Source organism: Psychrobacter sp. TWR1-1-1 (genome assembly GCF_049895865.1).
GTDB classification, from domain to species: domain Bacteria; phylum Pseudomonadota; class Gammaproteobacteria; order Pseudomonadales; family Moraxellaceae; genus Psychrobacter; species Psychrobacter immobilis_A.
On record NZ_JAFCTE010000001.1, the window covers coordinates 57672 to 115342 of the forward strand.

49 protein-coding genes (2 of these 49 cut by a window edge) are annotated in these 57671 nt (G+C 43.0%); 31 read left to right on the plus strand and 18 right to left on the minus strand.

What is annotated here, in order from left to right:
* Positions 1–982, plus strand: the 3' portion of a protein-coding gene (gene glmM / locus ACP69U_RS00215; RefSeq protein WP_426137438.1) for a phosphoglucosamine mutase. The gene continues 389 nt to the left of window position 1, outside the view; the window shows 982 of its 1371 coding nt (coding positions 390–1371); its start codon lies beyond the left edge, outside the window; it ends in the stop codon at positions 980–982.
* 43 nt (positions 983–1025) lie between these two features.
* Entirely contained in the window at positions 1026–1670 is a 645-nt protein-coding gene (gene pdxH, locus ACP69U_RS00220) for a pyridoxamine 5'-phosphate oxidase (protein WP_426137667.1), read from the plus strand.
* A gap of 672 nt (positions 1671–2342) precedes the next feature.
* Here the strand turns inward: pdxH and ACP69U_RS00225 are convergent.
* The 7 genes from ACP69U_RS00225 to ACP69U_RS00255 form a co-directional block, all read right to left on the minus strand.
* Positions 2343–3638 carry an HlyD family secretion protein gene (locus ACP69U_RS00225; RefSeq protein ID WP_426137439.1) on the minus strand — a complete coding sequence of 432 codons (1296 nt, stop codon included), beginning with the start codon at positions 3636–3638 and terminating at the stop codon, positions 2343–2345.
* A gap of 107 nt (positions 3639–3745) precedes the next feature.
* Positions 3746–5362, minus strand: a complete 1617-nt coding sequence (locus ACP69U_RS00230; RefSeq protein WP_426137440.1) for an MFS transporter — start codon at positions 5360–5362, stop codon at positions 3746–3748.
* 440 nt (positions 5363–5802) lie between these two features.
* On the minus strand, positions 5803–6432 hold the full coding sequence (locus ACP69U_RS00235; RefSeq protein WP_426137441.1) for a glutathione S-transferase family protein: 630 nt from the start codon (positions 6430–6432) through the stop codon (positions 5803–5805).
* Between the two features lie 47 nt (positions 6433–6479).
* The gene (locus ACP69U_RS00240) at positions 6480–7157 is read right to left on the minus strand and encodes a type 1 glutamine amidotransferase domain-containing protein (protein ID WP_045446333.1); all 678 of its coding nucleotides are present in this window, start codon (positions 7155–7157) and stop codon (positions 6480–6482) included.
* Between the two features lie 219 nt (positions 7158–7376).
* Positions 7377–8426: an NADP-dependent oxidoreductase gene (locus ACP69U_RS00245; protein WP_426137442.1), complete on the minus strand. Its 1050-nt coding sequence runs from the start codon at positions 8424–8426 to the stop codon at positions 7377–7379.
* Between the two features lie 139 nt (positions 8427–8565).
* Positions 8566–9786 (minus strand): iron-containing alcohol dehydrogenase, encoded by a 1221-nt coding sequence (locus tag ACP69U_RS00250; RefSeq protein ID WP_426137443.1) that lies wholly within the window; start codon positions 9784–9786, stop codon positions 8566–8568.
* Positions 9787–9994: 208 nt separating this feature from the next.
* Positions 9995–10597: a TetR/AcrR family transcriptional regulator gene (locus ACP69U_RS00255; RefSeq protein ID WP_055124963.1), complete on the minus strand. Its 603-nt coding sequence runs from the start codon at positions 10595–10597 to the stop codon at positions 9995–9997.
* A gap of 406 nt (positions 10598–11003) precedes the next feature.
* On the opposite strand from ACP69U_RS00255, the gene ACP69U_RS00260 reads away from it, so the two are divergent.
* Entirely contained in the window at positions 11004–12494 is a 1491-nt protein-coding gene (locus ACP69U_RS00260) for an aldehyde dehydrogenase family protein (RefSeq protein ID WP_426137444.1), read from the plus strand.
* Positions 12495–12588: 94 nt separating this feature from the next.
* On the opposite strand, the gene ACP69U_RS00265 is transcribed toward ACP69U_RS00260, so the two are convergent.
* The gene (locus ACP69U_RS00265) at positions 12589–12819 is read right to left on the minus strand and encodes a hypothetical protein (RefSeq protein WP_045446342.1); all 231 of its coding nucleotides are present in this window, start codon (positions 12817–12819) and stop codon (positions 12589–12591) included.
* A 200-nt stretch (positions 12820–13019) separates the two neighbouring features.
* On the opposite strand from ACP69U_RS00265, the gene ACP69U_RS00270 reads away from it, so the two are divergent.
* From ACP69U_RS00270 to ACP69U_RS00280, 3 genes are all read left to right on the plus strand, one after another.
* Positions 13020–14423 carry a DASH family cryptochrome gene (locus ACP69U_RS00270; protein WP_426137445.1) on the plus strand — a complete coding sequence of 468 codons (1404 nt, stop codon included), beginning with the start codon at positions 13020–13022 and terminating at the stop codon, positions 14421–14423.
* Positions 14424–14622: 199 nt separating this feature from the next.
* Positions 14623–15864, plus strand: a complete 1242-nt coding sequence (locus tag ACP69U_RS00275) for an NnrS family protein (protein WP_426137446.1) — start codon at positions 14623–14625, stop codon at positions 15862–15864.
* A gap of 284 nt (positions 15865–16148) precedes the next feature.
* Positions 16149–16667, plus strand: coding sequence for an Rrf2 family transcriptional regulator (locus ACP69U_RS00280; RefSeq protein ID WP_426137447.1), 519 nt, complete (start codon positions 16149–16151; stop codon positions 16665–16667).
* A 94-nt stretch (positions 16668–16761) separates the two neighbouring features.
* Here the strand turns inward: ACP69U_RS00280 and ACP69U_RS00285 are convergent, their stop codons facing one another.
* Positions 16762–17508 carry a hypothetical protein gene (locus ACP69U_RS00285; protein ID WP_109590054.1) on the minus strand — a complete coding sequence of 249 codons (747 nt, stop codon included), beginning with the start codon at positions 17506–17508 and terminating at the stop codon, positions 16762–16764.
* Between the two features lie 301 nt (positions 17509–17809).
* On the opposite strand from ACP69U_RS00285, the gene ACP69U_RS00290 reads away from it, so the two are divergent.
* Complete coding sequence (locus ACP69U_RS00290) at positions 17810–18601, plus strand: ankyrin repeat domain-containing protein (RefSeq protein WP_227676062.1); 792 nt, start codon at positions 17810–17812, stop codon at positions 18599–18601.
* Positions 18602–18737: 136 nt separating this feature from the next.
* Here ACP69U_RS00290 and ACP69U_RS00295 read toward each other — a convergent pair whose 3' ends face one another.
* On the minus strand, positions 18738–19727 hold the full coding sequence (locus tag ACP69U_RS00295) for an alpha/beta hydrolase family protein (RefSeq protein WP_426137448.1): 990 nt from the start codon (positions 19725–19727) through the stop codon (positions 18738–18740).
* A gap of 412 nt (positions 19728–20139) precedes the next feature.
* Here ACP69U_RS00295 and ACP69U_RS00300 point away from each other — a divergent pair, with 412 nt between their 5' ends.
* The 8 genes from ACP69U_RS00300 to mmsB all read left to right on the plus strand — a co-directional run bounded on the left by ACP69U_RS00300 (position 20140) and on the right by mmsB (position 31786).
* Entirely contained in the window at positions 20140–21339 is a 1200-nt protein-coding gene (locus ACP69U_RS00300; protein ID WP_426137668.1) for an MFS transporter, read from the plus strand.
* A gap of 177 nt (positions 21340–21516) precedes the next feature.
* Complete coding sequence (locus ACP69U_RS00305; RefSeq protein ID WP_426137449.1) at positions 21517–23187, plus strand: fatty acid--CoA ligase; 1671 nt, start codon at positions 21517–21519, stop codon at positions 23185–23187.
* Between the two features lie 219 nt (positions 23188–23406).
* Complete coding sequence (locus ACP69U_RS00310; RefSeq protein ID WP_426137450.1) at positions 23407–25461, plus strand: propionate--CoA ligase; 2055 nt, start codon at positions 23407–23409, stop codon at positions 25459–25461.
* Positions 25462–25820: 359 nt separating this feature from the next.
* Positions 25821–27305, plus strand: coding sequence for a CoA-acylating methylmalonate-semialdehyde dehydrogenase (locus tag ACP69U_RS00315; protein WP_426137451.1), 1485 nt, complete (start codon positions 25821–25823; stop codon positions 27303–27305).
* A gap of 63 nt (positions 27306–27368) precedes the next feature.
* On the plus strand, positions 27369–28529 hold the full coding sequence (locus ACP69U_RS00320) for an acyl-CoA dehydrogenase family protein (protein ID WP_426137452.1): 1161 nt from the start codon (positions 27369–27371) through the stop codon (positions 28527–28529).
* Between the two features lie 81 nt (positions 28530–28610).
* Positions 28611–29393 carry an enoyl-CoA hydratase gene (locus tag ACP69U_RS00325; protein ID WP_426137453.1) on the plus strand — a complete coding sequence of 261 codons (783 nt, stop codon included), beginning with the start codon at positions 28611–28613 and terminating at the stop codon, positions 29391–29393.
* 83 nt (positions 29394–29476) lie between these two features.
* Entirely contained in the window at positions 29477–30718 is a 1242-nt protein-coding gene (locus ACP69U_RS00330) for an enoyl-CoA hydratase/isomerase family protein (protein WP_426137454.1), read from the plus strand.
* Positions 30719–30841: 123 nt separating this feature from the next.
* The gene (gene mmsB / locus ACP69U_RS00335; protein ID WP_426137455.1) at positions 30842–31786 is read left to right on the plus strand and encodes a 3-hydroxyisobutyrate dehydrogenase; all 945 of its coding nucleotides are present in this window, start codon (positions 30842–30844) and stop codon (positions 31784–31786) included.
* Between the two features lie 75 nt (positions 31787–31861).
* Here mmsB and ACP69U_RS00340 read toward each other — a convergent pair whose 3' ends face one another.
* Complete coding sequence (locus ACP69U_RS00340) at positions 31862–32620, minus strand: IclR family transcriptional regulator (protein ID WP_426137456.1); 759 nt, start codon at positions 32618–32620, stop codon at positions 31862–31864.
* A gap of 630 nt (positions 32621–33250) precedes the next feature.
* Between ACP69U_RS00340 and ACP69U_RS00345 the strand changes: the two genes are divergently transcribed.
* Positions 33251–34171 (plus strand): hypothetical protein, encoded by a 921-nt coding sequence (locus ACP69U_RS00345; RefSeq protein ID WP_201581435.1) that lies wholly within the window; start codon positions 33251–33253, stop codon positions 34169–34171.
* A 118-nt stretch (positions 34172–34289) separates the two neighbouring features.
* Here ACP69U_RS00345 and ACP69U_RS00350 read toward each other — a convergent pair whose 3' ends face one another.
* The 3 genes from ACP69U_RS00350 to ACP69U_RS00360 all read right to left on the minus strand — a co-directional run bounded on the left by ACP69U_RS00350 (position 34290) and on the right by ACP69U_RS00360 (position 36485).
* Positions 34290–35093, minus strand: coding sequence for a 4'-phosphopantetheinyl transferase superfamily protein (locus ACP69U_RS00350; protein ID WP_426137457.1), 804 nt, complete (start codon positions 35091–35093; stop codon positions 34290–34292).
* 121 nt (positions 35094–35214) lie between these two features.
* Complete coding sequence (gene pal / locus ACP69U_RS00355) at positions 35215–35733, minus strand: peptidoglycan-associated lipoprotein Pal (RefSeq protein WP_045452798.1); 519 nt, start codon at positions 35731–35733, stop codon at positions 35215–35217.
* A 155-nt stretch (positions 35734–35888) separates the two neighbouring features.
* On the minus strand, positions 35889–36485 hold the full coding sequence (locus tag ACP69U_RS00360; protein ID WP_426137458.1) for a DUF6231 family protein: 597 nt from the start codon (positions 36483–36485) through the stop codon (positions 35889–35891).
* A gap of 395 nt (positions 36486–36880) precedes the next feature.
* Between ACP69U_RS00360 and pepN the strand changes: the two genes are divergently transcribed.
* Positions 36881–39481, plus strand: a complete 2601-nt coding sequence (gene pepN / locus ACP69U_RS00365) for an aminopeptidase N (RefSeq protein ID WP_426137669.1) — start codon at positions 36881–36883, stop codon at positions 39479–39481.
* Between the two features lie 159 nt (positions 39482–39640).
* Here pepN and ACP69U_RS00370 read toward each other — a convergent pair whose 3' ends face one another.
* Entirely contained in the window at positions 39641–40723 is a 1083-nt protein-coding gene (locus ACP69U_RS00370; RefSeq protein WP_045446373.1) for a 3-deoxy-7-phosphoheptulonate synthase, read from the minus strand.
* A gap of 427 nt (positions 40724–41150) precedes the next feature.
* On the opposite strand from ACP69U_RS00370, the gene lpxB reads away from it, so the two are divergent.
* The 3 genes from lpxB to ACP69U_RS00385 all read left to right on the plus strand — a co-directional run bounded on the left by lpxB (position 41151) and on the right by ACP69U_RS00385 (position 44888).
* Positions 41151–42458, plus strand: a complete 1308-nt coding sequence (gene lpxB, locus ACP69U_RS00375; RefSeq protein WP_426137459.1) for a lipid-A-disaccharide synthase — start codon at positions 41151–41153, stop codon at positions 42456–42458.
* 73 nt (positions 42459–42531) lie between these two features.
* Positions 42532–43386 (plus strand): ribonuclease HII, encoded by an 855-nt coding sequence (locus ACP69U_RS00380; protein ID WP_426137460.1) that lies wholly within the window; start codon positions 42532–42534, stop codon positions 43384–43386.
* 272 nt (positions 43387–43658) lie between these two features.
* On the plus strand, positions 43659–44888 hold the full coding sequence (locus tag ACP69U_RS00385; protein WP_426137461.1) for a CAP domain-containing protein: 1230 nt from the start codon (positions 43659–43661) through the stop codon (positions 44886–44888).
* Positions 44889–45190: 302 nt separating this feature from the next.
* On the opposite strand, the gene ACP69U_RS00390 is transcribed toward ACP69U_RS00385, so the two are convergent.
* Positions 45191–45856 carry a DUF924 family protein gene (locus tag ACP69U_RS00390; RefSeq protein WP_426137462.1) on the minus strand — a complete coding sequence of 222 codons (666 nt, stop codon included), beginning with the start codon at positions 45854–45856 and terminating at the stop codon, positions 45191–45193.
* 90 nt (positions 45857–45946) lie between these two features.
* Here ACP69U_RS00390 and ACP69U_RS00395 point away from each other — a divergent pair, with 90 nt between their 5' ends.
* Positions 45947–47185, plus strand: a complete 1239-nt coding sequence (locus ACP69U_RS00395; RefSeq protein ID WP_426137463.1) for a carboxynorspermidine decarboxylase — start codon at positions 45947–45949, stop codon at positions 47183–47185.
* Positions 47186–47491: 306 nt separating this feature from the next.
* On the plus strand, positions 47492–48766 hold the full coding sequence (locus ACP69U_RS00400) for a saccharopine dehydrogenase family protein (RefSeq protein WP_055124939.1): 1275 nt from the start codon (positions 47492–47494) through the stop codon (positions 48764–48766).
* A gap of 104 nt (positions 48767–48870) precedes the next feature.
* Here the strand turns inward: ACP69U_RS00400 and htpX are convergent, their stop codons facing one another.
* Entirely contained in the window at positions 48871–49785 is a 915-nt protein-coding gene (htpX, locus tag ACP69U_RS00405) for a protease HtpX (RefSeq protein ID WP_238033860.1), read from the minus strand.
* A gap of 325 nt (positions 49786–50110) precedes the next feature.
* Between htpX and ACP69U_RS00410 the strand changes: the two genes are divergently transcribed.
* From ACP69U_RS00410 to ACP69U_RS00425, 4 genes are all read left to right on the plus strand, one after another.
* Positions 50111–50572, plus strand: a complete 462-nt coding sequence (locus ACP69U_RS00410) for a methyltransferase family protein (protein WP_426137464.1) — start codon at positions 50111–50113, stop codon at positions 50570–50572.
* A gap of 61 nt (positions 50573–50633) precedes the next feature.
* Entirely contained in the window at positions 50634–50963 is a 330-nt protein-coding gene (locus ACP69U_RS00415) for a DHCW motif cupin fold protein (RefSeq protein WP_238033862.1), read from the plus strand.
* 73 nt (positions 50964–51036) lie between these two features.
* Positions 51037–51852: a PhzF family phenazine biosynthesis protein gene (locus ACP69U_RS00420; protein ID WP_426137465.1), complete on the plus strand. Its 816-nt coding sequence runs from the start codon at positions 51037–51039 to the stop codon at positions 51850–51852.
* Between the two features lie 2 nt (positions 51853–51854).
* Positions 51855–52187, plus strand: a complete 333-nt coding sequence (locus ACP69U_RS00425) for a YnfA family protein (protein WP_201553890.1) — start codon at positions 51855–51857, stop codon at positions 52185–52187.
* Positions 52188–52276: 89 nt separating this feature from the next.
* On the opposite strand, the gene ACP69U_RS00430 is transcribed toward ACP69U_RS00425, so the two are convergent.
* Positions 52277–52399, minus strand: a complete 123-nt coding sequence (locus ACP69U_RS00430; protein ID WP_020443648.1) for a hypothetical protein — start codon at positions 52397–52399, stop codon at positions 52277–52279.
* Positions 52400–52795: 396 nt separating this feature from the next.
* Here ACP69U_RS00430 and ACP69U_RS00435 point away from each other — a divergent pair, with 396 nt between their 5' ends.
* From ACP69U_RS00435 to hfq, 5 genes are all read left to right on the plus strand, one after another.
* Positions 52796–53419 (plus strand): 6-pyruvoyl trahydropterin synthase family protein, encoded by a 624-nt coding sequence (locus tag ACP69U_RS00435; protein WP_045446397.1) that lies wholly within the window; start codon positions 52796–52798, stop codon positions 53417–53419.
* Positions 53412–53936 carry a tRNA (adenosine(37)-N6)-threonylcarbamoyltransferase complex ATPase subunit type 1 TsaE gene (tsaE, locus tag ACP69U_RS00440; protein WP_426137466.1) on the plus strand — a complete coding sequence of 175 codons (525 nt, stop codon included), beginning with the start codon at positions 53412–53414 and terminating at the stop codon, positions 53934–53936. Before ACP69U_RS00435 ends, tsaE begins: the two co-directional genes overlap by 8 nt.
* Positions 53937–54030: 94 nt before the next feature.
* Positions 54031–55875 carry a DNA mismatch repair endonuclease MutL gene (gene mutL, locus ACP69U_RS00445; RefSeq protein WP_426137467.1) on the plus strand — a complete coding sequence of 615 codons (1845 nt, stop codon included), beginning with the start codon at positions 54031–54033 and terminating at the stop codon, positions 55873–55875.
* 92 nt (positions 55876–55967) lie between these two features.
* The gene (gene miaA, locus ACP69U_RS00450) at positions 55968–57116 is read left to right on the plus strand and encodes a tRNA (adenosine(37)-N6)-dimethylallyltransferase MiaA (protein WP_426137468.1); all 1149 of its coding nucleotides are present in this window, start codon (positions 55968–55970) and stop codon (positions 57114–57116) included.
* A gap of 487 nt (positions 57117–57603) precedes the next feature.
* On the plus strand, positions 57604–57671 hold the 5' portion of the coding sequence (hfq, locus tag ACP69U_RS00455) for an RNA chaperone Hfq (protein ID WP_426137469.1). Its footprint extends 463 nt past the window's final position; 68 of the gene's 531 nt are visible here — the first part of the coding sequence; the start codon lies at positions 57604–57606; its stop codon lies beyond the right edge, outside the window.

Genomic DNA, 57671 nt, shown 5'->3' on the forward strand with positions numbered 1-57671 from the left:
CATTAATGATAAGCTAAAAGCGATTATGAGTGCCTCTGAGGCGGACAATAATGTGATCATGCCTATTCTTGATCCAGCACAATTGGGGAAAAATAATCGAATCAATGATGCCAAAGGTCGCTATATCGAATTCTGTAAAGGCAGTTTTCCCTATCAGTACGACTTGAGTCATCTGACTGTCGTTGTAGATTGTGCCAATGGTGCAGGCTATAGCGTGGCACCGAGAGTCATGCGTGAGTTGGGTGCCAATGTGATTGCTATTAACAATACGCCTGATGGCGTCAATATCAATGCCGACTGCGGCTCTACCCATCCTGAAGGCTTACAGAAAGCAGTGATTGAGCACGAGGCAGATGTTGGTATCGCACTAGACGGTGATGGCGATCGTATTGTGATGGTTGATGAGGCTGGTAATCTGGTCGACGGCGATGGCATTTTATACGTACTTGCTACCCAAGGTCAGACTAAGGCGAAAGGTGTGGTTGGTACGCTCATGAGTAACATGGGCTTAGAGCTGGCACTCAAAGCAGCATATGTTAAATTTACGCGTGCAAAAGTAGGCGATCGTTATGTGATGCATGAGCTTGAAGCAAATGGCTGGATACTGGGCGGCGAACCATCGGGTCATATTCTATGTTTAGATAAGAGTCGTACGGGCGATGCAATTATCGCCGGCTTGCAAGTGCTTGCGGTGATGGAAGCACGTGGTAAAGCGCTCAGTGATTTGACCGAAGGCTTTGAAAAATTGCCACAGAAACTGGTCAATGTACGCTTAAGTAAAATGCAAGATCCGTTTGAGCATGAAGAGCTGGTTGCTGCTTTTGCAAAAGCGCAAGCCACTTTAGAAGGTCGCGGTCGTCTGCTCATTCGCCAATCAGGTACAGAACCTATGATACGGGTGATGGTTGAGTCGGATGATGAAATAGAATGTGATGTATTGGCAAATGATTTGGCTGACCATATCAAAGCAGTATTGGGTTAAAGTCATAACATAGTTATATTAAAATAAGGAATATTTTATGAGCATGGATTTTACCGATCAGCGTTTGTCATACGAAAAAGGTGAGCTTGATCAACAGTCCGTCCCAGACTCTCCATTTGAGCTACTAAAAGAATGGATGAATGAGGCAATAGCACAAAAGGTGCAAGAGCCTTATGCGATGAGTCTAGCGACGTGCGGTACTGATAATAAACCTAGCGTGCGCATCGTACTTATGCGTGAGATTACTGAAAATGGTGTGGTGTTTTATACCAACTATGAAAGCGCTAAAGGTCAAGATATTGCCGAAAACCCGAATGTCGAAGCGCTATTCTTTTGGCATGAGCTGGAGCGTCAAGTACGTATTAGTGGCAGCATTGCTAAAATCGATGCTAATAAGTCAGCTGCTTACTTTCAAAAGCGCCCTCACGACAGTCAAGTGGGTGCGTGGGTCAGTCAACCGCAAAGTGGCGAGGTTGCTGATCGTGAAGTGATGCAAGCCAAGTTTGATGAGCTGCAAAACCAGTATCCAGAAGGTAGCCAAGTGCCAACACCAGCGTTTTGGGGTGGTTACGAGATTAGCATTCATGAGATTGAGTTTTGGCAAGGTCGTGCCAATCGTATGCATGACCGTATTGTCTATACTAAAGACAATGGTGAAAGCTGGACTACCAAGCGTTTATTACCTTAAACATATTTGCTATTTATTATTTAGATATAAGCAGAGAGTGATTTCTTAGGTGCTGTTGCTGTTTAGAGCAGCAACAGCACCTAATTTTATTAAAAGCTTTATGGTATAACCTCGAGTACTTGCGACTTTTTTAGCTTTCCTGGGAAGTTTCCTGTAAATATACGGCAGTATAAGGTTTTGTCGTTCTCTAAGTATGTTGAAGAATCAAGTTTAATGCTATAGATGTATTGATCTGAAAGTGTGTCAGCAGTAGGTTTGGTGTTTTTAGGAATATTGCCGCTCAAATAATTATTCGAAGAGTAGTCAGGAATGTATTTATCACCATAGATTCGTTTATCGTTGATACAATGTATATAACTCCCTGTATTTCTAGTTGATTCACGTATTGAAAAATTGGCTTCTGATAGGAAAGTTATTTCATAATCTGATGATGTCCGTTTAAATTCGACCAATTGAACTTCCGTGTTCTTATAATTTTTTATGCATCCTGATAAAATTAGTAAAGTGCTTAACCCTATTATTTTATGCCGCATTATCGTTCCTTTCATATAGTAAATTCATCATAAATTGACTGTAGATGTAAGCAGCATAACAATTGATTGATAGTATCAAGATTTTCTTGCTCTAGTCTTACCATTTAAATAAGAGAAAGGCCGAGTTGCAGATATCCCTTTATTTTTTATTTTTTTTGGTATCGACATCGACCGATACCGACATACCGGGGCGCAATTGCGCAAGCTCAGGTTGTCCTTGCTCTAAATCTATTCGTACTGGAATGCGCTGAGCGATTTTAATATAGTTGCCAGTCGCGGGATTTGCCGCGCCTGCGCTAAATTCACTGCCAGTCGCTGGCGAGATATTGCTGACATGACCTCGAAACTTAACGCCGCCTAGCGCATCCACATGAATAGTTGCAGGCTCACCGACGGTCATATGTGCCACTTGGGTTTCTTTAAAGTTGGCGATAATCCACACGCCTTTTGGCACCACATACATGAGCTGTGTACCCGCGCTGACATATTGTCCCGCTTTGACGCTGACTTGACTCAGTTGTCCTGATTCAGGGGCAGTAATAATCGTATTGTCTAAATTAATCTGTGCTTGCTTAGCAACTGCTTCTGCATTTTTAATATTGGCATCGAGTGATGAGCGGCTACCACTGGTTTTTTTTCTGGCTTCAAGGGCGACTTGTAAATTGGCTTCTGCTTGCTGCACGCCAGCTTGTGCTTGAGCGAGCTGAGCTTGGGCATGAGCAACTTCTGCTTTGGATACTGCGCCAATCGCATCAAGCCCTTGATAGCGCTTTACATCTTCGCGTGCACTATCAACGCTGACTTTGGCACTATACAAGTCCGCTTTACGTGCTTCGATTTGTGCCTGACTGGTGCCCGTATCTTGCGCATTGCTTGAGCGGTCGGTCATAGCGACTTCGATATTGGCTTGTGCTTGTTCGAGCTGCTGCAAAAAGGCACGGTCGTCTATCTTGACCAATAAATCACCTGCTTGTACATTTTCAAAATCTTGCACTGCCACTTCTGTGACATAGCCAGAAACTTGCAGGCTGATAATCGTTGTTTGACCTTTTACAAAGGCATTATTAGTCTGCTGAACCGTAGGCGTAAAGGGCGGTAGCTTCCATGCATAAAGAATCAAAAGGACGCCAATAATGATTAGTGCAATTAATAAGCCTAGGTTAAAGTAAGATTTCTTTTTAGGCGACCAACCTGTAGCGTCAGGAATAGGCTCTTTTGGCGGCATTGGCGTTTCATCAGTATCAGCAACTGACGTTATTACCGAGTCCTCTTTTTTCGGTACGGTCACAGTATCATCATTTTTCGATTGGTTTAGAGGCATCTCTATTGCTGCTGCATTGGATGATGTCTGATTGTTTTCAGCAGTATTTTGGGTGGCATCTTGAGCGGTGTCTTGATTATGGCCATCAAGATCATTGAATTTGTCTTCGCTCATGATGCGCTCCTAATGAGATTAGTAAACATAGTGGATAACTTTTTAAAATATAGTAATTAGCATAAGAAGAAAAGGTAACAGCAACAAATCGATATGATTATCACCTGTTATTTTTTGCCCATCATTTCTGCCAATGCGGCAAGTTCTTTACCAAGTGGATTGCGTTTATGATAAAGGTAATAAAAATAAACCATCAATAAATATAGCGCGGTGATGGTGGCGCCCACGGCCATCAAAAAGAATAAATCGTCATAAGCGGCGACCGTTGCTTGACGTTGCACACTCTGTAGCATTTGGGTCATCGTAGCAGGATCAGTGGTATTCATTGAACTGACCATATCGGCATAATGCATCTGAGTACGAATGGTGGTAAAAGCTTGAATACCTGCCGCGCCTGCTAAACCGCCGATCGTTTGTGAGATACCAAAAATCACCGAAAAGCTAATAATATAGGCAGGTCCGTTAGCAATGGCGCGAAACATACCTTCAAATACCATTGGTCCCATAAAGTAAACGGCAGCAAAAGCGATTATAAACTGACTGAAATAGAACATATAAGGGGCAGAGTTCAGCGACACACCCGTATCTATCCATGCACCAATCGCAATCAATGCAACTGCAAAAATCACGGGTCGGCGTAGATCCGTCTCTTTGGTGGTAAAAATGCTAATCACTAATGCCAGTATGCTAGCCACCAAGATGATGGCATAGAAAACAATCAGCTGGTCATTACCATAACCAAGGTTTGCTAATAATCCTGCGGCACCCACACTTTGCTCAGACAGCAAAATACGCATGACGGCACCAGTAATCATAAAGGCAATAATGGTGCGGCTACGCATCCAGCGCACTTGTAACATAGGGTTTTTGCGATGCGTCTCAATCCATAAAGCAATCGAGATAGTCACGACGGCAATGATCAATGGATAGCTAAGCCAAGGCATCGTCCACCATTGAATTCTACCTTGTACTAAAAATACCGATAGGGCGGCAAGACCACTGGCAAAAAAGCCAAAACTCACCAAATCAAGTTTTTCAAAGACTTTTTCCGTGTTGCCCGGTGGTAGCTCAAGAATGTTAATAAGCCCAAAGCAAATCAGCGATAATCCCACTTGAAATAAAAATAAACCTTCAAGCTGACCATCAACGGCTAAATAAGGCGAGATAATCCGTGACAGTGGAATGCCAAACTGCACCAAGCCGAACCCCAATATCAGTCCGCTGATACGCCGAGCAGTTGGCATGCCTTGTAGACAATAAAAAATAGACAATACCGTCATCGCACTAGCCACCACACCACTAAAGCCACGGGCAACCAGCTCTAAATAATAAGGCTCGATGCTGATGCCAGTCATTGTACTGAGCAGATTGCTACTGACCAGCCACTGCATACTGGTGGCTGCCAATAAAAAGAACAAAGTGATTTTGCTAAATAACGACATGCCAAATTGCTGGCGAATTTTGTACAGCAGCACCGTGACACAAGCATTGGTCATATTGTAGGCGACTGATATCCAGCCACCTTCTACGGGCGTTAAACCCATTTCGCCTTGGATTTGAGTGAGATTCGCGACCAATAGACCGTTCTGAAAGCTGGCAGTTAAGCTGATAAAAATACCAATCAGTAAATAAAATACTTTACGGCGCACAGGGTGATCAGGGGTGGCAGGCGAGCCAAGCATGAATGGTCGTTCATGGGGCTTAAACTGGTATTCAGTACTCATGGGTGGATAATCTGCGTAGAGGGATAAAATGGTATATAGCCGTTGTTAAACAAGCATCACGCTCATCGGATAGTCATAAGACTCAAGACGTTCAAAGTCATTTAATAAAAAGCCATTTAACAGAAAGTCATTTAATAGACTGATAAAACCAAAAAAGTATTTTAAACCCTGTTTTGAATATTTTATCATAATTTTTGTTGAGCATTTATCACGCATAACTCACACATTGAAAATCAAGTTAAAAGATAGATGCTGCTGTCTGTCAATGATAGACGATAAGAAACACAGTGCTATAGTCAGAGCACTTTTAAACCGCTACGGTGTTACCCGCCCTATATGTCAAATAGCTACGACTCAGGTCATTTTTGCCCATAAAAAACAGCTCTATAAAGAGCTGTTTTTTATACATTAGATAGTCGATAAACAGTTAGACCATGGTACTAAATTGAGTGATCATAATTCGCCTCTAAACGCATGGCACGTTGATAGCTATCAAGACTGGCGAGTTGTAAAGCATACTGCTTGATATGCGGATAATCATCTAACGCTTCACGCTTAGCCAGCATGATTAAGTCAAAAGACAGCATAAAGTCAGCGCCGCTTAGCTTATGACCAACGATAAATGGCTTATCTGCAACTTCCTCGTTTAGATAGCTCAACAGTCTGTGTTTTTCTTGACTGATATAACCATCTAAAAACTCGTTGTCGATGATACCGGCTTTTTTGGTAAATAGCTCCAGTAATAACGGCAACATGAGCGAGCTTTCAGCAAAGTTAATCCATTGCAGATAATGTCCATAGTCTACGCTATCAGTCGTAGGACGTAAGCGCTCTGGCGCAAATCGCTCAATCAATAACTCAGTGATTGCACCCGATTCGGCATAAAGTTGACCATCCATCTCAATAACCGGAGATTTGCCGAGTGGATGTACCGCCTTTAAACTGTCTGGTGCCAAGTGAGTATTAGGATCGCGTTGATGACTAATGATCTCATAAGGTACGCCCAGCTCTTCTAAAAGCCATAAAATACGTAATGAGCGAGACTGGTTGAGATGATGTAAGCGAATCATGATAGTGGCCTTTTTGCATGGTCTATTATATTAACGTTAAAAAGATATTAGCCTTTCAGCTTAGTGATTAAACGCTTGGCAGCTTCCTCTGATGACGCTGGGTTTTGTCCAGTAATCAGCAAGCCATCTTCGACCACAAATGATTCCCAATCAGCGGCTTTTTCATAGTTACCACCATTGGCTTTTAGTGCATCTTCTACTAAGAATGGCACGACATCTGTTAGACCAACGGCGTCTTCTTCTGAATTGGTAAAGCCAGTCACTGTTTTGCCTTTGACTAAATACTCACCGTCAATTTTGACATTTTTAAGAGCGGCTGGAGAATGACAAACAAAGGCGACAGGTTTGTCTTGTTTGACAAACGTCTCAATCAAATTGATCGAATTTTTATCAACTGCCAAGTCCCATAGTGGACCATGACCGCCTGGATAAAAGACTGAATCAAAATCTTCAGCGTTCATATCAGCGAGTTTTTCAGTATTGGCAAGATGCTTTTGAGCGTCGCTGTCTTCTTTAAAACGCTTGGTATCTTTCGTTTGCGTGTCTTCAGTGTCACTGCTCGGATCAAGCGGTGGCTGCCCGCCAGCAGGAGAAGCAAGTGTCACATTGACGCCCGCATCGATAAAAGCATAATAAGGCGCGGCAAATTCTTCTAGCCAAAAGCCCGTTTTTTTGCCAGTATCGCCCAACTTATCATGTGAGGTTAGTACCATTAAAATATTCATAGTCGTCCTTATTTATTATTGATGTTGTTCTTAAATCATGGGTTGTTAGCAGTCATGCTTAATTAATCATCTGTAATCAATATGAGTATTTGCAATGACTGCTAGCGGTATCCATAGAACAGTATTCATGGTTGAGAGGTCATTTTCAGTGGTTGTCTTAGCAAGTTATGTTGTTAAGTCGTTATTTGCGATTCAATCAACTGATAACCATTGGTTCGGTTATTCAACCTCAGAAACTTTAACCACTGTTTTACCAAAGTTATCGCCATTTAGCATGCGAACAAAGGCGTTTGGTGCATCGTCTAAGCCTTCAGCGATATATTCTTTGGTTTTAACATCGCCTGACTCGACCCATTTGCTCATGGTTTTTAAGAATTCTGGGAAGTGATCACCATACTCTTCAAAAATAATGAACCCTTTGATGGTGAGACGACGGCTTAGAATGTTGCCCATTAATACGCCTAGACGATCTTTACCATCAGGCAGCTCGGTGGCGTTGTATTGCGAGACCAGACCACAGACTGGGATACGTGCATGCGCATTTAATAATGGCATAACGGCATCAAACACTTTGCCACCGACGTTTTCGTAATAGATATCGATGCCATCTGGGCACGCCGCTTTTAATTGCTCGGCAAAGTCATCCGCTTTATGATCAATACAGACATCAAAGCCGAGCTCATTGACAGCAAAGTCACATTTTTCTTTGCCACCAGCCACACCAACGGTACGTAAGCCATACTGGTTGCCAACTTGACCTACCGTTGCACCAACGGGACCCGTTGCAGCAGCGACGACCAAAGTTTCCCCTTTTTGCGGCTTACCGATGTCGGTCAAACCCATATAACCGGTAAAGCCGGGCATACCTAATACACCTAAACCATAAGAAGGATTTGACATGTTTCTGTCAAGCTTTAAGACGCCTTCGCCATCACTGACGCTATAGTCTTGCCAGCCTGAGTTTGAGACCACTAAGTCACCCACAGCAAATTTGTCGATATTGGATTCAACGACTTGGGCAACCGTGCCACCCATCATGACGTCACCCACTTCTAGCGGATCAGCATAGCTTTTCGCATCGCTCATACGTCCACGCATGTATGGATCTAAGGATAAGTAAACGGTACGCAGCAGCATTTCATTGTTGTTTGGCGATGGAATATCGCTGGTTACCATGTCAAAGTTTTCAGCTTTTGGCTCACCTGTTGGACGGCTTGCCAATTTAATTTGACGGTTTGTTTTTTGATTTTGTTGTTTATCAAAGCTCATTATCAGATTCCTTTTCTATTTATTGATTTTAATATTTACTGGTTTTGATATTTAATGGCGAATGTAGTAGTTACTCAGTGCTGAGCAACTACTATAAATAGCATAACAATATGTGTTTCTTATTACGGTGGTGTTTTTATTAAGCAGCTTTGCTACTAATAGCACGTTGTAGAATACGGCGTGACACTTCTAAATCATTGTTGCTGTGCTCGCCTAACTGAACCATGTTGTGCGCCTCAAGCTGCTTGATAATCGGATCAATAGCTGACTCATCAAGTTCTGCATCTTCTAAACTGACGGGCAAGCCAAGGTCACGGAAGAAGTTTTCTGTAAGGATAATAGCGGCTTCAATGACAGCGTCTTCGTCTTGATGAGTATCATCGAGCGTAATATTCCAGACATTATGTGCATATTGAAGTAGTTTCTCTTTTTTGCTGTCTTTCAACTCACGCATTACTGAGGGTAATAAAATGGTTAGGGTGCGAGCATGATCGATGCTATGTAACGAGGTTAGCTCATGACCGATCATATGTGTCGTCCAGTCTTGCGGTACGCCTGCACCGATTAGACCATTGAGTGCCATGGTCGCTGTCCACATAATATTCTTACGTGTTTCTAAGTTTTCTGGATCTTGTTTAACGATACGACCTTCATCAATGAGGATTTTCAGCAAGCTCTCAGCAAAGGCATCTTGCACTTTTGCATTGACTGGATACGTTAGGTACTGTTCCATGACATGGACAAAGGCATCCGCAACACCATTCATCACTTGACGCTCAGGTAATGTCAATGTTTTGATTGGATCTAATATTGAGAACTTAGGGAAGGCAAGTGCGTTGCCAAATGGTAGCTTAGCTTGACGTTCACTATAATTGATGACGCCGCCTGAGTTCATCTCAGAGCCAGTGGCTGGAATGGTCAAAACAGCACCCAAATCGATGGCAGAATCAATGTCTCTGCAATAGCTGGTTAGTGCGTTCCATGCTTGTTCGCGTGAGACAGTCGTGCCATCTTCTTCAGTGAGTGACGATACCAATGCCACAAATTTGCTACCATCAATGACTGAGCCGCCACCGACCGCTAGCAAAAAGTCAATATTGTGCTCATTGACCATGTCTGCTGCTTTTAAAAGAGTCGTGAATTCTGGATTGGCTTCAATACCACCAAATTCGAATAGGGTACGTGTACCACTTGCAGCCAAGGCTTCTTTTACTTCGTCTAGCGTACCTGTGCGCTGTGCCGAACCGCCACCATAAGTGATAAGTACACGGGCATCAGTCGGTACCAATTCCGATAGTTGTTTGATTTGACCTTCACCAAAGACGATACGTACTGGATTGTAATATTGGAAGTTATTCATAGTATTCCTAAAATCATTAAATATTTGTGTTAGGCGTATGGGGTGCAAAAATCTCAGTGGCAAATTAGCCATTCGTTTTTGCAACTGTGGGCATTGTACATTAAATAGACCAGTCGTCTAGTAATTTTTACAAAACTCTCTTATAACTCAATTTTTTGCTTTAGATATAGGGAAGTATAAATGGCTAAAAAGCGTTTAACGCACGAGATTAGCGTCCCAATTGAGAAGTAGTCATCTGCCATACTTCTGCAAGCGGTGTATTGGTTTGGCTAATCTTGGCGATTAAACTGGCACCAAGCCAAGCAAAATACCAACGTTTTGCCATGCTCTCGGCCGCGATATTGTCAGGTTGTGGTACAGAGTCATCCGCCCAGCCTGCTTTGATTTGTTCAGCAAGCCAGCTGATGGTCTGCTGGTAACCAGCATTCAGTGCGATGCGCATAGGTTCAGACAGATCTGCAACCTCAGCGCTGAGCTTCACCACCAAGCATTTTTCATGATCACAGCCATTTTGCTGGGTGTCATACCAGCTTTGAAAGTAATCATAAATCTTTTGCTGAGCATTAACTTTTTGACGACCAATGGTGTCTAAGCGTATCTTATAATCAGTGAAATAATGACTGATGATAGCTTCACCGAACGCTTCCTTTGAGGCAAAATAATGGTAAAAAGAGCCTTTAGGAATACCGGCTGTGTCTAGTATTTGTTTGATACCGACGGCAGTAAAGCCTTTTTTAGAAATCAATTGATAGCCTGTTTCTAACAGATGCGTTTTGGTATCTGGTGGGATTGTGGTTGAGGCCGCAGACATAATGGTAATGTCCTCCTATATTTTTTATGAATGTATTTCAGAGATAAGGTATGGCGAATAATGCTACTTAGCGCGCTATTAACAATTATTCATGATACTTTCTATGGGTCGATGCAGATTTTTATCGTTGCTTATAATGAGTGCTTATTGTCAGGGTTGATATGGTCACGTTACGTTTTTTCAACAATACTTGCTGACAAAATACGCTTATTTGTATGAGGTCTATGGTAGCATTAGACCAGTCGTCTAGCAAGTTTCGTTTTGATGTGCTTAATCAAATGTCGCGAGCGCAGGCTATTTAATATAAATAACTGTGTTAAGGGTTATTTTTTATCTGCCTCAATTTGCTAGCCATACTGTTTTATTGACAACCAACATAACATCCATAAAATAAATGAGAAGAATTATGTTAACTGATACCGATAATACCAAAGCCAATGCCTATAATGATTTCCACCTCCAGTACATTGCAGGGGAATGGCAAAGCGGTCAAGATGATAGCGTCAATACCAACACCAACCCCTACAATGGCGATACACTTGTAAAGATTCAGCAGGCGACAGAAGCACAGCTTAATGAAGCTTATCAAGCAGCAAGTGCGGCACAAAAAGAGTGGGCACAGCAAACGCCAGCGACACGAGCAGGTGTACTATATAAAGTGGTTGAGATTTTAGATCAGCGCCAAGATGAAATCGTCGATTGGCTCATTAAAGAGTCGGGCAGTACCCGTGTTAAAGCCATGGTGGAGTTTGCTGCTACCCGCGGCATTACCCTTGAGGCTGCGACTTTCCCCAGTCGTGTACATGGCGAGATTCGTCCATCTAACACCCCTGGCAAAGAAAACTTTGTTTACCGTGAGCCCATCGGTGTCGTCGCTGTCATTAGTCCGTGGAACTTTCCATTACATTTGACACAACGTTCTATTGCACCAGCCTTAGCACTTGGTAACGCTGTGGTACTCAAGCCTGCGAGTGATACTCCAGTGACTGGTGGTTTGCTGCTAGCAAAAGTATTCGAAGAAGCAGGTTTGCCAAAAGGCTTGCTCAACGTGGTTGTTGGCTCAGGCAAAGAGATAGGAGATGCGATCGTTGAACACAAAACCCCAAGCTTTGTATCATTTACTGGCTCTACTTCAGTCGGTAAGCGCATTGGCGAGTTGGCTAATGGCGGCGACTACATTAAACAAGTAGCGCTTGAGTTGGGTGGTAACAGTCCATTTGTGGTATTAAAAGACGCTGATATTGAGCAAGCGGTCAAAGCAGCAGCCTTTGGGAAGTTCTTACATCAAGGTCAAATCTGTATTGCTATCAATCGTATTATCGTTGAAGACGAGATTTATGATGACTTCGTTGAGCGTTTCTTGGCACACGTTAAAACGTTAAATGTCGGCGATCCGAGCAAACAAGACACGGCGGTTGGTCCGATTATTAACAAAAAACAAGTCGAATCGTTGAAAGAGAAAATCGCTAATGCGCAGAAAGAAGGCGCAAAAATGATATTAAGTGGTGAGATTAAAGGTCAAGTGGTACCGCCGCACATCTTTACTGAAGTGACGCGCGAGATGGATTTGTCACGTAATGAGGTGTTTGGACCATTGGTCGGTATCATCCGTGCCAAAGATGAAGATGATGCGCTCTCGATTGCCAATGACTCAATGTTTGGTCTGTCGAGTGCGGTATTTACAAAAGATATGGCAAAAGGCATGCGCTTTGCTCGCGGTATCAGAGCGGGTATGACCCATATTAATGATATTTCAGTCAATGATGAAAGTAACTTACCATTCGGTGGCGAGAAAAACTCAGGTATTGGTCGTTTTAACGGTGAGTGGGTGCTAGAAGAGTTCACTAGAACGCACTGGATATCTATGCAACATGAGCCACGCGAGTATCCGTTTTAAGCGATGTATATTTTCAATGCTCTAAATTAAAGTTTTAACAATAAAAAAGCCTGCAAATCAGCGGGCTTTTTTTATGGGAACGTTGAAAGTGTGATTATTTAAGGTGAAAGCCTAGCAAGCCTTGTATCTCCTCGACGGTCATATGTCTAACGAGCGCTTGATCTTCTACCGACAAGCGATTGGTGTGCTCTTTTATCATAGTATGGATGCTACGAGCGACCTCAGAGGTGCTAGCATAATACATTTGCGGCTCTTCTTTGGTGAGTTTCATCAAAAACTTATCGATGATTTTGCGCTTTTCATGGGAAGCGTGTTCTTGAGTCATGACATTCTCCTAGTTATAAACCATCTAAGCAGTCAGCTCAGTGATAGTCAATGCTTATGGCTAGTATAACGCAGATAACAACGAGGTTAGCGACTTAAGTTGAACGGGTAACACGCTCTATACTGTGTGTCACATTCTAAAATATTATAGTTTAGACTCAGCTTCAAGTGAGCGCGTTTAACTACTTGGGAATCGAGAGTATGTCAAATCACCAATCAGACAACGCATCAAATAAGTCAGTCAAAAAAGCGGTATTGGTCTTATTTCATAACGATTTGCGCATAGAGGACAATGAAACGTTAGTCAAAGCGGCGACATTGGCTAAAAGTAATCAAGGCAACCTGATGCTTATCTATGCTGATTTTTTGGCTGATTGCATTCAATCGAGAGAGAGCCGTCAAGCTTACCACTTTAATGAGATGGGCGCTGCTCGTCAGCAGTTCTTGTCTGAGAGCTTGGCTGATTTGGATCGATCGCTTCAGCGCCTTGGTAATCGATTGCTGTATCTGTCGCCAAGCTATTTATCAAAGAGTCAGTTGTCGCCAGATAAGGTAGAGTCTGCCTTAAACGCCTTTACTCAGTTATGCCAGCTCATTGAGCAGCAACAAGTCACCGATATCTGTGTCAGCCACACCGCAGACTATAATCAAAATAAAGGCTATGCTGCCTTGCAGAGCAAATATCCGCAGATAATATGGCACAGGCAATCAACCCATACGCTATTTGCTGATTTACCGACACAAGACCTGCCCAAAAGCTTTACCCAGTTTCGCAAAAAGGTTGAAACAAGCCATGATTTATTGAATGCTGACGACGAAGTGGCCGTTTTTCCTACGCCAAAGTCGCTGCCGCCAATGCCTGATGCGTTAATAGCGCATAGTAAATACCTTTTTAAAACACAACCATCTGATGAGCAAGCGCTTAGTTTTAAAGGTGGTGAAACAAATGCAATGCTTCATTTAACTCACTATTTCGATTCTGCTGCGCCGCGCACTTATAAAACCACACGTAATGCACTGGATGACTGGACGCATTCCACTAAATTCTCACCTTGGCTGGCAAATGGTTGCTTGTCTGTGAAAATACTGTTGAATCGCTTACGTCATTATGAGCGTGAGGTTATCGCCAATGAGTCAACGTATTGGATATGGTTTGAGCTGCTGTGGCGCGAGTATTTTTATTGGTATGCAATTGAGCATGGTAGTAATCTATTTTTGTTTAAGGGCATTGGTCATCAATTACCAGCTACTCATTTTGACGATCAGCGTTTGCAGCAATGGCAGAATGGCAGCACGCCATATCCTATCGTCAATGCCTGCATGAATCAGCTAAAGCAAACAGGGTATATGTCTAATCGAGGCAGACAAATCGTTGCTAGCTGCTTTATTCATGAGCTGGGTTTAGACTGGCGTTACGGTGCAACCTATTTTGAGCAGCATCTTATCGATTATGATGTCGCGAGTAATTGGGGGAATTGGCAATATCTAGCGGGCGTAGGCGCTGATCCAAGAGGATGTCGGCAATTTAATCTTCGCAAGCAAACCCAGCAACACGATCCCAATGGTGAGTTCATTGATAAATGGCAAGGCGGTCATGCACGTTAAAGCGGTTTATGGATTTTAGACCATAAATGCTAAATAGCACGTTTTAAACCGCTTAATAGTCTTATCAGCGGTGGTTTTTTATGCTAATAGCAAAACGTTATAATGAGCTATAAAATTATCACTATTGTATAACTTATAACATTCATTTAAAATGAATCTTTAAGTTAAACTCTATTCACATGCTTCTAAGAAGACTGCCATGCAATCGATCAACTTACCCAGCAAGCCGCCCAGCTCTCCGCATCCTATCCTGAATCTGAGCTTTCGAATATTTTTTAGTGCTGCCGCGCTATTTGCCGTGATAACGATGCTGCTATGGTCTTTTGTATTTACCGGTCATACAGATATTGACGCACAAGCACTGAATCCGTTGTACTGGCACGGTCATGAGATGGTCTATGGTTATGCCTTGGCGGTCATTGCAGGATTTCTCCTCACGGCAGTGAAGACGTGGACAGGGGTAATGATGCCGCATGGTTATAAGCTGCTGGCTATATTTGGCTGTTGGCTGCTGGCACGTTTGAGCTGGGCAGGTTTTGGGCTTGGTATGATGGTTGCGGGTAGCAGTATATCGTTGTTATATGTCGCCGCAGTATTTGACTTATTGTTTATCGCCTCAATGGCATTTGTGATATGTCGAGCGGTATTGCAGGTCAAGCAGTATAAGCAAATGGGCATCTTAGCGAAATTGGCATTATTGACCGTTGGCAATGGAATCTGCTACTGGGGTATTATCAATGCCGATATGAGTATGACTAAAATAGGTATTTATCTAGGGTTTTATTTAATTATCGGTTTGGTGCTGACCATTGGTCGCCGCGTGGTGCCATTCTTTATTGAACGTGGTCTCAGTGTTGGAACGACGGAAGTCATCAAGTTGCGCAATAGTAAAGTACAGGATATTGCGAGTTTATTGTTTTTCTTAGCCTTTTTTATCAGTGACTTGTTTTATCCTAATCAGTATCTGCTGACTATTACAGCACTTGGCGTAGCAGTGGTTAATATCGTCCGTTTGGTAGGTTGGTATCATCGCGGTATCTGGCAAAAGCCATTGCTTTGGTCATTATATGTTGCATTTTTGGGCATGTGTTTGAGTTTTCTGCTGTATGCGCTGCAACCATGGTTGGGCTATACTCATAGTATTGCGATGCATGGGCTTGCCATTGCTGGCGTTGGTATGATGACCGTGGCGATGATGACGCGAGTATCGCTTGGCCATACGGGACGCAGCATTCATCAGCCGCCCAAGACGGTGAATATTATGTACGGTCTGATGGTATTGGCATTTGTCAGTCGCGTGCTGTTGCCGCTTGCCGATATGAGTCACTATCTATTATGGATCATGATTGCCCAAGGGGCGTGGATTGCTTGCTTCGTGCTATTTTGCATCAGTTATTTGCCGATGCTGGCACGTCCTAGACCTGATGGTTTGTTTGGTTAGAGCCTGTAGAGCCGTTATAATGCTATCGCCAAAATAATAGGGTATTTATCCAAGTCTATCGACTGATTGTTGATATTTTTAAGTAGATTATTTTGCAAATGTTATAAGGTTTTAAGACCTTTGTTTTCCAGACACTGTTTGTTTGAAATACCGTTTATCCGAAATACCGTTTGTTTGAGATACTGACTTTTCAAGACCCTCATTTTCAAAATTATAGAGTTACATTGCTAAAATTTAGGCTGATACATACTTGAGAGATTTATATAAAATAGGAGCGCAAATAAATGCGATTGACCAATTATAGCGATTATGCACTGCGCTCATTGATTTACTTGGCGGTGAGACCAGAGCCGCCATTACTCGCAAATATCAGTGGTATTGCCGACAGTTATGGCATTTCTAAAAGTCATTTGACCAAGATTATTCATCAGTTGGGTCAGCTTGGTTATATAGAAAGTGTGCGTGGTAAAAATGGCGGTATACGTTTGGCTCGTGCGCCAAAAGACATCAATTTGGGTGTATTAATTAAACAAATAGAGCCAGACTTTGATTTGGTCGAATGCTTTGCGACCCCCGCGAATGATAAGAGTAGTGATGGTGGACAGACTGGTTCAACAGGTTTGCCTATTACGCTTATTGATGAAACGACAAATAATGCTAGAGGCTGTGTCATTAGCCCAGCATGCCAACTAAAAAGTGTATTCTTTGAAGCATTAACGGCATTTATTAACGTCCTTGAGCGCTATACCTTGGCAGATATCATCAATAACGAAGATGAGCTAGCGTCTTTATTGTTTCGTTAATAACTTTTGATGTTGATGGCGTCATTGCAAAAAAGGGAGCGACCATCTTGGTCACTCCCTTTGTTATGCTTCTAATGTGAGATTATACGGTCAATTAAGCTTTTTCTAATTTTGGACGGGCTTTATCAATGGCTTTTAATAGCGCCACTTCAAATTCACCGTCATTGAATGTCACTAAATAGGAATGTGCGGCGCAGAAATTACGCGCATCGCGCCATTCATGTGCCAAATTGCTTGCCCAATCGCAGTATTGCTTGCCTGCATCGGGCTCATTTTTTAGCGCTTTTTTGGTCGTTGGGTGCAGTATCAGTTCAGGTAATATCGCCTCTAATAACTTCATCGGTGGACTCATAAAGGTATCATCGACGTGCAAGCTTTGACTGGCAGGATGATAGGCTAATAGTGAGCCTGCATGAATCATCTCATTGGGTGAGATATAGTGGATGCCTTGTGACATTGAGAACTTAAGCTCAGGGTAACGCTTGGCGACCGCATCGCTTTCAACCAAGTCATCTGCCCATTGTACTTCAGGTACTTTTTTATGGTGGCGGCGACTGCCATAAAAGGTCGCCTGCGGGAAGTCTTTTGCCATTTGTGCACAGTGCACCGTATGGAATGGGTGGACGTTCAGTACTGCTTCGACATCTTGACCATTATTGGTTAATGCCATCACCTCATCGCGTACGTCACCAGTCAATGAATAACTATCCAAAAATATAAACTTTCCTGAGTTTAACTGTATAAGTGAGCACTGAGTGCCAATGTTTAGAACACCGCCAATGCGAAAAGATCCGCGTATATTCCAAAATCCTGCCCCTAAATCATGAATTTTATCGGTCATTGAAATTATTCCTTAGTGTTTTTATTCGAGTTTTTTAATGTCTCAGCAATTTTAATAATGAATATTCCTTATCAGTAGATGACAACTTATTATAATTGATATCTTATTATGGTGAGTCATGTACCTAAAGTCTGTTATAAAAAAGATGTTGATTGTTAGGTTCAGTGTATAACGTTAAAGTCGGATATAAGCCTATATTACTCGAGGGTCATTGTCATTCATAGCTTATAATTTATAGATTATTATTTAATGAATCTGTATAATATCTCTCACTATTTAATTTGTATTTGAAGGTTGAGTCATGAGATTTTTTGGAAAAATGAGCGCATCAGCGGTTATGGCAACGATGTTATTAGCAGGTTGCTCAAGCCTAAACAATGATAACAGCGTCACTAAAATTGACACTATCCAAGCTGCTCAAACCGCACCAGTCCCACAAGTGGGTTTTCGTTTCAGCACTACTGAGAATTTTGATCTTGCCAATCAAAACAAACTTTCTTGGCGTGTGTTTTATGACAAACCCTCCACAGGTGCAGATGCTACTTGGTTTGACGCCGTAAAACATGGTGATCTAGCCACGGTCAAATACATGGTTAACAATGGTCAAGACTTAGAAGTTAAAGATACAGGTAGCCTTAACCAAACGGCGTTAGGCTGGGCTGCTTTTATCGGCTATGAAGATGTGGTCGATTACTTAGTCAGCAAAGGTGCTGATATCTATGCTAAAGATGACGGTGATGTTTATAACGTCATGAAATCTGCTGTACTGGGAAAAAATACCAATATTGTCAAAAAAGTACATACGTTATTGAATGAAAAAGCGCCTGTGGACTTAAATGATCAGACGGTAGAAAGTGATGGTGAAACCTTGATTATGGTTGCAGCTAGTAATAATCGCCTTGAAACTGTCAACTATTTATTGGCGCAAGGTGCTAATCCAAATCTAGTGGCAACGACCAAAGACAAAAAAATGGGCTCATATAATCAAGGTGCCTATTCATATGCGTGTTCGCGAGATTTGGTTGATATGCAAAAGCTATTAGCCGCCAATGGTGCTGTGAATCATCGCACTGGCAAAGCGAGCTGTGAATAATTGCGTTAATGACTTTACAAAAAAGGCTGCCATTTCGGTAGCCTTTTTGTATGCTAAGCGCTCCTAAGTCAGAGATTGACCAGCAGATTGTTTATCAGTACCTAGTTTATAAGTGCTTTTCTCATGAATGCCTTGTTTATGAGCAGTTTTTATAGTCGTAAGCGGATATACGAGGATTGTTGCCATAGTTGTCGTTACTACATAAAAACTGATCGAATCGGGTATCGCCATTAATATAGCGATGCATCCAAGCAATACCGGGCTTGCTCAGTAATATCTCATTAAAACGATAACTTGGACAAAAATGGCTACCGTTCTTTATCTCAATCTTCATTTTTGCGCCTGTAGCTTTATCATAAAAACGACTGCTGTATTTTTTATTTGAGGCAATACGGTCATTCTGGCAAGTAATGAATAAAGCAGGCGTGTTCATTTCGCCATAGTCTTTATCGTGATAGGGCGTTTGCGCAATAATCGCTCGAACCGTCTGACGTTTTGTCGCTAGCTCGAGTGCACCGCCGCCGCCCATTGACCAGCCAATAGCACCCAAGCGCGTACTATCTATCTGAGCGCCTACCGTATTGTCACGAAGCATATGATCAAGCGCGGCACTTAACTGCGCCGCACGGCTCTCTGGGTCATCATAAATGGAGTTGGTATCGATGGTAATAACCACAAATCCCCAAGATGCCAAACGTGGCCCCCACCATTTAATAGAAGATTCGTAGGACACATAACCGGGTATCACTGCGATTCCGCCTAACAGACCATAGCCGCCTGCATTGGTTGGATAATAAATAGTTCCGCCACCAAAGCCGTTGGCTAACTGACGAGGAACGGGTTTTTTGGCCACCGAAAAAGGCCCTTTATCACGCGTATCTGACAGATTAGCCGCTGTAATAATACTGTCGGCGATACAGTTTGACGGCACGGCTGGTGCTGATACAGGCGATGTTATTGCAACCGCTGACGCTATCGGGGTTGATACTATTTTGGTCGATTGCTCTTTAATTGTGAGCTTGTTCGTTGCGGCTACTTCGTCTAACGTAACTGCCGACGCATTTATAGAAAAAACCAGTGCGCCTATAGCGCCAATCCATTGCGAATAATAAGGGTATTTGGGCATGATAGAGCGTCTGCTATAGGTGAGTTGGATTTTGTCGCAGGTTATATTTTGTGGGTATAAGTTTTTGTGAATTGCATTTATATATAATAGATCAAAATAATAGTAGACAGTAATCTGCTTGCTGTCAAAAATATACGTCATCTACGCAGTATATAAATCAGCAGTTTTTAGTGTTCAACAGACCCTAAGCATAAATAAAGCAATACCGATAACACACCGAAACCAGAGTCTGGTATTTGGTGTGCTAAAATCATATATGACGCCTATCCCTAGCATCAGCCATTATTTTCATTATTGTTTTTGTCATTATTTCAGCTATTATCGTCCTATTTCTATTACTCACGCCAGATCATCCGCGTCCAACATAGCCTGTATCCCTGTGAAAAATACCATCAGTAAATCCCAAAATAATATGCCAGAACCTCTATCTACACCAATCAATAATGCAACATCGTGGGTCTTAAAACTCACCATTGGCTTGATTGGGATGTTTGCCTTTTTGCAAGTCTATTCTATTCAGGCCATTTTGCCCGTATTAATGGTAGACCTGTCTGCAACTGAGGTGCAAGCTGGTATGATCGTCGGTGCAACGGTGATGGCGATTGCTATTATGTCGCCATTCTTGGGCATGCTGTCTGACGCTGTGGGGCGTAAATCCTTTGTCGTTGGCGCGTTATTATTTTTAGCGATACCAACTGCTTTAATTGCCCAAAGTCCGAGTATTGGTTGGATGGGCATGTGGCGGTTTATGCAAGGGTTGTCTGTACCGGGCATTACCGTGGTGACGATAGCTTATATCGGTGAAGAGTTTGAGGGACGCGCTGTCACGGAACTGATGTCGTTCTATGTCTCAGGCTCGGTACTTGGCGGCTTTATGGGGCGATTTTTACTTGGGCACTTGCACGAGCTTATCGGCTGGCGTGCAGGCTATTATGTGATGGCAGCGATGACCCTTATCGGTGCGCTGTGGGTCGGCAAGATGCTACCATCGTCACAGCAGTTTGTGGCCAATCCGAATTTTCGTTCCGCGATGCAGACGCTCGGTGAGCATTTAACCAATCGTTATGTGGTGACGGCTTGTCTGTTAGGGGCGTGTGTTTTATTTTCACTCGTGGGTTGTTTTACCTTTATCAATCTACATCTTGCTAAGACGCCATATGAGTTGAGTACGGGTGCGCTTGCCAATATTTTTGCCGTTTATTTAATAGGCGTTGTCATCACGCCATTGTCGACGACCTTGCTACGTCGCTTTGGTTCAGCGCGCACAGTACGTGTGGCTGTTTTCGTTTCTATGATTGGGGTGCTGTTAACACTAGTGACGCCGTTATGGGGCATTATTATTGGTCTTGCTATTATGTCCTCAGGTGTCTTTATCACCCAAGCTGCCACCATCAGTTATATCGCCGTCAATGTTAAAAAAGGGCGCTCATTGGCGTCTGGTTTATATTACATGGGGTATTATGCTGGCGGTACGATGGGTGCGTGGTTAGGCGGCATGGCTTATGCGCGCGGGCAGTGGTCGCTCACAGTATGGCTGCTCTTATTTGTACAGATTTTGGCATTACTGGTTGCCAGTTTTGGCATGATAAAAACAAAATCACGCGCGGCTTGATGGCTGTTTTTGAGCAATTTTCATCAAGCTATTGCAGCTTAGGATGTTTACGTAAGGTCGCTTTACATAGCACCTATTTTTTCTTACTATCGATATAGCCTGCTCAATACGCCATCAATTATCCATGATTCACCCGCATAATAACTTATCCGCATGACCAACAAGGACGTCACATCTATGTCAAATATTTACCACAGCGCCCCTTCTGCTTACGATTATCCTTTATTAGTTAAGCAACTATTGAACCGTGCCAAAACGGTGTCGCTTGAGCAAGAAATCGTTTATGCTGACAAAAAACGCCTCACTTATAAAGATTTATTCAATCGTATCAATCGCTTGGCCAATGTCTTAGCAGGTTTAAATCTAGATGCAGGTGATATAGTGGCGGTGATGGATTGGGACAGCCATCGTTATCTTGAGTCGTATTTCGCGGTACCGATGTCAGAGTATATTTTACAAACCGTTAATATCCGCCTATCGCCAGAAAAAATTCTTTATACCATCAATCACGCTAAGCCAAAAGTGCTGCTGCTCAACTCTGAGTTTGCGCCATTGGTCAAAAGCTATCAGTTTGAAAACTCTAGTATTGAGCACATTATTTGGCTAGATGATGATGGTGTGACATTTGAAGGAGTCTTCGGTGGTAATCAAAACCGCGTAGTAGGTGAATATGAAGCGTTATTACAAGCTGCCGATAGTGAGTTTGACTTCCCAGATTTTGATGAAAACACCATTGCCACGACGTTTTATACCTCAGGCACGACGGGCGATCCAAAAGGCGTATTCTTTAGCCACCGCCAGTTAGTATTGCATACCCTCACCGAAGCTGCGACACTAGGTATGCTGCCCGACAAGCAAGGCGTCAGTTACGGTGATGTCTATATGCCGATGACGCCAATGTTTCACGTGCATGCATGGGGCTTTCCATTTACCGCGACCATGGCTGGTCTGAAGCAAGTGTATCCGGGACGCTATGCACCAGATGTGTTAATGGATTTGATTATTAATGAAAAAGTTAGTATTACCCATTGTGTCCCAACGATTTTGCAAATGGTGCTCAAAGAAGCGCAAGATCGTGGTGCCAGTTTCAATGGCTTAAAAATGATCATCGGTGGCTCACGATTGACAGAAGGCTTGGCAAAAACAGCCATGGCACAAGGTATCGAAGTATATACTGGTTATGGTATGTCAGAGACAGCGCCCCTTATTAGCTTGACAGAATTTAGTCTCGACGAGCCTAAAATGAGTGAAGATGAAGATATCGCTCGCCGTTGTATGACTGGTAAGCCCGTACTGATGGTGGATGCTCAAATATGGAGTAGCAATAATGAGTCGGTTGGTACCGGTCAAGACAATACTGGCGAGCTGGTATTACGCGCACCTTGGTTAACGCAAAGCTATCTGAAAAATGACGATGCGGGCAAAGAGCTGTGGGAAAACGGCTATATGCACACCCAAGACATTGCTTATATACGTCCTGATGGTTATATTAGGATTACTGATCGCTTAAAAGATGTCATTAAGTCAGGCGGCGAGTGGATATCGTCATTAGAGATTGAGACGATTTTGTCGTTACATCCAGCGGTCGCTGACGTATCTGTGATTGGGATACGTGATAAGCAATGGGGCGAGCGTCCATTGGCCTTGATTGTGTTAAAACCTAATGCTCAAGACACGAGCGTTGATGATATCAAAGCCATTGCTGAGAAAGCCGTAGAGCGGGGTATTATTCCGAAATATGGTGTGCCAAGTCAGTTTAAGTTCGTCAATGAGTTGCCAAAGACTTCTGTTGGTAAGCATGACAAAAAAGTGATGCGTGAGATGTATGCTGATCAAACTGAGGTGTAGGTTTAAAGTGTCTTAACTATTGAGCAGATAACCGGCTTAATAGTTGACCTTTATTGTTAGCTCTGCTACATTTTAAACCGATACCTAATAAATCGATACGTAGTGTATCGGTTTTTTTGTTCTATTAGAGATAGCTGGCAGGGATAGCCAATCTTTATTATGACATTATTAGACAATATTACATCGTATTACCCATCATTTATGCTAAGGACAGCTATTATGAGCGAGCAAACCGCCACTTCAGTGACTAACCAATCGTCAGATCAAGCTCAGACTTCTCAAGCGTTATCTAATACCACTCAAACTTTTGCTGAAATTTATCACTCTTCTATTGAAAATAAAGAAGAGTTTTGGGCTGAGCAAGCCAAGCGTATCTATTGGCATAAAGAGCCTGAGCAAATCCTTGATGACAGTAATTTGCCATTTGCTAAATGGTATGTCGGCGGCGAGACCAATCTTTGCTATAACTGTGTGGATCGCCATCTTGCAGAACGCGCAGAGCAGGATGCTTTTATCTGGTTATCCTCTGAGATTAACCAAGAGTTAATAGAAACCTTTCCTGCAGTCGTCGATGCGTTTAAAGATTTGGGTAATAACGTTGAGCTTTACACGGACTATACCAAGCGTCGTCTGACCTATAATGACCTATATAAAGAAGTCAATTATTTTGCTGATGTGCTACAGCGTCATGGTATTGGCAAGGGCGATCGCGTTATCATTTACATGCCGATGATTCTAGAAGCCGCTTATGCCATGTTGGCTTGCGCTCGTATCGGTGCGGTACATTCGGTGGTATTTGGTGGTTTTGCGGCTCATAACTTAGCCATTCGTATGGATGATGCCGAAGCAAAAATGGTCATCACGGTGGATGCAGGTTTGCGCGGTGGTAAAGTTATTAATTATAAAAACCTTGTCAATCAAGGGGTCGAGCAAGCAACAGTTAAGCCCGAACATGTATTGGTCATCAATCGTGGCATTTTACCATTTGAGCCAAAAAATATTGATGTTGATTATGCAACCCAGCGCCGTATCAGCTGTGAAGCCAATGCGATTGTCGAGCCAGTTTGGCTTGAGTCAAATACGCCATCGTATCTGCTTTATACTTCTGGTACGACGGGTACGCCAAAAGGCGTGCAACGTGATACAGGTGGTCACGCGGTTGCGTTAACGACGTCGATGGACTATATCTACGATGGCAAGGCGGGCGAGACATTTTGGGCGATATCAGATATCGGCTGGGCGGTTGGGCATTCTTACACCATTTATGCGCCATTGCTGGCGGGCATGACGAGTGTGATGTATGAAGGTCTGCCGCATCGCCCAAATCCCGGTATTTGGTGGCGAATTGTCGAAGCAAACAAGGTCAATATTTTATTCACGGCACCGACGGGTGTCCGTATGCTGAAAAAACAAGATGAGACATGGATGACGCGCTATGATGTCTCCAGCGTAAAATCCTTCTTTTTGGCAGGTGAACCACTGGATGAATCGACAGCCAACTGGCTGACTAAGCATTTAGGTGTGCCAATTTTAGACCATTATTGGCAAACAGAGTCTGGCTGGCCCATTCTAAGTAACACACCCAAATTTAATCATAAGCCGCACAAGCAAGGCTCACCCGGTTATCCCATGTATGGTTATGATGCGCATGTCATTAATGAAGAAACAGGCGAACCTTGTAAAGCTGGCGAAAAAGGACTGCTCGCGATTCGTGCACCATTGCCGCCCGGTTGTCTGACCACGGTATGGCGAAATGACGAACGCTTTATTAGCAGTTATTTTGGTCTGTTTGATGGCAAGCAATACTCAACCTCAGACTATGCCGTGACTGATGAGGAGGGTTATTTTTATATCTTAGGACGCACTGACGATGTGATTAACGTCGCCGGTCATCGTATTGGCACGCAAGAAATTGAGGAAGCGATTAGTACGCATCCAGAGATGGCAGAATGTGCGGTTGTGGGTATTCATGATGAATTGAAAGGGGAGTTGCCGATAGCCTTTTGTGTGCTGAGAGATCATGAACAAGTCACGACCACTGAAAATCGTTTCCGTATTGAGCAGCAGGTCATCGGTGCTGTGGTCAAATCCCTTGGTGGTATCGCAAGGCCAGCGGCAATTTATTTCCCGCAAGCACTACCAAAAACGCGCTCTGGCAAAATCTTACGTCGAGCCATTCGTGCTTTAGCAGAAGGCAACGAAACAGGAGATATGTCAACGCTTGATAATCCAACAGCGATTGACGCGATTAAGCAGTCCATGAAAGACTACTAATACGATGGCGTATTAATTGAAAAAAGCCATCTGACGTTAATATTGAAAAAAGCTCATGCACAATCATGGGCTTTTTTATTTTTAATTTAAGGCGTCTCCTAATTTTTATCAGCACTTAGTCGCTTTCGCTCAAACTGAAAATATACCTTACATAAAGTTTTTCTCGTTAACATAAACTCAGATAAAATTTTGACAAAGCGCTTGACCCTAAAAATGGTTTATTGGTATAGTCAATAACGATACAAAATAAATCATTTTATAAAATACGTTTGATCGATAAAAGCTCGTCATTTTTTCTCTCTTTTTGAATATTAAGACACCGCTAAAGGGTAGTCTCGCAAACAAGATAAGGATATCTTATGCACCACGTCAAGCAGCTCATCAATGGTCAATTTGTTGATTCTAATACCAGTGAATGGATTGATATCACCGATCCTGCCACGCAAGAAGTCATAGCCAAAGTTCCGCAAACTACTGACGATGAAATAAATCAAGCGGTCGCTGCTGCTCAAGCAGCGTTTCAAACGTGGCGCAAAACGCCCATTACCACACGTGCCCGTATCTTTTTAAAGTATCAAGCATTGATACGCGACCACATGGATGAGCTGGCAGAAATCTTGACCGCAGAGCAGGGCAAGACTATTGCTGATGCACGCGGTGATGTATTCCGTGGTTTAGAAGTGGTTGAGCATGCTGCTGGTATTGCCAATTTACAAATTGGTGACTTCGTTGAGAACGTTGCATCAGGCGTTGATACTTATAGTATTTGGCAGCCATTAGGCGTCTGTGCGGGTATCACGCCATTTAACTTCCCAGCGATGATTCCTCTGTGGATGTTCCCAATGGCGATTGCGACGGGTAATACTTTTATCCTAAAACCTTCTGAGCAAGATCCAATGGTCACGATGCGTTTGGTTGAACTGGCAATAGAAGCGGGCGTACCTGAAGGCGTGCTAAACGTCGTACATGGTGGCAAGGCGACCGTTGATGCGATTTGTGATCATCCTGATATCAAAGCAGTTTCTTTTGTGGGTTCGACCAACGTCGGCAAACACGTTTATGAGCGTGCCAGTCAGTCAGGTAAGCGCGCACAGTGTATGATGGGCGCAAAAAATCATGGCGTTATCCTGCCGGATGCCAATAAAGAGCAAACGCTGAATCAACTAGCAGGCGCGGCATTTGGTGCTGCTGGTCAACGTTGTATGGCGCTATCGGTTGTAGTATTGGTCGGTGCTGCAGGTGAGTGGATTGATGATATCAAGGCCAAAGCAGAAGGTTTAATCGTCTCAGCTGGTAAGCATGATAAAGATTTGGGTCCCCTTATTTCTCCTGCCGCAAAAGCGCGTGTTGAGCATTTGATTGGCACAGGGGTAGAAGAAGGGGCGAGCTTGATACTTGATGGTCGTGGCATTATGGTCGAAGGTTATGAAAAGGGTAACTTCGTAGGGCCGACTATCTTTGATAATGTTACTGCGGACATGCAAATCTATAAAGAAGAAATCTTTGGACCAGTCCTGTGTATCATGCGTGCTGCCAGCTTAGATGAAGCGATTGAATTACTCAACGCCAATCCACATGGTAATGGTACGGCTATCTTTACTCAGTCAGGGGCTGCAGCGCATAAATTCCAACAAGATATCCAAGTCGGTCAAATTGGTATTAACTTGCCGATTCCTGTGCCACTACCAATGTTCTCGTTTTCAGGCTCACGCGCTAGTAAGCTTGGTGATTTGGGTCCTTATGGTAAGCAGGCGGTGCAATTTTATACCCAAACCAAGACGGTTACGGCGCGCTGGTTTGATGATGAAGCAAGTCGCGGTGTTAATACGACTATTTCAATTTAACGCTGAATCACCTATATTTGCATTGACGCTTTAATACACTCTATTCAGCACAAGGATGACCCCATGGATTTTTCATTGACCGATGACCAAATTGCCTTTCGCCAAACTGCTAGACAGTTTGCACAAAAAGAGCTAAAGCCCAATGCCGCTGAATGGGATCGCACTTCGCATTTTCCGATTGATGTCATTAAAAAATCAGGCGAGCTTGGATTTTTAGGGTTATATACCAACCCTGAATATGATGGCTTGGGATTGCCGCGTTTAGATTCTGCCATGGTGTTTGAGGAGTTAGCATGGGGTGATACCGCGGTCGCTGCTTATATGAGTATTCATAATATGGCAGGCTGGATGATTGGTGAGTTTGGCAGTGATGCATTGTGCAAAAAATATTTGCCAAATATGGTTAGTGGTGAATGGCTGGGCAGCTATTGTCTAACGGAACCTAATGCCGGTTCTGATGCCGCATCACTGCGTACCAAAGCCGATAAGCAAGGCGAGCATTATATTCTTAACGGCGAAAAAACCTTTATCTCAGGCGCAGGCTCCACCGATGTGTTGGTCGTTATGGCACGTACGGGCGCTACAGGTCCAAAGGGGATTTCAGCATTCGTCGTTGATGCAGACAGTGCTGGTATCGAATACGGCAAAAACGAGCATAAAATGGGCTGGAAAGCACAGCCGACACGGACGATTAGCTTTAAAGATGTCAAAGTGCCAGTAGAAAATCTCATCGGCGAGGAAGGTCAAGGTTTTCGTATTGCCATGAAAGGGCTAGATGGCGGGCGGATTAATATTGGTATCTGTGCAGTCGGTACTGCGCAAGCGGCGCTTGAGACAGCGACCAATTATGTACAAGAGCGCAGTCAGTTTGGCAGCCCGATTGCTAGCTTACAGTCGGTACAGTTTAAGCTTGCTGATATGCTGACCCAAACCATTACCGCAAGGCAAATGCTCTATTTAGCGGCGAGCAAAGTCGATAATAACGATGTTCAAGCCTCTACTTATTGTGCAATGGCAAAGCGTTTGTCTACTGACTTGTGTTTTGATGTCGCCAACGAAGCCTTACAGCTGCATGGTGGTTATGGCTATCTTAATGAGTATCCGCTTGAGCGTCATGTGCGAGACTTGCGTGTGCATCAGATTTTGGAAGGTACCAATGAGATTATGCGCGTGATTGTCTCACGCCAGCTGCTACAAGATGATGCGTTAAGTCAGCTGCGTTAACCATTTTATATAAATAGATAGTTTGCCTATTCGAATGTATGGATAAAGCAATTTTATAAAAAATTATAACAAGGATATTTCATGACGGATTATACCAACTTAAAACTATCGATTGATGGTCATACTGCAACGCTAACCCTAAATAACCCACCTGCTCATACGTGGACGATGGACAGTCTACTGGCGCTTAAGCAACTGGTCACTGACCTCAATGCTAATGATGAAGTCTATGCGATAATTATTCATGGCGATGGCGAGAAGTTCTTTTCAGCAGGTGCCGATTTAAATAATTTTGCAGATGGTGATAAAGGTCGTGCGATCAGTATGGCGATAGCCTTTGGTGAAGCATTTGAAGCGCTGTCAGCCTATCGTGGCGTTAGTATCGCCGTGATCAATGGTTATGCGATGGGCGGTGGTCTTGAGTGTGCGCTAGCCTGTGATATTCGTATTGCAGAAGATCATGCCCAAATGGCATTGCCAGAGACTGGTGTGGGCTTATTGCCATGCGCAGGCGGCACGCAAAATCTAACGGCTCTCGTTGGTGAAGGCTGGGCAAAGCGCATGATATTGTGCGGCGAGCGCGTCGATGCCCAGACTGCACTACGCATTGGCTTAGTCGAAGAAGTCACTGCAAAAGGTGAAGGATTACAAACAGCACAAGCATTGGCGCAAAAAGTTGGTAAGCAATCACCGGTTGCGGTCAGTTATTCCAAAACACTTATTCAAGCGGCAAGACACACACCGCCTGCGCAAAACCTTATCCATGAGCGTGAAGCCTTTGTTAAGTTATTCGATACCATGGATCAGCGTGAAGGCGTGCAAGCGTTCTTAGAAAAGCGTAAACCCATTTGGCAAAATAAATAAAATCAGCTGTGGTTTTATAAAATAAACTTTGATTTTGATGTTGCCCTTTTTAATTTTGTAGGTCCTTTTTTATGACGGTAAATATGACAGAGACAAAAGAATGCGCCCAAGATGCACCAGTATTATTTAATACAGAACCGACAGATTGTGGTCATCTGATTGGGATAATGACGTTAAATACACCCAAATCTCTCAATGCGTTAAGCGTCAAGATGTGTCAATTATTATCACAGCAACTAGAGCAGTGGGAAACTGATGCTCAGATAATAGCGGTTGTTTTAAAAGGTGCAGGGGATAAAGCGTTTTGTGCGGGCGGTGATATACGTAAACTCTATGACAGTATGTCTGTAAATGCACCGCTGCCAAACCCGTATGCGACAGAGTTCTTCGGTAATGAATACAACCTTTATCGACAAATGCACTTTTACTCTAAACCATTAATACTTTGGGGTGATGGCATTATCATGGGTGGCGGCATGGGTCTGATGGCAGGCTGTAGTCATCGTTTAGTCACCGAGCGTACCCGCTTTGCCATGCCAGAAGTGACCATTGGACTGTTCCCTGATGCTTCTGGCAGCTGGTTCTTGCAGCGCATGCCTGCTAAAACGGGTTTATTCTTAGGATTAACGGGTGCGATGTGTAATGGCAGTGATGCATTATTAGCCAACTTAGCAGAATATGCAGTTGCCAGCTCTGATTATGATGCCATCATGCAACGTCTGAAGCAAAGTGACTGGCAACCGGCAGCTAATGCAGACAATAAAGAAAGCTATAAAGAAAATAATAACAGCGCCCATAGTATCGTGAGCCGAGCATTAGCGGCGCAGCCTGTTGCTGAGATACCTGCTAGTAAGTTGGCGCAGCATTGGCGTGCTATCCAGCAGCTGATGAACAGTGGCGGTTTGGGTGATATTGATGCGCTATTACAAAGCGATGAGGCGCTTGCACAACTTGATGCAGATTTTGCTGCCGACAGCTGGTCACAGAGGGCTGTAGCAACTTATCGACATGGCTGTCCAGTTACTGCTGCTTTAACTTATGCGCTTTATTATAAAGTCACTGACTTATCGCTAGAGCAAGTTCTGTATTTAGAAGCCAATGTCGCTGTACATTGTGCCGCCAATCCTGACTTTAAAGAAGGCGTACGTGCGCTACTGATTGATAAAGATCGTAATCCACAGTGGTCACGCTCACTAGCAGACTGCTTGAGTAGCGAAGGGCAGGCGTACATACAGCAGCACTTTGTGAACCCTTATGCTAAAGATGAGCATCCGTTAGGCGATTGGTTGGGTGATGAGGCTTTAGGCAGTCAGTCTGTGCGTTAAAAATTGAATTTATCAATTCAATATAGACATCAAATTAAAATTACACTCTATTAAATAGTTTACAGCTATATGTGTAGCAACGCCTGCGTGCATGATTAATACTAACCATCAAGGAATGATGAGATGAATACAAAGGATGTAAATGCCACCGATAACGATACTACTAAGCCAAATATTGCTTTTATTGGGCTTGGTAATATGGGCGCACCAATGGCAGAGAACTTGTTAAAAGCAGGTTACCCGCTCTCGGTTTATGATTTATCCGCAGAAGCAACTGAGCGCTTGCAGCAAGCAGGTGCCAGTGTAGCAGACAGTCCTAAAGATGCTGCACGTCATGCACAGGTCGTTATCAGTATGTTGCCTGCTGGCAAGCACGTCCATTCTGTCTATTTAGGAGATAATGGCGCTGACGGTCTACTTGCAGAGTTACCACAGGGCACATTGGTGATTGACAGCAGTACCATTGCAGCGGCTGATGCAAGAACAGTGGCGGAGGCGGCAAGCAAGCTTGGCATAGACTTCTTAGATGCCCCAGTCTCTGGTGGTACGGGCGGTGCTATCGCTGGTACGTTAACCTTTATCGTCGGTGGCAGCACTGATGCCTTTGCCAAAGCTGAGCCGATACTGGCTGTGATGGGCAAAAACATCTTTCATGCAGGCGAGCATGGCGCAGGACAAGTGGCAAAAATCTGTAATAATATGCTGTTAGGCATTCTGATGGCAGGAACAGCAGAGGCGATTAACTTAGGTGTCAAAAACGGTCTGAACCCTAAAGTGCTATCAGATATTATGCTGCAAAGCTCAGGTCGTAACTGGACGCTAGAGGTATACAACCCTTATCCGCAAGTGATGGAGAATGTCCCATCTAGCAATGGCTATCAAGGCGGGTTTATGAGTAAGCTCATGCAAAAGGATCTTAACCTTGCCATGCAGACCGCTGAAGATACTCAGGTAGAGACACCGATGGGCGCTAAAGCGACAGAGCTATATGAAGCACATGCAATTGACAATGGCGACAAAGATTTTTCGAGCATTATGGGGCGACATGACAGCTCAGTATTGACTTAAATTATCAAAGTACCTATGAAAAAGGTCTGTATTATTATCTGAATGCAGACCTTTTTTTTGCTTATATTGCATCATCTAGCTGGGTAGGTTATAGACAAGCGACTGAATATCTTTCGCTGCTTTTTGCAGTCGTGGGACATGGGTTAAGAGATCATCTAAAGACACTCGTATGGTCGGTGCATGAAGATATAGCGAAGCAAGGTAGCGCGACTTTCTATCCCGTATCGGTACGGCGATTGCCACCATTTCAGAAATAAACTCTTCATTATCGATACCAATACCTGTTTCAGCGATACGATCAAGCTCAGCGTTTAGCGCATCGATATCGGTAATCGTATTTTTGGTAAACTTATCCAATGACAGGTTTTGCAGTATTTTGTCGCGGCTTGTGCGCGGCAACTGACTTAAATATAGCTTGCCAGTCGCTGTACACCACATTGGAGATTTTGCGCCCACTGGCAAATAGATCTGTATTGGCAAGGTCGTATTTGCACGGTTGGTATAGATCATGTTCATCTGATAAGGCACACCGATCCCGCAAGTCTCTTTTAGCTCATCAACCAGCTTTTGCAAAATCATTTGTCGCTCATTAAAGAACAATCGCTGCTGCCAAAGCTCAACACCCAAGTTGCGTACTCGCTTGCCCGGTATAATACCGCCGCCAATATCCACAGTCACAAACCCTTCATCGAGCAGATTTTGAATCAATCGATGAATGGTCGGCTTTGGAATATCAAGCTCTTGCGATAGCTCAAGTGGCGAGAGCGGTTTTGAGGCATAGGAAACCGCCTCGATAATCTCTAACACACGGGTAATCGACGATACTTTAGGCATATGAGTGGCTCAATAAGAATAAAAAGAATACAGTAGGAAATACAACAAGGCATTAACAGATAAAAGTAAATACGCAGCCTTGCGACACATTTTCCCTAACCTCTAATTTAGCATAATATCAAGCCTAGACAAGATCTAGTTACTTTATATGCCAATACTAAATGTATCAATACTAACGTCACAAAGTCATACAATATTGAAAATTTATGCTAATGCTTTATTTTTCTGAAAAGTTTTTTAAAAGCAATAATTACTACACCAACTCACAAAACACAACAAACTGTAGTAATAAGCTATATAACTGCTATTGAGTTAAATAAAGAGGTAGGTCATTATAATGACATATTTTGTAATATCCTTACATGAAGATTAAGCTAACCAATATTCATGTTTGCGCTTTTGAGTTACTTTAAGAGCATTGTGTAACAGAAAGTCGAAGTTTTGCAGATTGGTGTAGTAATTATTACAATATCTATGCAATCTTTACATAACGGCAAATAAAAAGCGCTCCTAGAGGGGTGACTTTTCCGGCCAAAATTGTTTTAATCTGCTCAACAAAATGATCGATTTAAAAAAAGCTAGATTGTCATTTTTTATGGGCGACTTATTCCACACTTTAGGAGAGTATTTATGAGACTTATTAAATTAACAGCAATTTCTGCTGCCGTTTTAGCGTCAACTGCTGCACTAGCTGCTGAACCTGTTATCGTTGTTGATGGTAACGATGCAGTTGTGTATGAAGCTGAGCCTGTTGCTGTTGCATATGAAGCTGAGCCTGTTGCTGTTGCATATGAAGCTGAGCCTGTTGCTTATGCATACAATGCTGACGCTGGTATCGTTCGCAATACTACTGGTGCTGTTGTCGGTGGTACTAAGACTTTCTTCCAAACTGCTATCAACCCAGCTTCTGTTAGCGCTGAAGTTGGTACACTAGGTTATGGTGCTAACATCGGTTGGTCACTAAATGAGAAAACTGAATTACAAGCTGGTTGGGCTGGTGGCGATGTTGCTGACCTATTCGGCGGTGACTTTGACGCAAACGACGTAAACTATGACGTTGATTCTGACTTCAGCAACCCGTACCTAGGTGTGCAATTACGTCCTACTGGTAACTGGTTTACAATGGGTGCTGGTATCATTGTACCTGACAACGACATCGACGTAACTGCTAATCCAGATGGCGGCGTATACAAAATTAACGATAGAACGTTTGTTGCTGATGGCGAAAACGGTGTAGGTTCTTTACAAGGTACTATGGAACATCGTAACAAACTAGCACCTTATGGTACTATCGGTTTCCGTCCTAACATCGGTAACAACTGGGGTGTATTCGGCGAAATCGGCGCAGCCTATATGGGTAAAACTAACGCGACTGTAAATGCAGTTGACCCAGAAAGAAATGTGAATATTGATAATGGTGTTACTCCAGGTGGTGTAGATTCAGGCTTAAATGCTGGTCAAGTTGCTAAACTTGCTGAGCGTGAGCTTGAAGATAAAGACTATCTTGAGTGGATGCCAATTGTTAAGCTTGGTGCAACTTACCGTTTCTAATCTAATCACGGTTTAAGTACTGTTATTAGAAGAAGAGTAAGAAAAAACGATCCTTTTTAGGGTCGTTTTTTTGTCTGTGAAAGGGTAGTTGTTAGAATGAATAACAGGTGTAAATGGTCTAGAAAACAACGATGGTTTGTTGCGCTGACAATACCGCGATATGGTAATCGGATTTAACGTCTGCTATGAACATTAAAGATGACGGTTCTCTAATAGCATGAATCAAATCAGCAATCAGGTAGGAGTAATCTATTCCTAACCCTTGTGCCAGTTTGTATTGATGAATTTTGATAAAACTTTCTTTTATTTGCCACAGTAATTTAGCGATAATCTCACGCTGAAGTGGGGACAGTGTTTGTAAAGCAGCCATTTCATGCTCAGAATAAAACCGCTGTGCCACGCGCCATGCTACATGATTGGTTTCAATATCAATACCAATGGGACGGTGACCGCTAATGACCACTGTTACTTTACTGTTCAATGATGTATCAATTGTCTGAACAGTATTTTGATTAATATCATGGTGATTCTTGCTGCCTGTATGACTAAAGCATACGTAATATTCACTGCTGCTAAGCCGATACGGGAAGTTTGACTCATCCAGAGTATCGCGCAACTTTAGCTGATCCAGTAATTGTTGTAGCAATAATCGAACGCCTTTACGTTGTAGTTGACGTTGATGCTGCGCCATTTCACGCGTTGATAAACTTACTGGTGATAGGCAGTAATGCCAATTAAGCTCGTAAATTTTCTGAAAATCTACCTGCAATATATTGTTCGCGGATGACCACAGTAATTCATCCCACAGTCTTTTAAAGTTGAGGGATGAACACTCGCTTACTTGTGCAGTGGCGCACCACGTTACAGGATCGAGCTGGGTATATTGGACATGGGTCAGGTTTAAGATAGAGCTTGGCATCATTGATTATATCTATTGGATTGGTTCGCTTAGTAATATGCAAAAAGCCCAGCGATATATTATTGCTGGGCTTTCAATTATAAAATATGTTGAGCTTTATCGACTGTGATTGGTTTTACTGGTGTTAGTAAGACAATTCAGCACGGCGATTTAGTGCATAAGCTTCTTCAGTATTACCAGCGGCAGCAGGGCGCTCTTCACCATAGCTGATGACGCGGATATTGTTTACTGCGACGCCTTGAGTAGCAAGGTAATCACGTGCTGCTGCAGCACGGCGCTCACCTAGTGCCATGTTGTATTCACGGCTACCGCGATCATCAGTATTACCTGCGATAACAACGCTGGCTGCTGGATTTGAGTTTAGCAAGCTGGCATGTTGATTAAGAATGCTCGCTGCTTGTGAAGTAATTTCGCTGCTATCAAAAGCAAAGTAAACAACCGCCTGTAGGTTTTCAGCGCCCATAATAACCGCGCTTGAGTTATCTACGATGACTGCGCCAGTGTATCCAACTTGACCACCTGGGATACCTAGTGGGGCAACCACGACTTCAGAGGTAGCACGTTTGGTCGCACAACCTGTGGTTAGTGCCACAGCGCTTGATAATACAGCGAGGGCTGCGATCTTAGAAAAACTGGTTGACATAATGAGCTCCTAAAATTTTAATTAATTAAAATTGTTTTTTTGAACTGCTTACGATAAAACTTAGGCAATTGCTATCTATCATATACTAAATGTTACTTTATGTAAGTAGTATTACTGTAAATAATGCTAGAATTTACAGATAGATATGAGATCCACTACCAGCGGTGCTTGCCCCAATTTTCAGGATTGGCCCAATAATCCGCATTTAACCAATTTGGCAACTGTTTATAATCATATAAATTGAACTGCCAAAGTCTGGCGGACGCTGATGACTTTACAGATAAAGGCTGCTCTGTTTGCTCAGTAGTATTCATCTCTAAAGATGGCTCATGCAAGATATCAAATGGGGTAAAGCCATAAGCTTTTAAATCTAGGGTGCCATCAAGGGCTATGAGCAGGTGTGCCGCATAAAGATCTCGATAGCGCATGAGCAGCGGAATATACTGCTGCAGCAACTCTGGTGAGAGTGTGGGCAACCAAAAACAGGCGAGCTCATAACGTTCAGGCAATTGTCGTTGATTGAGCTCTAATAGTGTCGATATTTGTGGTGAGCGGGTATTTTTTAGCAGTGTCTTTAATGCTAACCGCGCATTTTGGTCTGGGACGACCCACAGCAACTCAGTGTCATTATCAGTAGATTCAATGGTTGTGGATGCGTTCGCTTGTATGGTTAGTGAGGGCAAAAGAGCCTCAACGTAATCTATCAATAATGGTAACGTAATGTCTGAGCGACTGGCAGTTTGCTTTATCATATAATAGGCCGTTTATCGAGTGTTGGTCATCAGTGACCCTATTAAATCATTTTAATCGCGATTATCCAATGGGTGATTGATGCTGATTATGCTGCTCTTTTAATATGTCGACTCTCTCATTCTTTTGATATATCGACTCTCTCATTGCCATCGCATTTTGATAAGTGTCATGGACGATGGACATAATAAAATTGGGACCTGCTCTTGAAATTTGGCAGTTTAGGTCAATGTAGCAAGATACCATTATCATGTTAATGGTCATAAAATTATGCTAATTGATGACTTGCCTTAACCTAAATTATCCCGCTTTTTACCGTATATATTTTTTGCCACAAATAATAATAGGAATACCCATGTCTATTGCTGAAACTGATGCTCAAATCATTAATCCTGATATGCCAGATGTGCCACCGCATACACCAAGTAAAATTAATTTAAAAGATTACCAGAAACCTAGCTTTGATGTGGAAACGGTTGATTTAGATATTAAACTGTTCGAAAATCATGCACAGGTAGACAGCACACTGAAGATGGTACGTCAAACAGCAGGAGATCTCGTATTGTTTGGTGAGGAGTTGGAGCTGATCGCCATTACGATGAATGGTAAGCCATTGATGGCTGAGGGTTATCAACAACAAGCAGGTACGTTGACGATTGCTAATGCACCTGATGAGGTTTTTTTAGAGATTCAAGTACGCATCTGTCCGCAGACCAATACCGCACTTGAAGGGTTCTATATGGCGGGCAGTGGTGATGAGACGATGTTTGTCACTCAGTGCGAGCCTGAAGGTTTTCGCAAGATTACCTTTTATCCAGACCGCCCCGATGTATTGGCGATATTTACCACGCGTCTTGAGGCGGATAAGCGTTACCCAACACTATTAGCCAATGGTAACTTGGTTGAAGCGGGTGAAGTGGCAGATGCCCCAGACCGTCACTATGCGATATGGCATGATCCAACCAATAAGCCAAGCTATCTATTTGCCTGTGTTGTCGCTGATTTAGACGTATTGACGGATTCTTATACCACCAGCGAAGGTCGTGAGGTGTTGCTGGAAATATACGCAAAGTCTGCTGACATCGATAAATGTGATGTCGGTATGCAAGCGTTGAAAGATTCGATGAAATGGGATGAGATCAATTATGGTCGTGCCTACGATTTAGATCGCTATATGATTGTTGCAGTGAGTCAATTTAATATGGGCGCAATGGAAAACAAAGGTCTAAATATTTTTAATACCGCTTGTGTGTTATCCAGTCCTGAGACGACAACGGATGCGCGTAGCTTTAGTGTGAAAGCCATCATTGCCCATGAGTATTTTCATAACTGGACAGGCAATCGCATCACTTGTCGTGATTGGTTTCAATTGTGCTTAAAAGAAGGCTTTACTGTTTACCGCGATCAATCATTCTCAGCGGATCAGCAGTCGAGTGCCGTACAGCGTATCGACGATGTGGCGACCTTGCGTGCTCATCAGTTTGCGGAGGATGCAGGACCACTGGCGCACCCGGTACGCCCTGAGAGTTTTGTCGAGATTAATAATTTTTATACGACGACTGTTTATGAGAAAGGCGCTGAAATCGTACGCATGATTGCCAATACGTTAGGAGCCGAGAATTTTCGTAAAGGCACGGATGAGTATTTCCGTCGTTATGATGGGCAAGCAGTCACGGTTGAGGACTTTTTATCTGCGCTTAGCATCACTGATAGCAAGATTGAAAGCTTCATCGACTGGTATCGTCAGCCAGGCACACCAATGGTGTCTGGTCATCAACATTATGACCATGCAGCGCAGACACTGACGATTACGTTAAATCAGCAAACCCGTCATGTCAGTGGCTTTGCTGCGCCAAAACCCTTGCCTATTCCGGTCGCGACTGCGCTATTTGATAAAGACAGTGGTGACATTGTGGCTGAGCGTATGCTGCTACTCGATCAAGCCACGCAAACCTTTACCTTCAAAAATATAGCGCGTGAGCCTGTCGTATCCTTGCTACGTGATTTTAGTGCGCCAGTACAGCTCAATTATGATTATCAAGATGCAGATTTGGCATTTTTGCTCAAACATGAAACCAATGGTTTTAACCGCTGGCAAGTGACGCAGATGCTGGTCAATCGTATCTTGCTGCAAGGTCAAGGCGAGAAGAGCAGTTCTGACATCTATCTGCAAGCACTAGCGCAGACATTGCCTGTGCTCGCGGCTGAGGATGCGATGTTGGCTGCCCGCTTGCTTGATATTCCATCAGCGCAAGAGCTGGCGTCTGCTATTCATAAAGATTACGATCCAGCATTGGTGAAAGCGCAGCGCGACGACTTGTATCAGCAGCTTGCAGAGGCGCTAAAAGATCAATGGGCTGAGCTTTATGAGCAGCTACCTATGCAGTCTTATGAAGATAGTGCCGAAGCTCGTGGCACCCGTGCCTTGCGTAATGTGGTGCTCGATATGGCGCTGACCGCAAATGTCGATGGCGCAGATAAATGGGCGCAGCAGCAGTATGATGATGCAAGCTGTATGACGGAGCGTTTCGGCGCGTTGAAAGCGATGGTCAATCATCAACTGCTAAATGCTGATGAGTATTTAGCGGACTTTTATAATCGCTTCCAAAATAATGATTTGGTCATCGATTTATGGTTTAGTGTGCAAGCGTCTGCTGATACTGTGACCGCTGATACTATCCAATCCTTGATCGCTCACGCAGATTTTGATTGGAATACGCCCAATCGTGTACGCTCAGTGGTCAGCGCCTTCACCTCGCAGCCAACGGCTTTATGGACGGCAGAAGGGTTAGAGCTTTATATTGGTGTGATTAAAAAGTTGGATGATGCCAATCCTGTTTTGGCGTCGCGCTTATTGCAAGTGCTAGCGCGTTGGAATACCTTGGCGGAGCCACGTCGTCAAATGGCGCATGAGCGGTTGATTGAGTTGCAAAAGCAAGCTTCTTCTAAGCACGTACTTGAAAGTCTAAACAGTGTTTTAGGTGCGGCAAATGTATAAAGCGTAATATTTTATCAGTTACGTTGAAAAGTTAAACGTGATAATCTAATAAGTTAAAGCGTACAAAAAAGCCCGTCTGACATATCATGTCAGACGGGCTTTTTGCTGAGCAACTCATCAAGATAGAGTGATCTTTATCGTGATGAGGGACTGTCAATATTAACGGTTAGGCAAAACGTCTTTGACCATATCACGTAGATTATACAGGGCAGTGACCGTACTATCCCAATCTAAGCAACCGTCAGTGATAGACTTGCCATATTCGAGCTGGCTTAAGTCAGCCGTCAGTTTTTGATTGCCGCCCTTTAGATGACTCTCAATCATCATACCGATGATAGATTTATTGCCGTTTTGAATTTGTTCCGCAACGTTTTGGATAACCATCGGCTGTAGATATGGGTCTTTACCTGAGTTGGCATGGCTTGAGTCAATCATAATCTTGCTATTGGTTTTACCTTTTGCCAGCTCGTTTTCCACTTGTGCAACCGCAGTTTCGTCATAGTTGGGCTTGCCGTTACCACCGCGAAGTACCACATGCGCGTAAGGATTGCCTTTAGACTTGATGATTGAGACTTTGCCATCTGCTGACAGACCTAAGAAGCTATGACCTTCTTTTACGGCTTGCATTGCGTTAACAGCGACTGTCATGCCGCCGTCTGTTCCATTCTTAAAGCCTACTGGGCACGATAAGCCTGAACTCATTTCACGATGCGTTTGGCTCTCAGTGGTACGTGCGCCAATCGCTGACCAGCTGATCAAATCCTGCATGTACTGCGGGGTATTCGGGTCTAATGCTTCGGTGGCGCAAGGAAGACCTTTTTCATTCAAATCGAGCAGTAGCTTACGGGCAGTACGCAGACCTTTTTCGATATCGAAGCTGTCGTTCATATCAGGATCATTAATCATGCCTTTCCAGCCAACGGTTGTGCGCGGCTTTTCAAAATATACGCGCATCACCACAAACACGCTATCTTCGATTTCTTTTGCTAATATGGCCAAACGATCGGCATATTCGTGAGCGGCTTTGATATCATGAATAGAGCAGGGGCCGATGACCACAAAGAGGCGCTTGTCTTTACCGTCCAAGATGTTTTGGATGGTATTACGACCGTTTAATACGGTTTTATAGGCTGCATCTGATAAAGGTAGCTCAGTTTTTAGCTCAGCGGGAGTGATCAAAGGAATGAACTTTTCAATATTCACGTCGTCAATATCTGCATTATGGGTAACTGATGTTGTCATGGTTATATATCGTCTAGCTGATTTATAGGGAGTTTCATTATGCGGACAAAAGTGTTGGTTGACAAGGGCAGTCGCGCAGTTAATTGACTGATAACTGGAATGAGGAAACCAAAACTTAGTTATACTTGTTCAGCGCCAATCGTATATGAGCGCTTCAACAAGCAAGATTGTTACTCAATTTATCTGTCCGTATAGAAAAACGAATTAACCCGTTAAGTAGTTATTTCTGGCTTTTATCAGCTAATTTAGCTATTTGTATCATCGTCACGTATGATGACAACATAAAAGGTATGACGATAAAATAGTGAGTATGGCGAATGCTTATGTATCACAGAGCTTTCACGCAGATTTTATGCGTCGTATTTTATAATAATCATTCATTTATTTTATATGCATTTATTGTATTTTTTAATATCGAGAGCTTGTCATGACAGATTCTGCTACGCCTGATCAATATCATAACCTTATAGACCAAATAGAGACTGAAATTCGAAGTGCTGAATTACAGACTGTGCCATTGGTCATCGGTATCGTCGCAGGTGAGGTGTCAGGGGATAGCTTGGGCGCAGACTTTATGCAGCAGATGAATAATCTACGTGGTGATATTGTGTGGGTCGGTGTTGGTGGTACAAAGATGCAAGCGCAAGGGCTACACAGCATTTTTCCGTTGGAGCGTTTGGCGGTGATGGGTTTGGTAGAAGTCATGGCGCAATTGCCTGACTTGCTTAAAGCTCGCCGTGAATTATTGAGCGCATTTAAAGCCGCTGATATTGATTGGTTTATTGGCATTGATGCGCCTGATTTTAATCTTAGAGTGGCTAAAAAATTAAAACCGCAAGGCGTATTCTGCGTGCAGTATGTCAGCCCTTCTATTTGGGCATGGCGTGAGTCACGTATTCATAATATTAAAGCAGCGACCGACCTTGTGTTGTGTTTGTTCCCCTTTGAGCTGTCCGTTTATGAGCGCCATAATCATCCAGCAATATGTGTTGGTCATCCGCTGTTGCGTACGATCGATCAAACATTATTAGAGACACCGATCAATCAGCGCCGTAGTGAGCTGGTTTGGCACAACGATGGCTTGCAGCAGTTTTTTATTGAACGATTTGACGATGTCAGCCAGCTTATTTGTGTAATGCCAGGCTCTCGGCGCGGTGAAATCACGGCTATTTTGCCATTGATGTTAGATGGTATTCAAAAGTTGATATTGCTTGAACCCAAGCTGTGCTTTATCATTCCGACCGTCGACCAGAATCACCAATACATCGTCCAAGATGTTATTGATCAGCGCTCAGAGCAACTGCGTGCTGCCATTGTGGTGGTCTATGATGATAGCCAGCCAGCCTTTAGTCAGCAAGCGATGGCAGCCTCAGATATTGTAATGCTGGCATCTGGTACTGCAACGCTAGAGGCGATGCTATTAGAGCGACCGATGGTGGTGGTTTATCAATTAAATAAACTCACCTATCAGATTGCCAAACGCTTGGTCAAAGTGCCTTATGTGGCGCTGCCCAATATTTTGGCTGATACTGCAATCGTTCCTGAGTTGATTCAAGAGCAGGCGAGTGGCGACAATATCTGTCGTACGGTCATGCGGCTACTACAACCGCGTGCCTATGCTGAGCAATTAAAAGATCTCATCGCCACCAAGCACTTATTACAACAGCAGAGTAATCATGATCCTGCTAATAGTGTGATTGAGCAATGGTTTATCCAAGCGAAACATCGGATTTAAGCTATTATTGATTGCGATCATTTCTTCTTCTATTAATCACAATGATACCTGATAACAAAGATACCGCGCCCCTATGAGTAACCAGTACCAAACCGACAACTCCGTTACCCCGATTGATATAAGTATTGAGCAAATTGATATCAAAGGTCAATATCTACAGCTGGTTGAGCCTATTCGTTTATCGGGTCAGGTAGATATTGATGAGCTACTTGCTCAGTATCCGATCGAGGTGGAGCAAGGCTTACAGCAGTCAACGCTACAAATAGGCGTTGATGAAGCAGGACGTGGGCCGTTGCTCGGTAGCGTCAATGTGGCTGCTGCGATATTGCCTAAAACTTGGTCAGGATTGATTGAGATGCAGCCATTAAAGGACACGCCATTATCTATCTTGACCGACTCCAAGCAGCTGAGTGAAAAGAAGCGTGACCGTCTTTATCCGTTGGTTCAGCAGCATGCTATTGGTTATGTTGTCGCCGAGATCCCAGCAGCGGTCATCGATCAAGTCAATATCTTGCAAGCGACGATGCTCGGTATGCGCTTATGTACCGAAGTATTGTTAAAAGCCATTGCTCATCATCTTGTCAACTCTATGAGGCAGGTCGAAGTTTTGTTCGATGGTAATCGCTGCCCTGAATTAAATGAGGCAATGCTCGCTGAACTGGGTATAGACAAATCGACTATCGATTGCCAAGCATGGGTAAAGGGCGATGCGCGTCATACCAGCATTGCTGCCGCCAGTATATTAGCTAAAGTCAGCCGTGACAAAGCCATGTATGCGCTTGATGCCGAGCATCCAGAATACGGTATCGCCAAACATAAAGGCTATCCAACACGCGCACACGTAGAGGCAATCGAAAAATACGGCGTATTATCTGCGCATAGACGTAGTTTTGCACCAGTCAGAAAGTCATTAGAGAAAGCCACTTAAGAACAAATCACTTAAGAAGAAAGCACTTAAAAATAAACGTTAAGCTGAGCGTGCTTCTTTAAAATAGCCTAAGCGGACATAGTCATGACTAAAAATAAGACAGTCTATAATGAACTTATCAGTCTTCAACAAACACCAAGTAAAAATTTATGGACTGTATTACAATGCCATTACAAATAAATTCAATACTGTGATATTAGCAGCTTATGTCCGCATACTTAACGCTGGCATTTATTGACTTATATACGCGCTATTATTCTATAGGATAAAAAATGACGCTCAGTACGCTATTAATCAGTACGCCACAGAAAAATCTTGCTGCAGTGCTTTTTTTGACAGTATTTATAACGGCTTGTGGTGGGGGCGGTGGGGGCTCTGATAGCAGCTCTAATACTAATGCGCCAAGTCCGAACCCACCTGCTATCGAGCCAAACGATCAGCCCAATGATAATACAAGCGACAATTCAAGCGATAATGTTGGCGAGCAACCTGATAGTACGACTGCTACTAATGAGGTAAAGGCTGCATTAATTGCCAACAATAAGTTCAGTTTGGCGCGTGCCAGCTGTGGTCTGAGCGGCTTATCTGTTGATACCGCGCTTGATGATGTTGCTATTAAACATGCAAATTATATTAAATACGTCTTTGCCAATAGCTCACCGACCGCATTCAGCGGGCATTACGAAAATAAGATTGCAGATATTTCGGGCGTTACCAGTAGCAATAATCCATTTTTTGGTGGGCTCAGTTTTACCGATCGCTTATCAAACGCAAATTACCCAAATGTACGATATGGTGTGACTGAAAATATCGCCCAATCTATCCACTATAGTTCAGCAGGCAATCTTATTCGCTCGGATGTTGTGGCAGGCTCGATGGCAAAGTCCTTGCTGGCAGCGCCTTACCATTTGCGTTCATTAATGATGCCTAGTGCAAGCGTGACGGGTGCTGGCGTGGTTATCTATAAGCCATACAATAAAGAGGCGGCGAATAACCAAGGTTATGTATTGGTCAACCATGCAGCAGCGACCCAAGCGACTAAAGATAATACGGTTAAAGGCGTATTTACTTATCCATGTGAAGGCGTGACGGATACAGTAACCGCGCTATATAATGAGACGCCAGATCCTGTCAAGCATACAGGACGTGACTTGCGAGTGGATCCTATCGGGCAACCCATTTATATCAATATGCCATCCGCTCAAACGATTGATATCAGCAATGTGACATTCCATGATATCCAGCGAAATATCGATGTACCGATTGAGCTGCTAGACTATCGCCAAGATCCCTATAAAAATACGGCAAATGCACTACCAGCAAACGAGGCTTTTATATTACCAATCACTGATAATTTAAAAAGCTGCCAGATTGCCAGTAAAAAAGGCAAAAACTGTGGTTTACATGGCAACAGTGACTACCGTGTCAGCTTTGATATTTTAGTGGATCATAAAACTATCGAGCGTGAGAGCTTTACCTTTACGACAGGGATAGTCAACTAATAATTAGGTGAACTAAGACGCGTTCTTAATCTGAATAAAAGCACCAATCTGAACGAAAGTATCTAAAGAGTAAGTAAAATAAAGCAAGGGCTGAACCAGTTATCTGATTCAGCCCTTGCTTTATTATCATAGTCAATCCATTGCACTATAAAAAATTTCAGCGTTCACCTCGCTTGAAATAGTGTATATGCCTATACTTGGTTGCCTTGTACTTCACACTTCTTTTGAGTTGAAGTAACTATATTAGAATAAATCATATTGCAATAAACCATATTGCAATCAATCATATAGATATATAAGCGCTAAAACGATGAGTTCGGTTGTTGCAAGAAGGCCTCTTCTTCATCCGTTGACTCGCGATCTAAAATGTCATTGCGATGCGGATAGCGACCGAATTGTTCAATGATATCTTTATGACGATTTTCGAAATCCAGCGTATTGTCATCATGTAATTTTTCAAACAATGGTAAGTAGTGCTTATGGATCATCAATGATTCAGAGTGCATAAATGGCATGATGATAAACTTGCGCCATTCAGTCGGTAATGTATCAAAGTGTGGTTGTCCAATAGCCTCTTGTGCCAATGCGATAGCCATACTATCTTGTGCAAAAGCGCCTGCTTGCCCGCGGCACAAATTACGCGAAAACTGATCTAAGACAATAATTTCTGCGAGTCTGCCTGCCAACGCCGTGATGGAGCTATTGCTATCGGTTGGTGCGTTGGCGATACGCCATGTCATGCATTCACCTTGTTTTGCCGCATGCCAGATGTCACCGAATTTATCCTTTATCTGCTTATCAAAAGCATCATTTTGCGCAAACCAATATTGCTCATTGTCTTTGTCGAACCAAAACTCCAGTACTGCACGCGCATTAGCATCAAGATGTTCTAAATGAATATTTTTTGGGTCGAGCTGCGATGAATAAGCTTGGCTAGTAGCAGTGGAATAATCGGTTGATAGTGACATAAGATATTCTAATTATGATGAATTTAGTCTACTATAGCGCAAATATTTATGTCTGTCATGATGCCAACAGCAGCTATTAGGTAACCTCTTATGAATGCAAAAACTTCGCTAAACACCACCCAATCACCTCTACCGCCCACGCCTTATTATTTGCTCGATGAAGCGGCAATCGTTGCCAATATGCAGATTATCTCACGGCTGTGTGAGCTATCAGGCGCTAAAGCATTATTAGCGCTCAAATGCTTTGCAACTTGGGGCGTGTTCGATGTGATGCAACCTTATTTGCATGGCACAACCTCATCGTCACTGAATGAAGTCAGACTTGGCTACGAGACTTTTGGTAAAGGTAAAGACAGTGATAATAAAAAAGAAACTCATGCTTACAGCGTTGCCTATAGCGCTGATGAGATCGATGAAGTATTGAGCTATGCCGATAAGATTATCTTTAACTCAATCTCGCAACTCAATGCATTTAAAGACCAAGCTGCGGCAAAAAATATACCAGTTGGGCTGCGCTTAAACCCAAAAACCAGCAATTCGTCTTTTATCATTGCTGATCCTGCGCGTCCTTTTAGCCGTTTGGGCGAACATGATAAAAACAAGATTGCAGTGGTACTTGATGACATTAGTGGGGTAATGATTCATAACAACTGTGAAAATGACAGCTTTGAAGCCTTTAGTGCCAGCTTGGCAGATATCGAAGACAGATTTGGCGATGTTTTAGCGCAGCTTGAGTGGGTGAGTTTGGGCGGCGGTATTCATTTTATCGCGCCTGATTATCCACTAGAAAAACTGGCTAACAGGTTAAAAGGCTTTAGTGAAAAATATGATGTACAAGTTTATTTGGAGCCGGGTGAGGCAAGTATCCATGGTGCTGGATCATTGGTTACGACCGTCTTAGATACTATGCACAATGAAAAAAATCTCGCTGTAGTAGATTCATCCATTGAAGCACATATGCTGGATTTGCTAATTTACCGTGAGTCAGCGCCGATAGCGGCTGTGAATAGTGATTTAATGAATATTGCCTCTCTTGATATCGACCCTACCAATATCGCACCCATCAGCGAGAACGCTAAGTCAGCTGATAATACGATTATTTATGGTCGTTCTTGTTTGGCGGGCGATATCTTTGGTGAGTATGCCTTGCCAAATAACCTAAAAATAGGTGATACCGTAACCTTTGGTAATGCCGCAGGTTATACCATGGTGAAAAAGAACTGGTTCAATGGTGTTAATATGCCGGCGATTGTGATTCGTCGTCTAGATGGCAGTATAGATGTGCAGCGCGAATTTGATTATCAAGATTACAAAGCCAGCTTGTCTTAATTTAGTTGTGTCGATAAATCGATTTAAGTTTTAGAAAACAAAGACTTAAGTTTTAGAAAACAAAGACTTAAGTTTTTTTTGAATGAATTTAACTCGTCTGTTTTTTATACATTATTTTTACCGATGTCTTCATAAAAATTGTTATAATCGCCACGGGCAAAAGCCAGTCATCAAATGCTGCTTTGCCCGACGGGTGCGTGGGTTTTCCTCGGTCTTCCTTTTTAATTCACGCATATCATTCACTCGTTTCTGTTTTGACTCGCCACTATCGATGGTATCGACAGAGACACAAAGGAGGATTGTTCATTGAACACAAACCAACAAGCCAAATCTAGCAAAAAAGACGTACTCATCATCGGAGCCGGTGGTGTCGCTCAAGTGGTCGCGCATAAATGTGCGATGCATAACGACATCCTTGGCGAGATTCATATTGCCTCGCGCACGCAAGATAAATGTGATGCCATCGCCCAAAGCGTGAAAGATAAGAATAGCTTCAAGCAGCCTGCGGTATTGCATACGCACCAAGTGGATGCTATGGATACTCAGGCGCTGATACAGCTGATTCAAGAGTCGGGTATCCAAATCGTCATCAATGTCGGTTCGGCATTTATCAATATGACGGTATTGGAAGCTTGTATCGAGACAGGTGTTGCTTATATCGATACCGCCATTCACGAAGATCCACGCAAGATTTGTGAGACGCCGCCATGGTATGACAACTATGAATGGCAGCGCAAACAGCGCTGTGCGGATAATAATGTCACGGCGATTTTAGGGGCAGGATTTGACCCCGGTATGGTCAACGCCTATGCGCGTCTTGGCTATGACATGATGGATGCAGGTTCGGTGACGGATATCGATATCATTGATATCAATGCTGGCAGCCACGGTAAATACTTCGCTACTAACTTCGATCCTGAGATTAACTTCCGTGAATTTACCGGTACGGTTTACTCTTGGCAGGACAGCAAGTGGCAGTCTAATAAAATGTTCGAAGTGAAGCGTACTGACGATTTACCAGTGGTCGGCGTGCAAAACAGTTACTTAAGTGGTCATGATGAAGTGCATTCGTTATCCGCCAATTTAGACGTACCAAATATCCGTTTTTGGATGGGATTTGGTGAGCATTATATTAATGTATTCACTGTGCTACAAAGTTTGGGTCTACTCTCTGAGCAGCCGGTGATGACTGCTGAAGGGCAAGAAGTTATCCCATTAAAAGTAGTGAAAGCGGTTCTACCAGACCCAAGCTCTCTTGCACCGAACTATACGGGCAAGACCTGCATCGGTGACAAAGTCAAAGGCAAAATCAACGGCGTTGATAGCGAGGTATTTATTTACAATATCTCAGATCATAAAGACGCTTATAACGAAGTCGGTAGCCAAGGTATCTCTTATACCGCAGGTGTACCACCCGTCGCTGCTGCGATTCTGGTCGCAACTGGTGAGTGGGATGCTGGCAAAATGGTCAACGTCGAAGAGCTGGATGCCAAGCCATTTATCAATCTGCTGAATAAGATTGGTTTGCCAACGCGTATCAAAGATAGCGAAGGCGACAGAGCGTTAGCGTTTGATATTTAAATAACGAGTTTGATTTAGAAAAGCCTATCTTTTATAGATAGGCTTTTTTGTTGTCTGGGTTTTTACGTTAATTTTACGAGGAGGTAGGGGAGCTGATCCTGTCATTACCCTTCATTAGGATTATAATTTCTCAACGCCGCAATACGGTCATCCAGCGTTGGATGTGAGCGGAAGAGGTTCGCGATACTAAAGCCCGTAGATTGTCCTGATGAAATAGCAAATGCTTTCATACTCTCAGGCATTTGATCTGGACGCTGCTCAGAAGGACGCAAGGCATCAAGCGCACTAATCATTTTGTCTTTGCTAGCAAGCTTTGCACCCATCTGATCCGCACGGAATTCGCGTAGACGCGAGAACCACATTACGATGGCAGATGCCAAAAATCCAAGTAAAATATCCATCACAATACTCGTGATGAAGTAGCCAATACCTGGGCTATCACTGGTGTTTTTAAACACCGTCCGATCGACGAAGCTACCAATAATACGCGCAAAGAACATCACAAAGGCATTCACTACGCCTTGAATGAGCGCAAGGGTGACCATATCACCGTTTGCCACGTGACCAATTTCATGCGCCAATACCGCTTCTACTTCATCGGGTGTCATGCTTTGCAGTAAGCCAGATGAAACAGCGACCAACGCTTTGTTCTTATTCCAGCCTGTGGCAAACGCGTTTGGCTGAGAATTATTAAAAATCCCCACTTCTGGCATGCCAATATTTACCGCTCGCGCTTGTCTAGCGACCGTATCTACCAGCCATTTTTCAGTGGCATTGCTTGGCGTTTCAATAACCACCGTCCCCGTTGATCTTTTGGCCATCCACTTCGAGATAAATAGTGATACCATCGAACCAACCATGCCGTATACGCCGCACATAATGGCAAGGCTGGTGTAATTTAGCCCGCCTGCACCATGTACGCCACCAATTCCAAAAAATCTGGATAAAATACCAAACACGATGCTAAATACCACAATCACCGCTAAGTTGGTTAATAAGAACAATCCGATACGCATCATGATGCCAGTTTCCTCATTTAAATTTAAATACAGCTTTAAGACATAATACTCTATGAGGTATTATATTTTTATATATGTTTTTACTTTACATAAATGGCGTTATTTTGATAAATAACAATCCCAGTTAACCGTATAAATACAGTGATATAGTTAGAGAGCAAAGAATGAAAATAAAGAATAGCGACATCTAAAAGGTGAAAACAATTATTTTTTGACGGTTTAAATAGTAAAGGGCCAAAAGTAAAAATTAAAACGAAAATAGTGAGCAGGTATAATGAGCACTCACTGTTGAGGTTTTTTATTTGACGCTCTATGAGGTCTAATCATGAACGCTCTAGCACTTAAAGTCCCTCCAGTCGCCCAAGTGATTATTACCGCCGCTGCTATGTATGGCGTCTCTAAAATGGTTCCTGCTTTGACGTTCTCACTCAACGGCTCAACTGTACTGGCAGTGGCTTTGGGTGTGGTGGGTCTGAGCTTAGGTATCATGGGGGTGACTCAATTTAGAATCGCTCAGACCACACCCAATCCGCAAGCGTTAGAGAAGGTCTCTAGTTTAGTGACCAGTGGTATATATCAGTATAGCCGCAATCCGATGTATGTGGGCTTGGTGCTTATATTATTAGGCTGGGCGTTCTATTTGTCTCACCTTCTGGCGTTTGTATTATTGCCTATTTTTATACTTTATATGACGCGCTTTCAAATCCAGCCAGAAGAGCAGATGATGGCACGAAAATTCGGCAAAACTTATCAGGATTATCTAAATAAAGTGCGGCGCTGGATTTGAGGTATAGTAAGTAAAGATTTTATGATAAATGAATGAACAATAAAATCAGGGAGATGACGTTATGGAAATGAAAAACATACCTTTTGCTATTACCGATTGGACGACAGTAGAAGCGGTAGAAAACAAAGGTGAAACGGGCACGGGGTATTGGAAGACTTGCGAATTTAACAATATCAATGTGCATATGGTTGAGTACTCCGCAGGCTACCTTGCCGATCACTGGTGCGATAAAGGGCATATTTTATTTTGTATTGAGGGCGAGCTAAACACCGAGTTAAAGGATGGGCGTACTTTTACCTTAACAGCCGGTATGACTTATCAAGTAGCGGACAATAAGATTGCACATCGTTCGTCAACGAACACAGGTGCTAAGCTATTTATTGTTGATTGATATTGCCAGTAACACCATAAAATTCATAAAGCTATAAAATCATAGATCTATAAAAATAAAGCGAGAACATAAAATGCAACTAGAAATAAATGTCGTTGATGCTTTTACGAATACAGTTTTTAAAGGCAATTCAGCGGCAGTCGTTATTACAGAAGATTGGCTTTCTGATAATTTAATGCAGTCTATTGCTTTTGAAAACAACTTATCCGAGACAGCTTTTATGGTTCTTGACGATGACGGTATTTATCATATTCGCTGGTTTTCACCATTCACTGAGATTGCATTTTGCGGGCATGCAACCTTGGCGTCAGCCTTTGTGTTATTTAACAAAAACCCCAATGTAGAAAACATTAAATTTTCAGCCAAAGCGGTTGGTGTTTTGACCATCGTGCAAACAGACGATGGCAAGATACAAATGGATTTTCCAAACTCAAAGCCTGAAAAAGTTTATGATATTCCGGATAGTTTGTTAGCGGGTTTGTCTATTGTACCCATTGAGGTTTACCGCAATGAGAAAGCCTATTTTGTCGTTTTTGAATCTGAGTCTGACGTATTCAATGTAGAGTGTGATAATGAGAAATTAAAAGAGTTGTTACCATTAAATGTGGTGGTGACTTGTCAGGCTGAATCGGACGCTTATAATCATTATGATTTTATATCACGATATTTTTGGTCAAATAATGGTGGCGGTGAAGACCCAGTAACTGGCTCAGTGCATACTGGTCTTGCCCCATTATGGGCTGAGCGTTTGGCTAAAAATAACTTGGTCGCTTATCAAGCATCACGTCGCGGCGGGGTTCTAGACTGTGTCGTCGCTGGCGATAGAGTAATGATTTCTGGCAATGCCGTACAGTACATGACAGGTTTTATCACGATCGAGGAGTCATAGGGTTGACTGAATTAAAAACCTTTGGACTGTTTGCGCTGACCGCATTGGCAGAGATTGCGGGCTGCTATTTGCCTTATCTATGGTTGCGAGAAGGTAAGTCTATTTGGCTGCTTGTCCCTGGCGTACTAAGTTTGGTCGCTTTCGTTTGGCTGTTGTCTTTACATCCTGCTGCAGCTGGTAGAGTCTATGCGGCTTATGGCGGCGTGTATATTTCGATGGCTATTTTATGGTTGTGGACAGTGAATGGTATCAGGCCGACCACGTGGGATATAGTAGGTTCTGCGGTTGCGTTATTAGGCATGGCAATTATTATGTTTGCGCCGCGCGGTGCTTAGCATAAAGACCGCACCTAGCATAAAAAATGTCAATCAAACCGTGAGGTTCGATTGGCATAGATTTAAGTGACACAATGATGCACTAAATATTAATGTTTACCTAAGATACTGCCGTTGTCGTCTTTCTTAGATTGTTTGGCGGCTTTTTTCTCTTTTGCCGTTAATAGCGGTTTCTTTTTTACGTTCTTTTTACTGTCTTGACCTTTACTCATGGTTTTTTCCTCTTGAGATAAGCCGTAATACCTTTTAAGCCAATGTAAATAGCTGAAAGGTTAGATTAATGCTGATGACGCAAATAGTGCGTACTGCAATGAGTATATGCTTAAGGGGTCGCAATAGATAGCGCTAGCACAATTCACCTACGATTCGAGTCAATCCTGTATTCATCCCTTCTTTAATGCTACTTCTAAAAATTTGTCTGATAAATAGGTTGTATAAGTAGATTTTCGATGCCATGGATTTATTTAGTCAATACTGCTATTAATAAGTGCTTACTTACGGAGTCATCACGATTTGCTATAATAAGCCACAAGCCGATAAGTCGTCGCGGCAAACTTTTATAATATTCATATTTAGCATAAAAATGCTTACTGTTTTGGTTGATTGTTATGCGTATCCGTAAACTTTTTAAATTTGAAAATGCGCATATTGTGCGTAATTGTAGCTCTGAGCGCTGCAAACACTCTATCCATGGTCATAGTTATCAGATTGAGCTGATTCTTGAGGCTAAGCGCTTGGATCATGGGCAAATGGTCTATGATTTTGGCTTATTAAAATCGTCTATCAAGGACATTATCGATAGCTTTGATCACGCGATTTGTTTTTGGAATAAAGACGACCCTGAGTATGTCGCTGCCTGTAAAAAATTCAGTGCACGCTGGATAAGCTTGCCAGTATCGCCATCGGCAGAGCAGTTTTCACGCGTGATATTCTTTTGGGCGCAAGAAATTCTAAAACAAACCCAAATGCAAAACGGTGAATCTGATGTCAGCGTTTACTCGGTGATAGCACATGAAACCGCTACCGGTTACGCGCAGTGCTTTGCTGATGATGTGGCAAATGAGCAAATGGGTAAGCTTCATCTAGAAGCGTTTGAGTTTAGCGATCAAGTCAGTGCCGAGTGGCACGACCCTGAGCTATATGCCAAATTGATCCGCGGTGAAAGCTTTATCAACCCAACGGTGACTATGCAGGTACAGACGCAAGTGCAGGTAGGTAAGCCTGATGCCTAATAGTACAACAGAGGACAAAAATACTAAAACGCTGACACTGTATACAGAAGCTAATACTCAACGTTTGGCTGCGCAATTGGCAGCTTTACCCTTGACAGGTAGTGTCTGGTTGGCAGGTGATTTAGGGGCAGGTAAAACGACTCTGACTCGCTATTGGTTGCAGGCGCTCGGGCATGCAGGTGCCGTCAAAAGCCCGACTTATACCTTGGTTGAGCCTTATAGCATCGAGCAAAAAGATGGCTCGATCAAGCCAGTTTACCACGCGGATTTGTATCGTCTGCAAGACCCAGAAGAGCTGTCTTTTATCGGTTTTGATGAGTATTTGGATGAGCCAAATGCGCTGGTTATCATTGAATGGGCCAGCCGCGCAGACAGCTATTTGCCGCCGCCGACCTTGTTTATCGATATGACGCAAGCTACTAGCACTGATAAGGATAATGAGTCTCGTCAAGTTGAGCTGCGACTATCGAAGGCTGGACAAGCGCAAGGCTTGGATTTATCCTCTGTTAAGATTTAATTATACATTTGAATGTTCAACAGACCTTAATATAAGTCATCGATATCTGCTAGCACTACTTACTTATCATCAAGTAAAACAACGATACCTCTTAATGCCGAAAATGCCAGACAATCATTCTTATACTCGCATCAAAAAGCTATCGCCGCTGCTCATCAATCAATTGGCAGCGGGTGAGGTAGTGACACGCCCAGCAGCCGTAGTCAAAGAGCTGCTAGAAAATGCCATTGACGCTGGTGCGACCAATATTGAGATACATATTACCCAAGGCGGCATGGGTATGATTGAAGTGGTCGACAATGGCGTGGGTATTCATCCCGATGATATGGTCATGGCAATTACCCGTCATGCAACCAGTAAAGTCGCGGATGTCGCTAACTTACACGGTATTACGACGTTGGGTTTTCGCGGGGAGGCGTTGGCGGCGACGGCGGCAGTATCTCGGCTGACTTTAACCAGTAGCCATGATGACAGTGGCATCGGTCGCCAGTTGCAAGTCGCGGGTGTGTTAGATGATGCGCCAAAGCTCATGCCAGTTGTGCATCATCGTGGTACGACCATTACGGTTAAGGATTTATATTTCAACGTACCAGCACGCCGTGGCAATTTGAAATCTATTGCGACGGAGTTCGGTCATATCGAAACGATTGTGCGCGAAGTGGCTTTGGCGCGAGCAGATGTGGCACTGACGCTCTTTCATGACCATAAAAAACGATTGTCACTTTCTTCAAGTGCGATGTCTTTAAGTACCATGTCTTCAACTACAAGGCTTTCAAATTCAAAGTCTTTAAGTGCCGTTTCTACAAATGCTAATGGCAATAATAATATCACTCCTTTGCCATTATCACGTCTTGAGCAAGCGACTAGGTTGTCGTTAACCAAAAAGGCGTTAGAAATAGCGATAGATCTCACCAGTTTAATGCAGTCATCTAGAGAGTATGTTAATAATAGCTTTGGCGATCAAGCAAGCGTTAATGGTTGGTTATGGCCTATCACTGATTCGCAGGATACCTTACCAAAGTTAATCTATGTGAATGGCAGACTGGTAAAAGAAGCATTGATAAGCAATCAGCTACGCCAACTTGCCCAAACTGCTCAGTTGGTGGGTATTGGCTATGCGCTTTATTTTGACTTGCCCACTCAGTGGCTCAATATCAATGTGCATCCATCTAAACAGCGTATCAAAATAAGTCCGCTCAATAATATTATGGCGCATGTAAGCCATGCGATTCGGGCAAAACTTAAGACGGTAGTGATTACAGAGACGATCAGATCTCCTAATGCTAATGATGCTATTCAAATACTAGGTAATAGTGAGGTAGTAGATAGTAATCTGTCTATCGATAATGCATTCGCTACTGTAATGCCAAACACATCAACGACCATTCATTCAAGCAAAAGCCATCAGGTAAAAGCGCCCAAACAACCCTATCAGTTGTCAGAAAATAGGTATTCGCCTCAAACCTTAAACGTATCAAGTGTTTCTGAGAAAATAAGTCAAAACACTAGAGATATCGCTAACGATGTCGCAATACATTCGACATCTTTGCCTTATTGCCTAGACGTTGTTACTCATTTAAATGAGGCATCAACCGAATCTGTTGGCACAACATATAGTGAGGACAAAGCGCTGCCTTGGTTATTGTTTTATCATCAAAGCCAATGTGTATTGATCGGTGCAGAGAATTGGCAATCAAAGATGTGTTCGTTATTTGAGTCAAGTTTATTTAGCAATAGGGCATATAAAAAAGATCAATGGTTGCACAGTGCAAATGACATTAATCAACAACTTGCCGCCGTGAGCATGCAAATGTCAAAGCAAGACTTGATGGTGTTCTTGGCGGATATCGACGCGTTACTGACTCAGTATGCGATCAAAGCTATAGATGGTAATCAATTAGCAACGTTGATGCTATCATCTGCACCTGAGTCAAGATAATCGTAACGACACAAAATATAATAAGTAGATTTGAGCAATGACACCGCTCAAAGTTGTTTATTGCTACTAATATCATTAATAAAGGCAAGCCTATGCAACGTTCATCTGACAGCTCATCTTATCGCCTAAACGCCAATTTAGCGGATAATAGCGTGGTGTGTTTGATGGCGCCGACAGCAAGTGGCAAGACTGCACTGGCTTATGAGTTATATGATACAGGGCGTTATGAGCTAATTTCAGTAGATTCAGCGCTGATTTATCGTGATATGAATATCGGTACGGCAAAACCAACTGCTATTGAGTTGGCGCGTTACCCACATCATTTGGTTGATATTATCGATCCTATGCATAGCTATAGCGTCGCCGAATTTGTGAATGACGTTGCCCGTTTGATTGATAGCTGTCACGAGAATGGCAAAATACCGTTGCTGGTTGGCGGTACTATGATGTATTACATGGCACTGCTAGACGGGCTATCTCCAGTACCTGACAGTGATGATAGTGTTCGCGTACGTGTGGAGCAGTGGCGGCAAAATGAAGGCATTAGTGCGCTTTACGACTATTTGGGTGAGATAGATCCGATCAGCCATGAGCGCCTTAATGCGACTGATACTCAGCGCATCACCCGAGCAGTTGAAGTTTATCTGCAAACTGATATTCCTATAAGTGACTGGCAGCGAAAGCCCAAGCAGGCATTGGCAAATAATCCCAATCAGCAATGGCATGCATTGACAGTCATGCCTGATCGTCCATGGTTGCATACACGTATCGAGCAACGTTTAGATATCATGTGGAATGACGGGTTGGTGACTGAGGTCATTGGTCTGCTGAAGCGCTATCCTTTAACACCAAATCTACCGTCCATGCGATGCGTTGGTTATCGACAAGTACTAGAATACCTAGTACACATCGATCACCCAGTATTTGAACAGCCTAATCTAGACAAAGCGCAATTTTACAGTGCTTTTGAAGTGCTCCAGTCTTCAGCTCAATCAAGCTTGTCTGATGGTGCGACCGAGGCACTTGCTTGTCAGCAAATGCAAAATAAGGCATTATATGCGACAAGACAATTGGCAAAACGTCAGTACACATGGTTACGCAAAGTCATGCAATTGCCTAGTACTTGCATGGATGGGGCGATAGCAGCCGATACCTCTAGCGAGAAAGGCTATTCTATAGACCGCAATATGGTGGTAAAAGCATTCACCACCATGGCGCAGGCAAGAGACTATTTATATTAAATCTATCAATGATACTAGGGCGTGTCCTCATTTTAAAAATGGCGATAAAAATTAGATAAACTGCCTCAAAATATGGTATGAGTTAATACCTTGTAAATACAATATGGTGTACTAAAAATATAGTATTGCAAAAAGCTCTATGCAACTATTATAAAGTAATGACAATTAGTATCAAATTATATCGTAGATAGCTGTTATAATTTAAATTCATCAAAATAGTAGGTGTAATACTAGCCTAACTGTGTATTTAATCAATATTAATTGACGTTTGTTGATAAAAATAACTAATGAAACAACTAGTTACTTAATTATTTACAATAATAATGTATTCGCGATAAAGTGGAATCACTTAAGAACAAGTAGCGTTTATTTAGATACGTTTTATAAAGAAAATTTATTATTGTATCTGCCGTTAGCCATTATAATTAAATTAACACTTAAAATAATTGGCACTAAAACATAATTAATAATATTTAGGAGAGCTCTCATGTCAAAAGGACAAACTTTACAAGATCCGTTTTTGAACTCGCTGCGCAAAGATCGCATTCCTGTCTC

Excerpts from the sequence above, each read along its gene's own strand:
- pdxH (WP_426137667.1), top strand. The coding sequence starts at position 1,026 with ATGGATTTTACCGATCAGCGTTTGTCATACGAAAAAGGTGAGCTTGAT.
- ACP69U_RS00225 (WP_426137439.1), bottom strand. The coding sequence starts at position 3,638 with ATGAGCGAAGACAAATTCAATGATCTTGATGGCCATAATCAAGACACC.
- ACP69U_RS00230 (WP_426137440.1), bottom strand. The coding sequence starts at position 5,362 with ATGAGTACTGAATACCAGTTTAAGCCCCATGAACGACCATTCATGCTT.
- ACP69U_RS00235 (WP_426137441.1), bottom strand. The coding sequence starts at position 6,432 with ATGATTCGCTTACATCATCTCAACCAGTCTCGCTCATTACGTATTTTA.
- ACP69U_RS00240 (WP_045446333.1), bottom strand. The coding sequence starts at position 7,157 with ATGAATATTTTAATGGTACTAACCTCACATGATAAGTTGGGCGATACT.
- ACP69U_RS00245 (WP_426137442.1), bottom strand. The coding sequence starts at position 8,426 with ATGAGCTTTGATAAACAACAAAATCAAAAAACAAACCGTCAAATTAAA.
- ACP69U_RS00250 (WP_426137443.1), bottom strand. The coding sequence starts at position 9,786 with ATGAATAACTTCCAATATTACAATCCAGTACGTATCGTCTTTGGTGAA.
- ACP69U_RS00255 (WP_055124963.1), bottom strand. The coding sequence starts at position 10,597 with ATGTCTGCGGCCTCAACCACAATCCCACCAGATACCAAAACGCATCTG.
- ACP69U_RS00260 (WP_426137444.1), top strand. The coding sequence starts at position 11,004 with ATGTTAACTGATACCGATAATACCAAAGCCAATGCCTATAATGATTTC.
- ACP69U_RS00265 (WP_045446342.1), bottom strand. The coding sequence starts at position 12,819 with ATGACTCAAGAACACGCTTCCCATGAAAAGCGCAAAATCATCGATAAG.
- ACP69U_RS00270 (WP_426137445.1), top strand. The coding sequence starts at position 13,020 with ATGTCAAATCACCAATCAGACAACGCATCAAATAAGTCAGTCAAAAAA.
- ACP69U_RS00275 (WP_426137446.1), top strand. The coding sequence starts at position 14,623 with ATGCAATCGATCAACTTACCCAGCAAGCCGCCCAGCTCTCCGCATCCT.
- ACP69U_RS00280 (WP_426137447.1), top strand. The coding sequence starts at position 16,149 with ATGCGATTGACCAATTATAGCGATTATGCACTGCGCTCATTGATTTAC.
- ACP69U_RS00285 (WP_109590054.1), bottom strand. The coding sequence starts at position 17,508 with ATGACCGATAAAATTCATGATTTAGGGGCAGGATTTTGGAATATACGC.
- ACP69U_RS00290 (WP_227676062.1), top strand. The coding sequence starts at position 17,810 with ATGAGATTTTTTGGAAAAATGAGCGCATCAGCGGTTATGGCAACGATG.
- ACP69U_RS00295 (WP_426137448.1), bottom strand. The coding sequence starts at position 19,727 with ATGCCCAAATACCCTTATTATTCGCAATGGATTGGCGCTATAGGCGCA.
- ACP69U_RS00300 (WP_426137668.1), top strand. The coding sequence starts at position 20,140 with ATGCCAGAACCTCTATCTACACCAATCAATAATGCAACATCGTGGGTC.
- ACP69U_RS00305 (WP_426137449.1), top strand. The coding sequence starts at position 21,517 with ATGTCAAATATTTACCACAGCGCCCCTTCTGCTTACGATTATCCTTTA.
- ACP69U_RS00310 (WP_426137450.1), top strand. The coding sequence starts at position 23,407 with ATGAGCGAGCAAACCGCCACTTCAGTGACTAACCAATCGTCAGATCAA.
- ACP69U_RS00315 (WP_426137451.1), top strand. The coding sequence starts at position 25,821 with ATGCACCACGTCAAGCAGCTCATCAATGGTCAATTTGTTGATTCTAAT.
- ACP69U_RS00320 (WP_426137452.1), top strand. The coding sequence starts at position 27,369 with ATGGATTTTTCATTGACCGATGACCAAATTGCCTTTCGCCAAACTGCT.
- ACP69U_RS00325 (WP_426137453.1), top strand. The coding sequence starts at position 28,611 with ATGACGGATTATACCAACTTAAAACTATCGATTGATGGTCATACTGCA.
- ACP69U_RS00330 (WP_426137454.1), top strand. The coding sequence starts at position 29,477 with ATGACAGAGACAAAAGAATGCGCCCAAGATGCACCAGTATTATTTAAT.
- mmsB (WP_426137455.1), top strand. The coding sequence starts at position 30,842 with ATGAATACAAAGGATGTAAATGCCACCGATAACGATACTACTAAGCCA.
- ACP69U_RS00340 (WP_426137456.1), bottom strand. The coding sequence starts at position 32,620 with ATGCCTAAAGTATCGTCGATTACCCGTGTGTTAGAGATTATCGAGGCG.
- ACP69U_RS00345 (WP_201581435.1), top strand. The coding sequence starts at position 33,251 with ATGAGACTTATTAAATTAACAGCAATTTCTGCTGCCGTTTTAGCGTCA.
- ACP69U_RS00350 (WP_426137457.1), bottom strand. The coding sequence starts at position 35,093 with ATGATGCCAAGCTCTATCTTAAACCTGACCCATGTCCAATATACCCAG.
- pal (WP_045452798.1), bottom strand. The coding sequence starts at position 35,733 with ATGTCAACCAGTTTTTCTAAGATCGCAGCCCTCGCTGTATTATCAAGC.
- ACP69U_RS00360 (WP_426137458.1), bottom strand. The coding sequence starts at position 36,485 with ATGATAAAGCAAACTGCCAGTCGCTCAGACATTACGTTACCATTATTG.
- pepN (WP_426137669.1), top strand. The coding sequence starts at position 36,881 with ATGCCAGATGTGCCACCGCATACACCAAGTAAAATTAATTTAAAAGAT.
- ACP69U_RS00370 (WP_045446373.1), bottom strand. The coding sequence starts at position 40,723 with ATGACAACATCAGTTACCCATAATGCAGATATTGACGACGTGAATATT.
- lpxB (WP_426137459.1), top strand. The coding sequence starts at position 41,151 with ATGACAGATTCTGCTACGCCTGATCAATATCATAACCTTATAGACCAA.
- ACP69U_RS00380 (WP_426137460.1), top strand. The coding sequence starts at position 42,532 with ATGAGTAACCAGTACCAAACCGACAACTCCGTTACCCCGATTGATATA.
- ACP69U_RS00385 (WP_426137461.1), top strand. The coding sequence starts at position 43,659 with ATGACGCTCAGTACGCTATTAATCAGTACGCCACAGAAAAATCTTGCT.
- ACP69U_RS00390 (WP_426137462.1), bottom strand. The coding sequence starts at position 45,856 with ATGTCACTATCAACCGATTATTCCACTGCTACTAGCCAAGCTTATTCA.
- ACP69U_RS00395 (WP_426137463.1), top strand. The coding sequence starts at position 45,947 with ATGAATGCAAAAACTTCGCTAAACACCACCCAATCACCTCTACCGCCC.
- htpX (WP_238033860.1), bottom strand. The coding sequence starts at position 49,785 with ATGATGCGTATCGGATTGTTCTTATTAACCAACTTAGCGGTGATTGTG.
- ACP69U_RS00410 (WP_426137464.1), top strand. The coding sequence starts at position 50,111 with ATGAACGCTCTAGCACTTAAAGTCCCTCCAGTCGCCCAAGTGATTATT.
- ACP69U_RS00415 (WP_238033862.1), top strand. The coding sequence starts at position 50,634 with ATGGAAATGAAAAACATACCTTTTGCTATTACCGATTGGACGACAGTA.
- ACP69U_RS00420 (WP_426137465.1), top strand. The coding sequence starts at position 51,037 with ATGCAACTAGAAATAAATGTCGTTGATGCTTTTACGAATACAGTTTTT.
- ACP69U_RS00430 (WP_020443648.1), bottom strand. The coding sequence starts at position 52,399 with ATGAGTAAAGGTCAAGACAGTAAAAAGAACGTAAAAAAGAAACCGCTA.
- ACP69U_RS00435 (WP_045446397.1), top strand. The coding sequence starts at position 52,796 with ATGCGTATCCGTAAACTTTTTAAATTTGAAAATGCGCATATTGTGCGT.
- tsaE (WP_426137466.1), top strand. The coding sequence starts at position 53,412 with ATGCCTAATAGTACAACAGAGGACAAAAATACTAAAACGCTGACACTG.
- mutL (WP_426137467.1), top strand. The coding sequence starts at position 54,031 with ATGCCGAAAATGCCAGACAATCATTCTTATACTCGCATCAAAAAGCTA.
- miaA (WP_426137468.1), top strand. The coding sequence starts at position 55,968 with ATGCAACGTTCATCTGACAGCTCATCTTATCGCCTAAACGCCAATTTA.